At 40.4% G+C, this 57,671-nt stretch carries 65 protein-coding genes and 1 pseudogene (1 of these 66 running past the window's edge); 25 read left to right on the top strand and 41 right to left on the bottom strand.

Annotated features, from left to right (window positions below; translation table 11 throughout):
• From FC85_RS04715 to FC85_RS04640, 15 genes are all read right to left on the bottom strand, one after another.
• Positions 1-286, bottom strand: partial view of a DUF2178 domain-containing protein gene (locus tag FC85_RS04715; protein ID WP_057864397.1) — the 5' portion only. 20 nt of this gene lie to the left of the window's left edge; only the first 286 of its 306 coding nucleotides appear in the window; the start codon lies at positions 284-286; its stop codon lies beyond the left edge, outside the window.
• A gap of 12 nt (positions 287-298) precedes the next feature.
• The gene (locus tag FC85_RS04710; protein WP_202812981.1) at positions 299-508 is read right to left on the bottom strand and encodes a helix-turn-helix transcriptional regulator; all 210 of its coding nucleotides are present in this window, start codon (positions 506-508) and stop codon (positions 299-301) included.
• Positions 509-1,040: 532 nt separating this feature from the next.
• Positions 1,041-1,232, bottom strand: coding sequence for a hypothetical protein (locus FC85_RS04700; protein ID WP_057864394.1), 192 nt, complete (start codon positions 1,230-1,232; stop codon positions 1,041-1,043).
• Between the two features lie 56 nt (positions 1,233-1,288).
• Entirely contained in the window at positions 1,289-1,834 is a 546-nt protein-coding gene (locus tag FC85_RS04695; RefSeq protein WP_057864393.1) for a DUF2975 domain-containing protein, read from the bottom strand.
• Between the two features lie 16 nt (positions 1,835-1,850).
• Positions 1,851-2,285, bottom strand: a complete 435-nt coding sequence (locus tag FC85_RS04690; RefSeq protein ID WP_057864392.1) for a hypothetical protein — start codon at positions 2,283-2,285, stop codon at positions 1,851-1,853.
• Between the two features lie 56 nt (positions 2,286-2,341).
• The gene (locus FC85_RS04685) at positions 2,342-2,560 is read right to left on the bottom strand and encodes a helix-turn-helix domain-containing protein (protein ID WP_057864391.1); all 219 of its coding nucleotides are present in this window, start codon (positions 2,558-2,560) and stop codon (positions 2,342-2,344) included.
• A gap of 15 nt (positions 2,561-2,575) precedes the next feature.
• The gene (locus FC85_RS04680) at positions 2,576-3,133 is read right to left on the bottom strand and encodes a DUF2975 domain-containing protein (RefSeq protein WP_057864390.1); all 558 of its coding nucleotides are present in this window, start codon (positions 3,131-3,133) and stop codon (positions 2,576-2,578) included.
• Positions 3,134-3,404: 271 nt separating this feature from the next.
• Entirely contained in the window at positions 3,405-3,827 is a 423-nt protein-coding gene (locus FC85_RS04675; RefSeq protein ID WP_057864389.1) for a hypothetical protein, read from the bottom strand.
• A gap of 77 nt (positions 3,828-3,904) precedes the next feature.
• Positions 3,905-4,729 carry a helix-turn-helix domain-containing protein gene (locus FC85_RS04670; protein WP_057864388.1) on the bottom strand — a complete coding sequence of 275 codons (825 nt, stop codon included), beginning with the start codon at positions 4,727-4,729 and terminating at the stop codon, positions 3,905-3,907.
• A gap of 111 nt (positions 4,730-4,840) precedes the next feature.
• Positions 4,841-5,647 (bottom strand): TraX family protein, encoded by an 807-nt coding sequence (locus FC85_RS04665; RefSeq protein ID WP_057864387.1) that lies wholly within the window; start codon positions 5,645-5,647, stop codon positions 4,841-4,843.
• 337 nt (positions 5,648-5,984) lie between these two features.
• Complete coding sequence (locus FC85_RS04660; RefSeq protein ID WP_057864386.1) at positions 5,985-6,647, bottom strand: CPBP family intramembrane glutamic endopeptidase; 663 nt, start codon at positions 6,645-6,647, stop codon at positions 5,985-5,987.
• Positions 6,648-6,693: 46 nt separating this feature from the next.
• Positions 6,694-7,176 (bottom strand): HIT family protein, encoded by a 483-nt coding sequence (locus FC85_RS04655; protein ID WP_057864385.1) that lies wholly within the window; start codon positions 7,174-7,176, stop codon positions 6,694-6,696.
• 71 nt (positions 7,177-7,247) lie between these two features.
• Positions 7,248-7,706: an NUDIX hydrolase gene (locus tag FC85_RS04650; protein ID WP_057864384.1), complete on the bottom strand. Its 459-nt coding sequence runs from the start codon at positions 7,704-7,706 to the stop codon at positions 7,248-7,250.
• 103 nt (positions 7,707-7,809) lie between these two features.
• Positions 7,810-8,133, bottom strand: a complete 324-nt coding sequence (locus FC85_RS04645) for a hypothetical protein (RefSeq protein WP_057864383.1) — start codon at positions 8,131-8,133, stop codon at positions 7,810-7,812.
• Positions 8,134-8,177: 44 nt separating this feature from the next.
• Positions 8,178-9,446, bottom strand: coding sequence for a Fic family protein (locus FC85_RS04640; RefSeq protein ID WP_057864382.1), 1,269 nt, complete (start codon positions 9,444-9,446; stop codon positions 8,178-8,180).
• 392 nt (positions 9,447-9,838) lie between these two features.
• On the opposite strand from FC85_RS04640, the gene FC85_RS04635 reads away from it, so the two are divergent.
• From FC85_RS04635 to FC85_RS04600, 8 genes are all read left to right on the top strand, one after another.
• Positions 9,839-10,747: an ABC transporter ATP-binding protein gene (locus FC85_RS04635; RefSeq protein WP_057864381.1), complete on the top strand. Its 909-nt coding sequence runs from the start codon at positions 9,839-9,841 to the stop codon at positions 10,745-10,747.
• Complete coding sequence (locus FC85_RS04630; RefSeq protein WP_057864380.1) at positions 10,740-11,501, top strand: ABC transporter permease; 762 nt, start codon at positions 10,740-10,742, stop codon at positions 11,499-11,501. Before FC85_RS04635 ends, FC85_RS04630 begins: the two co-directional genes overlap by 8 nt.
• Before the next feature lie 19 nt (positions 11,502-11,520).
• Positions 11,521-12,027 carry a hypothetical protein gene (locus tag FC85_RS04625; protein WP_225427562.1) on the top strand — a complete coding sequence of 169 codons (507 nt, stop codon included), beginning with the start codon at positions 11,521-11,523 and terminating at the stop codon, positions 12,025-12,027.
• A gap of 72 nt (positions 12,028-12,099) precedes the next feature.
• A complete protein-coding gene (locus FC85_RS04620) occupies positions 12,100-12,498 on the top strand; it encodes a hypothetical protein (protein WP_057864379.1) in 399 nt (132 codons plus the stop codon).
• A gap of 145 nt (positions 12,499-12,643) precedes the next feature.
• Positions 12,644-13,375 (top strand): ABC transporter ATP-binding protein, encoded by a 732-nt coding sequence (locus FC85_RS04615; protein WP_057864378.1) that lies wholly within the window; start codon positions 12,644-12,646, stop codon positions 13,373-13,375.
• Between the two features lie 5 nt (positions 13,376-13,380).
• Complete coding sequence (locus tag FC85_RS04610) at positions 13,381-14,772, top strand: ABC transporter permease family protein (protein WP_162255415.1); 1,392 nt, start codon at positions 13,381-13,383, stop codon at positions 14,770-14,772.
• A gap of 154 nt (positions 14,773-14,926) precedes the next feature.
• Positions 14,927-15,199 carry a hypothetical protein gene (locus tag FC85_RS04605; protein ID WP_057864376.1) on the top strand — a complete coding sequence of 91 codons (273 nt, stop codon included), beginning with the start codon at positions 14,927-14,929 and terminating at the stop codon, positions 15,197-15,199.
• Positions 15,200-15,280: 81 nt separating this feature from the next.
• Positions 15,281-15,478 (top strand): hypothetical protein, encoded by a 198-nt coding sequence (locus tag FC85_RS04600; protein ID WP_057864375.1) that lies wholly within the window; start codon positions 15,281-15,283, stop codon positions 15,476-15,478.
• Between the two features lie 158 nt (positions 15,479-15,636).
• On the opposite strand, the gene FC85_RS04595 is transcribed toward FC85_RS04600, so the two are convergent.
• On the bottom strand, positions 15,637-16,227 hold the full coding sequence (locus FC85_RS04595) for a DJ-1/PfpI family protein (RefSeq protein WP_057864374.1): 591 nt from the start codon (positions 16,225-16,227) through the stop codon (positions 15,637-15,639).
• Positions 16,228-16,484: 257 nt separating this feature from the next.
• On the opposite strand from FC85_RS04595, the gene FC85_RS04590 reads away from it, so the two are divergent.
• Positions 16,485-16,769, top strand: coding sequence for a LasU family protein (locus tag FC85_RS04590; protein WP_057864373.1), 285 nt, complete (start codon positions 16,485-16,487; stop codon positions 16,767-16,769).
• Between the two features lie 202 nt (positions 16,770-16,971).
• Here the strand turns inward: FC85_RS04590 and FC85_RS04585 are convergent, their stop codons facing one another.
• From FC85_RS04585 to FC85_RS04560, 6 genes are all read right to left on the bottom strand, one after another.
• A complete protein-coding gene (locus FC85_RS04585; protein ID WP_057864372.1) occupies positions 16,972-18,465 on the bottom strand; it encodes a hypothetical protein in 1,494 nt (497 codons plus the stop codon).
• A gap of 81 nt (positions 18,466-18,546) precedes the next feature.
• Positions 18,547-19,812, bottom strand: coding sequence for an MFS transporter (locus FC85_RS04580; protein WP_057864371.1), 1,266 nt, complete (start codon positions 19,810-19,812; stop codon positions 18,547-18,549).
• Positions 19,813-19,840: 28 nt separating this feature from the next.
• A complete protein-coding gene (locus FC85_RS04575) occupies positions 19,841-21,451 on the bottom strand; it encodes an ATP-binding cassette domain-containing protein (protein WP_057864370.1) in 1,611 nt (536 codons plus the stop codon).
• Between the two features lie 300 nt (positions 21,452-21,751).
• Entirely contained in the window at positions 21,752-22,162 is a 411-nt protein-coding gene (locus FC85_RS04570) for a helix-turn-helix domain-containing protein (RefSeq protein WP_057864369.1), read from the bottom strand.
• Between the two features lie 131 nt (positions 22,163-22,293).
• Positions 22,294-22,578 (bottom strand): type II toxin-antitoxin system RelB/DinJ family antitoxin, encoded by a 285-nt coding sequence (locus FC85_RS04565; RefSeq protein ID WP_057864368.1) that lies wholly within the window; start codon positions 22,576-22,578, stop codon positions 22,294-22,296.
• Between the two features lie 265 nt (positions 22,579-22,843).
• On the bottom strand, positions 22,844-23,194 hold the full coding sequence (locus FC85_RS04560; RefSeq protein WP_057864367.1) for a winged helix-turn-helix transcriptional regulator: 351 nt from the start codon (positions 23,192-23,194) through the stop codon (positions 22,844-22,846).
• Positions 23,195-23,378: 184 nt separating this feature from the next.
• Between FC85_RS04560 and FC85_RS04555 the strand changes: the two genes are divergently transcribed.
• The 6 genes and pseudogenes from FC85_RS04555 to FC85_RS16100 all read left to right on the top strand — a co-directional run bounded on the left by FC85_RS04555 (position 23,379) and on the right by FC85_RS16100 (position 27,458).
• The gene (locus FC85_RS04555) at positions 23,379-24,401 is read left to right on the top strand and encodes a zinc-binding alcohol dehydrogenase family protein (RefSeq protein ID WP_057864464.1); all 1,023 of its coding nucleotides are present in this window, start codon (positions 23,379-23,381) and stop codon (positions 24,399-24,401) included.
• A gap of 99 nt (positions 24,402-24,500) precedes the next feature.
• Positions 24,501-24,883, top strand: a pseudogene (locus tag FC85_RS04550) (MerR family transcriptional regulator).
• A 426-nt stretch (positions 24,884-25,309) separates the two neighbouring features.
• Positions 25,310-25,711, top strand: coding sequence for a carboxymuconolactone decarboxylase family protein (locus tag FC85_RS04545; RefSeq protein WP_057864365.1), 402 nt, complete (start codon positions 25,310-25,312; stop codon positions 25,709-25,711).
• Positions 25,671-26,429: an SIR2 family NAD-dependent protein deacylase gene (locus FC85_RS04540; protein ID WP_225427618.1), complete on the top strand. Its 759-nt coding sequence runs from the start codon at positions 25,671-25,673 to the stop codon at positions 26,427-26,429. Before FC85_RS04545 ends, FC85_RS04540 begins: the two co-directional genes overlap by 41 nt.
• Before the next feature lie 132 nt (positions 26,430-26,561).
• A complete protein-coding gene (locus FC85_RS04535; RefSeq protein ID WP_057864364.1) occupies positions 26,562-27,122 on the top strand; it encodes a GNAT family N-acetyltransferase in 561 nt (186 codons plus the stop codon).
• Between the two features lie 174 nt (positions 27,123-27,296).
• The gene (locus tag FC85_RS16100; RefSeq protein WP_225427619.1) at positions 27,297-27,458 is read left to right on the top strand and encodes a type II toxin-antitoxin system Phd/YefM family antitoxin; all 162 of its coding nucleotides are present in this window, start codon (positions 27,297-27,299) and stop codon (positions 27,456-27,458) included.
• A gap of 279 nt (positions 27,459-27,737) precedes the next feature.
• Here FC85_RS16100 and FC85_RS04525 read toward each other — a convergent pair whose 3' ends face one another.
• Positions 27,738-28,715: a LacI family DNA-binding transcriptional regulator gene (locus FC85_RS04525; protein WP_057864363.1), complete on the bottom strand. Its 978-nt coding sequence runs from the start codon at positions 28,713-28,715 to the stop codon at positions 27,738-27,740.
• A gap of 180 nt (positions 28,716-28,895) precedes the next feature.
• On the opposite strand from FC85_RS04525, the gene FC85_RS04520 reads away from it, so the two are divergent.
• On the top strand, positions 28,896-30,320 hold the full coding sequence (locus tag FC85_RS04520; RefSeq protein WP_057864362.1) for an SLC45 family MFS transporter: 1,425 nt from the start codon (positions 28,896-28,898) through the stop codon (positions 30,318-30,320).
• Between the two features lie 42 nt (positions 30,321-30,362).
• Positions 30,363-32,675: a glycoside hydrolase family 31 protein gene (locus FC85_RS04515; protein WP_057864462.1), complete on the top strand. Its 2,313-nt coding sequence runs from the start codon at positions 30,363-30,365 to the stop codon at positions 32,673-32,675.
• Positions 32,676-33,076: 401 nt separating this feature from the next.
• Here the strand turns inward: FC85_RS04515 and FC85_RS04510 are convergent, their stop codons facing one another.
• The 7 genes from FC85_RS04510 to FC85_RS04480 all read right to left on the bottom strand — a co-directional run bounded on the left by FC85_RS04510 (position 33,077) and on the right by FC85_RS04480 (position 37,886).
• A complete protein-coding gene (locus tag FC85_RS04510; protein WP_057864361.1) occupies positions 33,077-33,643 on the bottom strand; it encodes a nucleotidyltransferase family protein in 567 nt (188 codons plus the stop codon).
• Between the two features lie 28 nt (positions 33,644-33,671).
• Positions 33,672-34,190, bottom strand: a complete 519-nt coding sequence (locus FC85_RS04505) for a cysteine hydrolase family protein (RefSeq protein ID WP_057864360.1) — start codon at positions 34,188-34,190, stop codon at positions 33,672-33,674.
• 2 nt (positions 34,191-34,192) lie between these two features.
• A complete protein-coding gene (locus FC85_RS04500) occupies positions 34,193-34,444 on the bottom strand; it encodes a kinase to dihydroxyacetone kinase (protein WP_057864359.1) in 252 nt (83 codons plus the stop codon).
• Between the two features lie 27 nt (positions 34,445-34,471).
• A complete protein-coding gene (locus FC85_RS04495) occupies positions 34,472-35,110 on the bottom strand; it encodes a glutathione binding-like protein (protein ID WP_057864358.1) in 639 nt (212 codons plus the stop codon).
• Positions 35,111-35,171: 61 nt separating this feature from the next.
• On the bottom strand, positions 35,172-35,459 hold the full coding sequence (locus FC85_RS04490) for an ArsR/SmtB family transcription factor (protein WP_057864357.1): 288 nt from the start codon (positions 35,457-35,459) through the stop codon (positions 35,172-35,174).
• Positions 35,460-35,551: 92 nt separating this feature from the next.
• Entirely contained in the window at positions 35,552-37,126 is a 1,575-nt protein-coding gene (locus FC85_RS04485) for a hypothetical protein (RefSeq protein WP_057864356.1), read from the bottom strand.
• On the bottom strand, positions 37,119-37,886 hold the full coding sequence (locus tag FC85_RS04480) for an ABC transporter ATP-binding protein (protein WP_057864355.1): 768 nt from the start codon (positions 37,884-37,886) through the stop codon (positions 37,119-37,121). Before FC85_RS04480 ends, FC85_RS04485 begins: the two co-directional genes overlap by 8 nt.
• Before the next feature lie 202 nt (positions 37,887-38,088).
• On the opposite strand from FC85_RS04480, the gene FC85_RS15670 reads away from it, so the two are divergent.
• The 3 genes from FC85_RS15670 (at position 38,089) to FC85_RS04470 (ending at position 38,929) form a co-directional block, all read left to right on the top strand.
• Positions 38,089-38,292, top strand: a complete 204-nt coding sequence (locus tag FC85_RS15670; protein ID WP_147008603.1) for a hypothetical protein — start codon at positions 38,089-38,091, stop codon at positions 38,290-38,292.
• Between the two features lie 74 nt (positions 38,293-38,366).
• Entirely contained in the window at positions 38,367-38,588 is a 222-nt protein-coding gene (locus FC85_RS04475; RefSeq protein WP_057864354.1) for a hypothetical protein, read from the top strand.
• Positions 38,589-38,701: 113 nt separating this feature from the next.
• The gene (locus FC85_RS04470) at positions 38,702-38,929 is read left to right on the top strand and encodes a hypothetical protein (protein WP_057864353.1); all 228 of its coding nucleotides are present in this window, start codon (positions 38,702-38,704) and stop codon (positions 38,927-38,929) included.
• Positions 38,930-39,052: 123 nt separating this feature from the next.
• On the opposite strand, the gene FC85_RS04465 is transcribed toward FC85_RS04470, so the two are convergent.
• The 7 genes from FC85_RS04465 to FC85_RS04435 all read right to left on the bottom strand — a co-directional run bounded on the left by FC85_RS04465 (position 39,053) and on the right by FC85_RS04435 (position 47,102).
• On the bottom strand, positions 39,053-39,976 hold the full coding sequence (locus FC85_RS04465) for a glutathione S-transferase C-terminal domain-containing protein (protein WP_057864352.1): 924 nt from the start codon (positions 39,974-39,976) through the stop codon (positions 39,053-39,055).
• A 19-nt stretch (positions 39,977-39,995) separates the two neighbouring features.
• Complete coding sequence (locus tag FC85_RS04460) at positions 39,996-41,174, bottom strand: MFS transporter (RefSeq protein WP_057864351.1); 1,179 nt, start codon at positions 41,172-41,174, stop codon at positions 39,996-39,998.
• A gap of 86 nt (positions 41,175-41,260) precedes the next feature.
• A complete protein-coding gene (locus FC85_RS04455; protein ID WP_057864350.1) occupies positions 41,261-43,078 on the bottom strand; it encodes an oligopeptide ABC transporter substrate-binding protein in 1,818 nt (605 codons plus the stop codon).
• 98 nt (positions 43,079-43,176) lie between these two features.
• On the bottom strand, positions 43,177-44,130 hold the full coding sequence (locus tag FC85_RS04450) for an ABC transporter permease (RefSeq protein ID WP_057864349.1): 954 nt from the start codon (positions 44,128-44,130) through the stop codon (positions 43,177-43,179).
• Positions 44,131-44,144: 14 nt separating this feature from the next.
• Entirely contained in the window at positions 44,145-45,104 is a 960-nt protein-coding gene (locus FC85_RS04445; RefSeq protein WP_057864348.1) for an ABC transporter permease, read from the bottom strand.
• Complete coding sequence (locus tag FC85_RS04440; RefSeq protein WP_057864347.1) at positions 45,104-46,084, bottom strand: ABC transporter ATP-binding protein; 981 nt, start codon at positions 46,082-46,084, stop codon at positions 45,104-45,106. The genes FC85_RS04445 and FC85_RS04440 overlap by 1 nt, the downstream gene beginning before the upstream one ends.
• Positions 46,071-47,102, bottom strand: a complete 1,032-nt coding sequence (locus FC85_RS04435; RefSeq protein WP_057864346.1) for an ABC transporter ATP-binding protein — start codon at positions 47,100-47,102, stop codon at positions 46,071-46,073. Before FC85_RS04435 ends, FC85_RS04440 begins: the two co-directional genes overlap by 14 nt.
• Before the next feature lie 534 nt (positions 47,103-47,636).
• Between FC85_RS04435 and FC85_RS04430 the strand changes: the two genes are divergently transcribed.
• Positions 47,637-47,921: a HigA family addiction module antitoxin gene (locus FC85_RS04430; RefSeq protein ID WP_057864345.1), complete on the top strand. Its 285-nt coding sequence runs from the start codon at positions 47,637-47,639 to the stop codon at positions 47,919-47,921.
• Positions 47,922-47,994: 73 nt separating this feature from the next.
• Here FC85_RS04430 and FC85_RS04425 read toward each other — a convergent pair whose 3' ends face one another.
• From FC85_RS04425 to FC85_RS04405, 4 genes are all read right to left on the bottom strand, one after another.
• Entirely contained in the window at positions 47,995-48,645 is a 651-nt protein-coding gene (locus FC85_RS04425) for an NAD(P)-dependent oxidoreductase (RefSeq protein ID WP_057864344.1), read from the bottom strand.
• 489 nt (positions 48,646-49,134) lie between these two features.
• Positions 49,135-51,390, bottom strand: a complete 2,256-nt coding sequence (locus FC85_RS04415) for a glycoside hydrolase family 65 protein (RefSeq protein WP_057864342.1) — start codon at positions 51,388-51,390, stop codon at positions 49,135-49,137.
• 19 nt (positions 51,391-51,409) lie between these two features.
• Complete coding sequence (locus FC85_RS04410; RefSeq protein WP_057864341.1) at positions 51,410-52,768, bottom strand: SLC45 family MFS transporter; 1,359 nt, start codon at positions 52,766-52,768, stop codon at positions 51,410-51,412.
• Positions 52,769-52,972: 204 nt separating this feature from the next.
• Positions 52,973-53,959, bottom strand: coding sequence for a LacI family DNA-binding transcriptional regulator (locus FC85_RS04405; RefSeq protein WP_057864340.1), 987 nt, complete (start codon positions 53,957-53,959; stop codon positions 52,973-52,975).
• Positions 53,960-54,341: 382 nt separating this feature from the next.
• Between FC85_RS04405 and scrK the strand changes: the two genes are divergently transcribed.
• The 4 genes from scrK (at position 54,342) to FC85_RS04385 (ending at position 57,518) form a co-directional block, all read left to right on the top strand.
• Complete coding sequence (gene scrK / locus FC85_RS04400) at positions 54,342-55,217, top strand: fructokinase ScrK (RefSeq protein ID WP_057864339.1); 876 nt, start codon at positions 54,342-54,344, stop codon at positions 55,215-55,217.
• An 88-nt stretch (positions 55,218-55,305) separates the two neighbouring features.
• Entirely contained in the window at positions 55,306-56,310 is a 1,005-nt protein-coding gene (locus tag FC85_RS04395) for a zinc-dependent alcohol dehydrogenase family protein (RefSeq protein WP_057864338.1), read from the top strand.
• Positions 56,311-56,336: 26 nt separating this feature from the next.
• The gene (locus FC85_RS04390) at positions 56,337-57,098 is read left to right on the top strand and encodes a DUF6198 family protein (RefSeq protein WP_057864337.1); all 762 of its coding nucleotides are present in this window, start codon (positions 56,337-56,339) and stop codon (positions 57,096-57,098) included.
• Between the two features lie 30 nt (positions 57,099-57,128).
• Positions 57,129-57,518 carry a VOC family protein gene (locus FC85_RS04385; protein ID WP_057864336.1) on the top strand — a complete coding sequence of 130 codons (390 nt, stop codon included), beginning with the start codon at positions 57,129-57,131 and terminating at the stop codon, positions 57,516-57,518.
• Positions 57,519-57,671 lie beyond the last annotated feature (153 nt).

Below are 57,671 nucleotides of genomic sequence, written 5' to 3'. Positions count from 1 at the left end.
AGTAAAAGATTCCTACTAAATGAGTCAAGCACATCACAATCACCATTCCGGCCATGAAGCACTGAACTGTTCTCGCCACAGGTCCCGCTATGGCGATGAAAGCCGTGATAAGCGTTGAAAGGGCAAAATATGAAAATGCTGCTCTTGGAAGCCAGGTACTAGCCTTAGCCATAATTGCGTGTCCACGCTCATCATTTTTATACAATTTATTCTTCCTTGAAACAATCCCGATATACACCAGCATCACAACGATCGCCAAACTCCAAATAATCCACCAAATCATCATTGTTAACACCCCTTACTTATCTTTTTCATCCGCATCCTGAAAAACATCCTGAAGCTGAACACCAAACGCCTTAGCAATATCAAACGCCATTTTTAAAGAAAGCGAATATTTACCATTTTCGACCGCAGCAATTGTCTGTCGTGTGACGCCCAGTCGATCGGCGAGATCCTGTTGTGTCCAGCCATTCGCTGCTCGATATACTTTTAACCGATTTACAATCACATTAAATGCCTCCGTTGTTAACCACATTGCACAAAATGTTAAAATATTTTAACCTCAATGATAGTGTAACCGATATTTAACATTATGTAAATAATATTTAACATTTATTTTCGTGCTGATCTTGCTGACCGAACTAATTTTTTACCTGCGACAATGACGTTGGGTGTTATCACACTTCAAAGTGAACAGCAATTTGGCACATTATTCCAGCGCTTGGATTTATCTTTGTGCCATTCATGCCAACGTTCATGGTTGACATCTCGTTATTAACGATCGTGACATCATTGTTATCAGTCATTGCCATTTGGCTGACGGCGTGGAGCAGTTTGCTTGTTTTTTCACGCAATTGGCTTAAAGGGGGGATCATCATAGATAATTACGTCATTTTAAAACTAAATATTGGTCAAAAAATCTCTCACTAACCGTCAACTAACAATATTGAGGTCTGAAGTGAGAGATTTTTTAGTTATTTATATGCTTTAAATAGGGCTGCAAAATCAATAATTTTTAGACTAGAGATTCTCAAATCCACTTACAAGACTAGCCTCAGAACAATGTCAGAATTAGTCGTAGCATTCGCTGGTTTAATCATCTTCGCGCTGGTCATCCCTTGATACGCCCGGCCAATCGATGCCTTGGCTCTTGCATAACTCATATTGGCAATGGCGAACATGGTAACTAACGTGCTGGTAACTACAAACAATAACGCACACTTGGTTTTCATAATCGGTCACTCCTGACTGGATAAATTTTTAGACTGCATTCCCGATGTTTTTCTTCTCAAACAATCGAATCATTCTCCCGTTTAATTTGAATACCACGTTCAAACACAACTTGAATCACGTAAATGGTGAACCATGCCAAAATTTCAAAGCCCAATGAGTGACCATCAGAAAGTGATCCGCTGGTGAACCCCATATTATCAAGCAAGGCTGACACACCATCAATGGTGACAATTCCCGCCACTGAATAATTGATCCACCGAATCACATTGAGACTTCTGTCGTTAAAAATCTGATTTTCTGAAAGCCCTTTGAGCAATTGACTAATCCAGTAAATCGCTGACATGTGCAGAATGAGAAGCCCAACGGTCAATATCGTTGTAAACAGCGAAATAAATAGATTATTTTTAAGATTGATACTCGAATAGGAAGTAACCATATTTAATAAATCATTAAACGACTTCCCTTCAAATAGGTTGACCAGCAAACCAATCCCAAAGATGATTGCCAGCGTAATCAGAGCAATGACATACCCGGCTAAAACAACTAGACAAAGCACATACAGCAAATGCAAAAACGACTTGGAAACCTTCTGATCTAACATTTTATCCCTTCTCAAATTATGATTTAAAGTTTTGCGGATGGCTAACTTCGGCATACGTTTGATTGTTTAACCGCCATATCGTCCTAAACGTGGTCTGGCTGGACATGCCATGGTGGGGATGAAAATTAAGGACCGCGTACTTATTGGTATAGATACGCCAAGTTGCCTTTTCGTTTTTAATTCTTTGATGAATCACATACCGATAGTTGATTTGTGAATTTACCGGCAAGCTGGCCTTCTTCACATTGCCGGCTGCTTTTTTAGGAAAATCAGAAAAGTAATTGATTGCTTTTTGACTGGTAAACGTAGCAATCCTTTTTCCCGAACGATTATAAACATCGCACCAGTTGCGCGGCTGTTTGGTAGTTACTGAAGATTGAGACGAACGGCAACCACCAAGCATTGTTAATAGGAAAACAGCCACTAACGCCTTAATCACTTTTGTTTTCATGAGATTCGCCTTCTTAATAATTGTTGCCAAATCTTCTTAAGGTTCCCAAACAACTTTTATCGCTCATCATCCAAATCATCGACATATTCTAAAATATCGCCGGGCTGGCATTCCAACACCTGACAGATCTTATCCAAGGTTTCAAATCGAATACCCTTAGCCTTGCCGGTCTTTAGAATTGATAAGTTGGCTTGCGTGATCCCAATTTGAGAGGATAACGACTTGGATGTGATCTTTTTTTCAACTAATTGACGATCGAGATTAATCCGAATCATCGCGCATCCCCCTTTCTAAATGATCGAGTCATTATCTTTTTGAATTTGCAACCCGTACTCAAACACAATGTAAATGACATAGATAGTAAACCATGCCAATACTTCAAAACTCAATCCGTGACCATTCGAAAGCGCGCCACTTGGGTTATGAACCAATTTAAAAATAATTGCAGAAATCATATCTAATCCAATAAAACCCATAAATGAATAATTGATCCATCGAACAAATCGTAAATTGGTCTCATTAAAGATATTGTTCACTGTGATCTGCTTTAAAAGCCGGTAAACCAGGTAAATAATGAGAACACGTAATGTAAACATCATCATCGTTAAACCGGTGGCACTCACTGACAGCCAAATGGGATTGACGCCAACACCCACGTACTGATTCGCTCGACTTGTCATCCCAACTAAAAACTTCAGTGCCGAAACTTGGCTAATGATTGGATTTAACCAACCGCCGATAAACGCGGCTATTAATCCCACCCATACCAAGGCATGAACCGCAAATACCAAAAAACTGATTTTTTCCAGAATACTCAAGATCTTTTTTGATTTATTTTGAGTTGTCATTGTGCCTCACCTCTTTAAAATTATCGTATCACGATAATTATTTATTGCAAGAGAATAATTTTAAACTTGAATAAAACCGATATACTGATTCCAAAATGAAGACACAAAAAACGCAAACCGTTGCTAATTCCGGTTTGCGCTTGTCGTAATTGTCTTGATATGATGTCGCTTTTTATGAATTCAAATCAATCTATCATAACGCCTTAATCGTATCTATAATAAAGCTAAGCGGGCTGCTATTTTTATTTCAATATCAATCACATTAATTATTTTATGATGATACTTGAGTCATCCCTTCAATCAATCGACCCAAGTTCATCAAATTAATCGCCAAGGCATGTTTGGCAATTGGCGCTATTAATTTAACCGGTAACCCGATCTTAGCGGTATCAGAAAACAGGGCTTCCTGAATCTGCAAATGATGATCTGCCCCGGTTAACGTGAACGCCAAATCATATGCCAACCGGCCTTGGCGACTATGGTAAATGATCCGTGAATCACCTGCCTCAACTGTGATCACTTCAAAATGATTCAACGCTCCCTGCGACCGGGTAACGGTAAATGAGTGCTCATCTTGGTTGACCGTCTCGATTTCCGGAACCCATTTCAATAAGTGAACGGGATTAGCCAAGATTTTCCGTGCCTGATCTGCAGTTGCGTTGATCGTAACAATGTTCGTCAATAATTTTTCCATAAAGTAAAGCCTCCTCTTATTTGATGGCTTCACTTTATCAATCTTTGGGTGATTTAAAAAATCAGAATCCTGATATTTTAAAATTGATCATAAGGTTCTTCTTTAAATAATTCTGCGAACACTTTTTCACGCTGCCGAGCTTCATCCCGCAAGTCCAATTGTTCTTCAATCTCGGCAACTCTTGCCAGCAAATGATAAAAATTAGCCAGCATATAATGCGAATCATGCTCCGTGGCAAAATCAATCCCATCGAGCACCCATTTTGTCGCTGCCGACCATTGGTTTAACTCAAATTCAATCATCCCGGCCAAGTAAAAAATAACATTGAGATTTTCTTCGTATTTCGCAATATCTAATTCATCGGTTGCCTGCTCCAACCATTTAGCAGCCGCCTGACGCTGGTCCGCCTGGGCTTTTATTAGCCCTGACGAAACCATCCCCAGCCGAGTCAACGTTGAAAGGTGGTTGTGATTCGCATTCGCCAATGACATCTGGAAATCCTTACCGGCTCGAATCGGCTTGCTATCGATGTGCCATTCCGCAACGGCCAAATAGTAATAGTAGGCCTGCATCTGCGCGTCGTTTTCAATCCGATCCAAAACAGCCGGTTCCTGTAAGAAATCATATAACTGTTGGTATTGGTGGGCGTTGCACAATTTATCCAACTTCTGATTGAATTCAGCCGTCCCACTGATTTCAAAATTATTTGAAAGACTAATTTCGTCCAAACTAATATTGAGTCGCTGACAAAGGGCAATTAACAGTTGGGCATTGGGTGTATATTGATTTTGCTCGATAGCTGAAAGCATTGATTGCGAGCAGATACCATCTGCTAATTGTTTTTGAGTTAAACGCTGTGATTGACGCGTGTGTTTAAGAATTGTACCAAGTTCGGTCGCCATAAATGCCTCCAAATAATTATTGTTACCAGAAAAGGGTCAGGTTAAGCCAAGATGGCTCGTGCAACCTATTTTACACCAATTTCCACTAAATTTTATTAAAAATCGCGTGATTTAGCCTCTGACGCCCAATAATGACGCTAAGATGTATAGGCTCCAAATGTGAACGGGATAAAACCCGTAGAAGAATCCTTTCATGCTTTTCCCTAATTGACCATTATAAAATGCCAGTGGAATAATCGCTAATATCATCAGCCATTGGGTGTTATTGACCAATAACGAACTGAAATTAAAACCAGTGCTTAATAAGGCAGCAACGGCAATACTAACCATCTGCCAACTTCGGTGCTTGCGGCAAAGATACATCACGGGCCCAAGGTAAAGAAAGATTGAATTTTCCGCAAACAACGGTGTTGGCACCACCAACATCAAGAATGACCACTCTCGCCCCAGTCCGCTTTGCATTAAAACAACAAACAATCCGCTAAGAATAAACGGGACCACGATTATAGAAACCCCGATAAAAATCTTTGAAATCTGGTGGTGTCGTTTTCCTGCAACAATGAGTTGGATAGCAAACATGGTCAAAACACCTAAAAAGAGATCACAGAAAATATTATTAATCAATTCAAACCGGCCAAGGCTAAAGAAATGCTGAACAATCAAGTTACCAATTTCCATGACCCAAAAGCCGATCAGTAACCGAGCCAAATACCGCCTCAGATTCTGCGTATGGGTAAAACCTTCCACAGTTAAAAACATAAAAATTGTCGCAACAGGTCGGCCGAACCAGTCAAGCCAGTTAGGTGCCCCCGCCAACGCAAACATTTCGTGAATGTGGTCAATAACCATTAAGGTAATTCCCAGAAGCTTAATATCAAAATTAGTCAGTCCCTTTCCCCTGATAGTTTCCACTAACATTAGATCCCCCTCCAAAAAAATATCGTTAAGCTTATTCAGTTAGTTATATGAGCAGTTAACCAAAAGCCTTTTTAAAGATAAAGGATTGTGTCGAAAATGTCAATCACAATTCGTAAATTTAAATAAAAAGGACCCGCGAAACGAACGGATCTTCACCTTCCAGAACCTGATCTGCTTAGCTAAGGATTCTAATCCTGACTATTTTGGTAATTCGGTGATATGTCTGAAGTTACTTTTCTTCTTGCATTTTCGTTCAATCATCATTGAGCTGACAAAAAAACCAAGACAAGATTAACTTGCCTCAGCCGCTATCCAATTCAGAAATTCATAATTTTCACTAAATAAACAAGAAAACCGATGTATCCCATATGCAATGTAGAATCGTGCTCGGCCACAAATTCTTGGACTGATAGAAAATCCATCCAAAAATTAAACCTAACGGCAACACAGTGGCAACATTAACCCCCCATCCCATCAGTGATAATCCTTCCGCAAAGTAAATTGGAAAATGAATGGCTTGAAACAACAATGCCTGAATAATGATTGCGCTGGTCATGTCAAACTTCGCCAGCAAGTAGTTGCAAAAGAACCCCCGAAAAACAAATTCTTCAATCAGCCCGGCTGCCAGGGTCACACTAAAGAAATTACCGCCCTCCTTGGTGAAGGGCATGGCCGTGATATAAAACGAATGGTGCCGAAACCACATTGAAAATCCCAAATACACAATAAATATGGCTAAAGTCCACCAAAACTGAACTGGAAAATGACGATTATATAATTTCTTCTTAGATAACCAAAGCTGTCCCTGAGTTTTATTCAGCCAAAATAATCCCAGCGGTACCCAAATCAACACCTTAACGGCGACATTAATCAGATCATTAGTCATCCCAGCCGTCATCTGTCTTTGAAACAATGTTAAATAACCTTGGGCGATCAGCCAAATCACCCAGAAAATCGCGTAATTCAGATAAACTATTTTTAATGACCATTGCTTATGCAATTAAAGACCTCCTTGTACCGATAAACCTTACCATTTTCATTGAATCTTAAATTTCGTTTTTATTGTCATTAGTTCCTCCAAGATAATTCCGTAAGTATGCTGTCATTTCCGATCGTAATCGACCCTGTTTCTGCGGATCATATTGATACTGCGCGTCAAACCAGTGATCCTCAGGATACAGCCAAACCGGCTTTTCCAACCGTTCTTTAGGTTCTGATCGATATCGGGGAAATACGTGAGCGTGCAGAAACTGATCACGATTGCCTAAAATATCATAGTTTACCCTAAGCGCACCGGTGACTTGCAATACCGCATCGCCTAAAATACTCATATCTTTCAGAAAGCGAACTCGCTCGGGAACTGATAAGTCATTAAGCGATCCAACCACTCGTTTGGGTAATAATACTGAGTACCCGGGTAAGAATTGCGTATCACCGAACACCGCAAAACCACCGGGCATTTCTGCCATTACCATTGGATTAGTGCCATTTAAAGCCGCGCTAATTCGGTTCTGCTGCCACGCCGTCATCACAATCACCCCATGTTGTTTTTCTTTATTATCGGCGTCAGGTTTTCATTTATCTAGCTTTACTTGATCAGCTAGTCAAAATAACCAATTTGGCGTTTCCTAAATGCTCCAATACATTTCTGATGCTGTTGATTGAAAATTGGTGGCAACTGATTCGAAGGAAAATAAGCTAAATCAAGGGTCTCATCATTCTTGGAATTCAATCGGCCACCCACTTGATGAACCACAAATGAAACGACCACGCATTGCGCCACGTCACCATTGGGATAGTGCTGAATTTGATCAGTAGAAACGCCTAATAATTGATCAACGGCTACATCCAACCCGGTTTCTTCCTTGAACTCGCGGATGCAGGCTTGGCTGGCCGTTTCACCATATTCCAAAGCACCGCCAATCAAGCCCCACTGATGAAAATCGGCTCGTTTCTGCAGCAAAATCCGATTATCGGGATCAGTTAAAATTCCACCAGCAAATACCAGGATCACAGGATCATGCCCCACTTTATTCCGAATTGACTTAATATAATCCATTTGCTCACCGCCTTAATTAATATCATAGCTGAAAACAAGGAAAACTGAGGAATTAATCACAATTTATGATCCGATCCCCCAGTTTTTTAATATCAACCATTTGCTAAACCAAGCATAAACCCAGTGCCAATAACACGATCATGATCCGAATCATATGATGCCAGAAATGAAACTGATGCCTTAGAAGGCCGTTCAGAATAGCACACCCAATCATCACGAGGCAAGCTATTATCCCGACAACCAAGAAATCACCATAATCAAGGGCAAAGTAGGTCACTGCGGTCAAACTTGCGCAAGCCATCAGGACATTTGTCAAGAATATTAACGTATTTTGCTTACCTTTTTCTTTGATTAGTTCCACGAACGCGGCCGTCCCGGTTAATAACATAAACGCGATTAATAAGATGGTGCCGATGGTTCTCAGCATTTATCGCAGCTCCTTAGTCCATTCTCGTAATTAAATATATCCACTTAGAATCTATACCTTAAATATTCATCCCCCACCAAGTGCTGTAATGGCCGCTTCTTAATTTCCGTAATAACTCCTTGGTTGGTTAAGTTCTCAATTTCACTTCTAATCTTATTCTTGTGAAACTTCTTTGAATCACTCGCATAAAGCACATTAATTAATTCGATATCTTTAATCCCTGTTTCAGAATTTTCACTAAACAACTTAGATTGGGCAAGCAGATACATAATATTGCATTGGACAGGGTCGTGAAACGCACTTTCAATTTTATGAAGCGTCTGTTCAAGTTGGTCAGATAGTTGATTTAAATTAATAATCATATCAGTTTGGCCTTCACTAATAATTTCCATTATTTTCTGAATAAATAACGTAACATCAGCCCGATTCTCCCAATTATCAGCTTGCTTAAACACTTTATAATAAGCGGATTGATCGGTGTGAATAGCTCCCGAAATCGATAAACCGGTATAGTGATCCAACTTATTGGCCAAATACGACGAAAGTAGATATCTCCCTGTCCGGCCATTACCATCGTTAAATGGATGACTATTTTCAAACATGAAGTGCGTCACAACAGCTTTAGTCAGATCTTGAATGTCATGCTGATTCATAAACCGAATGAGTGGTGTCAACTTTGATTGAATTTTTGCTTCGCGAGCAGGTGGCGTATGAATTTTCTGATCGGCAGTTCCAATATATACCGGTTGATCACGAAATATTTTGCCGTCCGGCTGCTGATCTTTCGAAATTTCCCCTTTTAATAGTTTATTGTAGATTTCGCGAAAGTCTTGAAGCGATTCAATTTGGTAGGATTTGCCGGTCAATGTGTCATGATACAGCTTTACCGCTGATGCCAGTCTTCGAATAGGCCGATCTTTTCCTTTGGTGGCAAGTTGACCAACCACCGTCCCAATTTCCTGCTTATTAGTTTTAACACCTTCAATTTCATTCGTGTAGTAGATTTCAGATGTCAATAATTTTAACGTGTAACTACGCTTGGCAACACCAGGCAGCTTCTCAGCAATCGCCGTAATTTGGCTTGAATTTCTCGTGATTTCATTAATTAACCGATTGATTGCATTCGTTTGAACAAAGAACAGCGGATAATGATCAATTTGTTCATACTCATTTTTATCCAACACCGGGTACATGTCCGTCACAATCGTGGAATACCCTGCTAAACGTCGTTGATATTCAGCGTCCACTTCAGCATTGCTCTTGGAAGGACCGCTGCCATTGTATTTATAAACTGAGAGTAATTGATAATCCAATTTGATTGCCTTCTTTCGATAAATACTTAACTAGTTGATATTATACACCGTTGTAAATGCCAAAAATGCGCAAAAATCAAAATACATCTTACATATATAGGCTGTTAATCCAAGAAACAGTTAAAAATAAAAATGTGCAAGAAAGTTGGATGCTATTTATCACGAAACCGTTAAAACATCGTTTATTTAGTAAGCAGGCAATCATTAAAAAAATAAAATGCCTGCTTTTGTACGATTGATATCTCCCACACACCATATTATGAACAGTTTATTCCCCCCCTTTTCAATTCCTGCCAATAGGCAAAATAAAAGCCATCATTCCTTGCATATTCAGTTAATTTGTTATACCGTACTAGGTGAATAGAACAGTAGTATAAAAAGAAGGGATGAACATGAACGATATTCTAGTTGTTAGCAATCTTAGTAAGAATTTTGGTAAACACAAGGTATTGGAAAACGTTTCGTTTAAGGTTCCCCGTGGTAAAGTCATTGGGCTGGTTGGTCCAAATGGTGCCGGGAAATCAACAATTATGAAATGTATTCTTGGGATTTATCCTTATTCGCAAGGTGATATCTGGTTTGAAGGCCGGAAGATGACCGCGCAGACCACAGGCACAATGGGTAAAAAGATTGGTGCATTAGTTGAAAGTCCTGCTATTTACCCATTCTTAACCGGGATGAAACACTTCAAACTTTATGGTATCAAGCCGGCTGACCGACAACGGGTTATTCATCTACTGGGAATGGAAAATTATATTAATCAAAAAGTCACCCAGTACTCATTTGGGATGAAACAGAAACTGGGAATTGCCTTAGCTCTGGTAAACAATCCCGACTTGGTCATCCTGGACGAACCAATGAACGGGCTGGATCTGATGTCAACGTTGGCTGTCCGAAAAATTATTCTTTCCCAAGCCGCTAAGGGAACCACGTTTATTGTTTCCAGCCACATTCTGAGTGAACTGGAAAAGATCATCACCGACGTTGTCTTGATTGACCACGGTAAGATCATTTTACAAAAGCCGCTCCAGGCCTTAAGGGAAGCTGGTCATCAATGTTTTACAATGGTGACCAATCGCAATTCAGACGCACGGCAACTACTTGGCAATCATCACTTTGATGTTTCACTGACTAACGATCAACTTCAGATTCAAATTTCGCCAAATCAACTGACCAATGTTTTACAAATTCTGCTTGATGATCACATCACCATTACCAATATCAGCCACCAAGGAATGGATTTGGAAACCGCGACGTTGCAATTTTTAAAACAAGCTGAGGGGGTCGTCAATCATGCTTGATTTAATTCGACAGGAATTTTATAAATTGTTTCAAAAGAAAAGCGTTCTACTTTCACCGCTTGTAATTTTAGCATTAATGCTGTTTATGGGAACTGGTGGTAACCTTTCTGATCGAAAATATTTCTTTACTCAAGGTTTTTCCGGATTTCAATGGTTGGATATCGCAATCGTGGTTATCGGCGCCAATATGATGGCAATGGAATTTGAGTACGGCACCATTAAACACTTGGTTGCCAGCCATAACAATAAATTTTTAATTTATATGTCAAAAATGATTGTATTGACTATCTATGATGTGATCATGCACTTTTTAATTTTTATCTTTACATTCGGCATTGCCATTCTAGTTTATGGTTCAAAACTTCCCCTGCATAGTCTCTACAATGGCCGACCAATCATCAACACCTTCATCACTGCAACTTTAGGTGACCAGTTTGGCACAATCTTAGTCATTACGCTTGTCTTTCTGATTGCCGGTTTAAGTCGAACCAGTTCAATCGCGGCAACCGGCGGCCTTGCTTTACTCATATTTGGTACCAGTGTTTCCAGTCTAATTATCAAATCTTTTGGATCAGCATTTCCATTCGTTAAATGGAATCCGGGGAATATGTTTAACGTTGGCTTTCAGTTTGCTACCCCGGGAATTATTAAACAATCATTCCTCACTGACAGCCAGCTGGTAATCGGTAATCTCGTGTATATTGTCTTATTTATCATCCTTGGCTACATCGCATTTAGCCGAAAGCGGATTTAATCCAGATTGGAGGTTCATCATGACAAGCAGCAGCCCGAAAAAGATCATTACCCTCCTCATGACATTATTAGCAATGGTAATGACCATCCCGATTTTATCTGGGTGCAGTGGTAATCAATCAAAAGAACTTAATCAACTCATGATCAAGTCAAAGAAAATGCAAAAATCGCCATTTCGCAAGTATGACTGGGTCAGCATCTCCAACGTGAAAGGCAAAGAGATCGCCCAGATTACAAATCGCCGGGACGTGATCTATATTTCTAATATTGTCGGTGATGCGGCCAACGTTGATCAAGTGGGAATCGGAAAGAAATATCTCAATAACGCTCACCTCACTTATCGTTATACTTTTTATCAAGCTAAGCCAAAAGTTGCGATTCATATGTCAGTTTACTCAAACTCCAAACACGCACAGGTATCTAACATCCCAATTATTCATGCCGTTCACTATAAACTATCAGATGCTAACTATCAGAAATTAAATCATCCGTTCACGAGACTTAACGCGGTGAATTTAATTCACTAAATCGTAGAATTGGCCTCGTCTCTTTCCAAAAAAATGTGTAAGTTTAGCTAAAAAATAAAGGAGCCATCTAACATGAAAACACCACTTGTATTATTAATACCTCTTGTCTTGGTCACACTAAGTGGCTGCAGTCTCAATCAAGCCGCACCCAAGACCCATCATCATGACTGGATCGACGTTTACAACAAATCCGGCAACAAAGTCGTCAGCCTGACCAGTCGAAAAGCAGTCGCCTATGTTTCTGATCACGTTGGGGATGATGCTGGTAATTCAACCAGCCATAAATTGCCAGCCGGATCAAAACTTCAATACAAATATGTCATGCATCAACGTCGGAATAATTTAAGCTTCAATTTATACATCTACTCCAACAAATACGCTAAAACTGGCATTCATCCCCTACCAAATAGCACATGGAAATTATCCAACCATGAATTCAGTAAATTCAGCAATCCGCGTAGTCTTGAATAGCATCAGCAATCACTGGCAATCCGGTTACCAAGACACTCCAAATATCAGTTTGTAACCGGCACCATGGTTTTGATCTTGAGGGAGAATAGATTCTTAAAAGCTTCAAATTAATCTGATAAATAAACAACTAATTGAGGTGGTTATCATGATAAATCAAGTCATTAACATTCAAAACGTCACCAAAAGTGTTTCTATCGGCAACAGTAAGCAAACTCTGGAAATTCTTCACGATATTTCGTTAACCGCCAACGCCGGTGAATTTCTCAGTATTGTCGGGCCGTCCGGCTCTGGTAAATCGACGTTACTTAACGCAATGTCTGGGTTATCCAAACCAACCAGCGGTCAAGTAACTATTTTGGGAACCAACCCTTATCAGTTGCGCCCTGCCAAGGCAGCCGCGTTTCGCCGTGATCAGATTGGCTTTATCTTTCAATCTTACAACTTAATTCCAGCACTACCCGCATTCGACAATATTGTGCTTCCACTTCGATTGGCCCATCGAAAGGTTGATAAAGAAAAGATTACTCAACTGCTCAAACAAATTAACTTTGAGGCCAATCCCAGTAATTTTGTTTCAGATTTATCCGGTGGTGAACAGCAAAAGGTTGCCATAGTCCGTGTCTTAGTCGCAAACAGTCGGGTCATTTTCGCGGATGAACCAACCGGAGCCTTGGACACCGTTTCCCGAAAAATCATTTTTGACTTATTACGTCACCTGGCAAATCAAGGTGTTTGTATCATCATGGTCACCCATGATATTGAAATGGCCGCCGCAACCGACAAGGCAATCACCTTGAGTGACGGCCACTTGGAAAAGGTCATTGATGACCCCACGGCTGAAGAAATTTTTCAAGCACTTAACGAAGAAAAGAGTTGATGATCATGCTACGAATTATTTGGTTACAATTCAAACATTCCTGGAAATCATGGTTCGCTGCCCTCTTCCTATTCATCGTCACCGGCTTTTTAACCGGAACCTGTTTAAACGGGATTTTCACCATTGCCGATCACTTCTCTCATTTGAGTCGAATGGAAAATCCCAGTGATATTTTTTACTACCCGATGATTTTCGGCGTCATCACCCTGTTTATCGTTTCCAGTGGCGTCATCAAATTAGTGATCAACAGCATGAGTAAAGAATACACGTTATGGACGATTTTAGGCGCTAATCCCAATCAACTTGCCATTCTAATCGGTGGCCAATTAGCCCTGCTTGGTGCGATCGGTGCCTTTATCGGCTTTATCTTTGCCGTCCCGTTTACCGTTGCGCTGGATACGTGGGTTACCAATCTGACGGGATTTGTTCACATGCCGATAATCCCACTTGAGTTCTCAATTCCTGCCTGTTTCTGGACAGTTGCGTTTATTTTTACCATATCTGGAATGGCGGGCTACCTGCATTCGCACAAATTATTTGTTAACTCGCAAACTGATATTTTGAACTTTAAGAAACGTCGTTCAAAATTTCAATCAATAACCCACCTTCTATTAATCCTGATTAGTGCATTGGGTTTGATCGTTTCCTATGGCAATTCACTCATCGTCACATCGCAAGCCCAACACTATCTAGCCCTTGGTAACTCCCATGAGGCTGGTAAAACTTACACCCAAAGTTTAATGATTATTATGCTCTTATCAATTATATTATTCGCATTGGTCGCACAACTGATTTTGCCAAAAATCATCAAATTTTGGACGCAAATTTTGCCACGACAAACATCCGCAACCGTTAATACCGCCTACTGGAACACAATGTTTGATAAGAACTACCTATCATCATTAATCGCCCCACTGTTTGGTGGTTCATTTCTATTAACCGGGATTACGTACATCACTTCCGGGATCACTAACGGTGGGACTAACCAGGAAGCGACTGCTAATTCAATTGCCAGCTTAGTCATCTATCTTGGCGCACCGTTGCTGATTATTTTAGCGAACGTGTTGGTCATTACCGTGATTGTTAGCAAACAACAACGAATTAATTTAAATCAACTGTTCTTACTGGGGTTCACGTCAACCAACGCAATCGTTGAAAGAATAATGGAAGCGGTCATTTATGCGGTTACTTTCTTCATCTGTGGTGTGATTGGCAACTTACCGTTGTACCTGACTGTCTACCGGATCGAAGTGATCACTCATAAACCAATCACCGTATCATGGTTGTCAACGATGGCTTGGCCAGCCGGTCTGTTTGGGATTATCTTGATTTTTGTTGCGGCCGTTGGCGGATGGCACGTGCTTCGATTTGAGAAAAGCGCTGAGAAACAGATGTAATCAACCATTAACAAGTAGGAATCTCTAATTCTTGTGAAGAAAAATGCAACAATTTATTATCATTCTTTTTGATCATTTAGCACTCAGATTGTCACTACATGTAAGTACAAGTTATTTGGAATATACTTGTAAGTAAAGAAGGAGAGCGATTATTTTGACTAATAAAAATAAAGAACGAGTCTTAGGAGAATTTGTCACTCGCCGTTCAGGAAACTCACTTTCTCTCACGGTTCCAGCTGATGCAGGAATTCCAGAAAGAAAAAAGTATGTCTTGGTTGTCACCGGTGACGACACTTTAGAATATCGCGCCATTCACAGTAATCCTTGGTTAGATGGTACTTATAGCGACATCAACTTCCGTGCCGAATTGGCTGATACCGGTAATTATGGTCTGGAAAAGCCGATTGGAAAGCAGCAAACTGATTGATAACTCCTAAACAGGGCGACCTTATCTTTATTGATGCTGAGCCGCATGCTGACCATGAAGAAGGTGAGCATGGTGGTCTGTATGCCAATCACTTCTAAGCTTAAAAAAGACAGACGAATTTACTTGCCAATTGCCGATCATCCTAGTGGGATTCATGGATCAATTATTACATTTCAGATTCCAAACTATGATTACTTTGCCCGGCACGGCGAAACTGTTGGGAAAGTTAGTACCGCTTTGTTAAATAACTTAATCGAACGTGCTAAGGGCATCTTTTAACGCTTGTTTCAATTTCATCTGAAGCAACCACGATATTTTTCAAGTGGCTGCTCCTTCAGTAATAATTAATCAAATCGTCCCATTTAAAACCCAACCAAATAAAAATTCAATCCAAAAAAATGTTACGGCAATGAAGTTCTCACTGTCGTAACATTTTTTTAGAATGGATTTCCATATTTTCTACAATAATCATAAAAGCCTAACCGATACAAGTCCACTTCCTGTTTAGCAGCTTTCTCGCCCTCACCGATCAGATCTAAAGCCAGTTCAGTAAAATCCAAGGCTGCTGTTCCGTTTGCAGTCACTAAATTTTTATCACGAAATGCCTGAGCCTTAACAAAGCCGTTTTGATTATGGTAATTCTGATAAGTTTTCCACAGGTACTGCGCGTTACCGGTATGTCGATAATCATTTAGGAACCCACTCCGCGCAAGATAATCGACCGATCCGCAAATTGCAGCCAGGGGTAAGCCACCTGTCAATTGTTTCCTAACAATCTGATATAAAGCACGATTCTCAAGCGTCCATGATTTGCCACCAACGAGAACCAACAGATCGATTTGATTCAATGAAGACAACTCAGACAGCTGATAGTCAACTTTTGTCATTAAGCCACCAATTGAGTGACTAATAGCCTGATTGGATGCATATTTAACTGTCCAGTCTTTCTTTTGATTCAAGATTCCAGTTAGATAACCCGGTTCCCAATCAGCATAGTGATCTAGTAATACAATAATTGCATTTTTCAAAATTAGCCTCCAGGAAAATTTAACGATAAAACAAATCGCACTATACGAACACACGTTTGAATAAATTTTATACCATTAGAACCCTAAACTCAAATTTTGCCAATTTCTGGATTAACTAATTATCTCAAACAGCATCACATTAATAAGCAGATATCCATCTAAATAAAAAAATCAAATTTGGGGCGTTATCTATATAACCGAAATATAATGATAGTGTAAAAAGTTGTTTGCTTGCTCCTGTGAATGGAGGGATAAACATGAAAAAGATCATCGTTATTAGCCCAACTTTTCTATTATTCATCGGCTTATTAGCTGGGTTACTGCTTCCCAGATTGGCGCTTTCGACTAGAACGGACTTCATTGCCTATAGTATGACCGGCTTGGTTCTCTACTGCTTCTTCACTATTTTCATTTACGGATTGGGGCTCAGTTTTCATGGTCAGAAAAAATTTGATCGACCCACTAAGCTTTTATTTGGTTATTTATCCACGGTATTAGTATTAGTCGTTTTTGCTGCCATTTTTTTAATGGGCCATCACTAAACGATTAGTTTTCAAAGACCACCTACTAAATTGGTAGTCTCACTCGATAATTTGCATAAAAAGACGAGATCGAAGCGAATTTCTGCCGCGATCTCGTTTTTTGTATAGCGCTATTTTCCAAAAGCAACAGCATCACGATTTTTCGATAACTGTCAGTCATTCAAGCGAACAATTCAACTCAATAATTTGTTTCGACTGTCGCTTACTTACCGCCATTTGCCTCATATTTTTGAAAATCTGAGTCCGGCAAATAAAGAATACTCAAATAATTGGCATCATAGTTCTTGCTTGGAAAAGTTAAATCAACGGGTAGCTTTTGAGGACTGGCTTCGCTTCCAGGCGCTTGAGTCGTTCGACCATTTGCATCATAAAAGGAAACGCTAATCGAGATTGATTTCTTATCAGTCAATTCTTCACCATAATTCAGCCTAACTGAAAAAACCTTCTGCCATTTACCGTTTTCATAATGGTATTCGTCAAAATTGTAATTCTCAGTAATTTCCCGATAGACCTTTCCTTTATTCGGATCCAATTTTGAGGAATCTCTTGCCGGATCAATATCATCGTATTGAATCCCGTTTTTAACAATCGGACCGTTCGAAAAATCAAGAATGTTTGCGGTTCGGACATAGCATAACCTATCGCCGTCTTGGAACACGGTGTATTGAGATCCGGGTTTCAAATATAAACGGTCCCCGCTTTGGATACCTTGGTAGTTGCGCAGTAATGATTGATTAGGCAACTCATAGCTTAATCCGGCGTAAACAGCATATGGGAATGGGTGATCAAAGTTGGTCGACTTTGGTGCTTGCTTGACCGTGGTCGCAGTAGCCGCGTCATAAAACGCTTGAAAGGTGCCAGCTCGGTACCACTCAGGTTCCCCTTTCTCATAACCAGTGCCAATATCTTCCAAATCATAGTACATGTATTCAACAAAGGGAACTTTGGGCCCCCCATTGGTATCAACCGACCGCATTACAATTCGGAAGTTCTGCCAACCCTGGGCGTTGTTATCAACCACGCCCATATTATTAATCCCAAGCTCCTGATTTCGCTTTTTGATAAAATTAACGACTGTTTGAATCTGGCTTTGGGTCGGCACCTTCGCATAAGCATCGTAGGATTCCAAGCCACTCAGATATGGCGCTTTATGCCGATAGGTACTGATATCCGTGTCATATTCACTGGTATCAATTTTTTTAGCATCCGCAGCCGAGACATTTGAATAAATAACACCATCATTTGCGGTAGTTGAACTGCCGCTCGTATCTGAACTACCACTGGTGGAACCACTACTGCTTCCCGTACTCGTACTAGGCGTGGTTCCAAAACCCGCTGCGTTAGGGTTAACACCCGGCGTCAAATAACCACGCCAAATGTAGCCAGCATGTTTTTGATTACCACTCAATACTTTGTAGTATATTCGGCTCTTATATCCTGAAGTCATCTTAACAGCTTCAGTCTTGTACCACGTTGTCCGTGGATAATGCTTTAAATTGTGAACGACTCTGGTGTGATGCGCATTCCACAGATAAATGGTACCGCTATATTTTGCATGGTAAGGCACGCTCGGTGAATATAATTTGGTCTGAGTCCAACGATAATATGCCGCGTGAGCCGGATGCGTTACCGTAATCGCACCCAGAAACCCGGCAGCCATCAAACCAGTTGCTGCCAAAACAATCCGCTTTTTCATGATTCCAACTAACCTCCAAGATAGATTGCCCCTTACGTAGACCCAGTGTTTAGATGATCAGCACCAAGTTTACCCCCTTGTTTAGTTTGATTGTACACCTCGCTTATTTTGCTGACCAGATGCAATTGACAAATGATCGTCCTTAGCAGCTGCAGTTACTCGAACCGTTCCTTGACGATCGTATGCGTAAATCCGCTTTTCACATATCAGCATTGTGACCAATGCAAAGATGCCAAGAAGAACTAGTACCAACATTGGATTTCCAAGAGCTTGGGCGACTCCGGCTAAACCAGTATTAAAGACAACATCTAAAACCGACCCGCCAAATTCCACAAAGCTTGCCTGTGCTGACTGAACTGAAACACTGGTATTTTTAATTCTGGCTTTCGAGGCTAAATTAGGGATCGGGATGGTAACAACCATGACTGCAATAATGCTCAAACACATTAGCGGCAACGTCATTTTAATACTCATCATTAGGAAGATCCCCATCAAAAACAAGACAAGTGAAATCATCAGCCAAGGGTATTTTTCCAACCGAATTAAAAAAATACCAAGTGAAATGCCAATTGCATAAGAAATTAAAAGTAACGCAACATGATTATAATGAGGATCAATTTCGTTCCAGAAATAAATCATTAAACCGTTGAAAACTGACTGAACAAGGATAAACACAATACTGACGATGATGCTTTCCCGCAATCCGGAATTTATCCAAATAGATCGCCCGACTTTTTTGAGGTGTTTGAATGTGCTAAATTTGACATCGCTCGTTTGTGGTGTCTTCTGTGTCACCAACAACGTTGCAAACAGGCAATTAATAAAGTAGGCAACCCCACCAATCAATAAATAAAATCGAAATTCGGTGGTAAAGAGCAGCACAATATATATGGCACCCAGGCTGGCGATTAATCCCAACATCCCCAACGATGAATTCCAATTAATTACTTTGCCTAAATCTTCCGGATTAATTAATTGTTTAATAATTCCAGAGAAAGATAGTGACTCAATTAGTGAAAACAGGCTGACAAATAAATCTGCCCCAACATAAAGAACCAAAAAGAACTTATTATTGTTAAAAAACGGCACCAATAGTGAGATGAACATCAGACCATTAAAAAGAATTAGTGATAATTTCTTATTCACATTATCCAACTTTGAGCCAATAAATAATGTACTGATAATTAACCCAATTGAACTGATGCTGGAAATCGAACCATTAACCACCAGTGAATTGGATGCGCTCTTAATAATCAGCATCCCGCCAACCTCAACTTCAAGACTGGCAAATGAACTTACTAACGCCATCATTGGCAGCAGATACTTATTCAGTTGACGATTTTTCAATTCGTTCACCCGACTTTCGATTCATGATTTATGAAAAATGAATGACCTTATCAAACAGCTTTTCCGTTTGCGGATGCGGCGTATGACTAATCATAATTAACGTTAACTTTGGATTTTTGAGTAACGCCATCTCAATTTGAACTGCCGTTTGCTCATCAATTGCTGAGGTCCCTTCGTCAATTAGCATCACCGGAATTTCCCGAATTAATCCTCTTGCCAGTGCCAATCGTTGAATCTGGCCGCCGGAAAAGTTCTTACCGCTTTCACCAATATCCAAATTCAAGTAATCTTTTCCTTCATCGACGCTTTGAATGAGTTTCATCTTCAGCAAAGCCTCGATTAATTGCTGGTCACTAAATTGTGCTCCCAGCGACAGATTGTTTCTCACGGTTGTCTGCAAAACTTGCGGTGATTGATCTAAATACAGGAGCCGCCGACTAATTTCTGCGGGACGATATTCAGTGAGCGACATCCCATCCAAAAGAATTTGACCTTGATAACCAGGAATATATCCAGCCAGCAGCTTCAGTAGCGTTGATTTGCCAGCCCCGCTTTCACCCAAAATCAAATACTTCTTGTTTCGTAAAAAAGTCAGGTTAACGTGATTTAAAATTGGCTTCTTGGCATCATAAGAAAAACTGAGATCCTTCGTTTGTAATACGGCTGGTGCTGTGAGGAGCTGTTTGGCGTGCGGCCGCAAATCGGTATCTGCCGGCTGATCATCAATTAACGGGTATTTTGCAAAAATTGGTCGGGTACCGCGAATCATTCCAAGGAAATTACTCATATTCCCCAATGAATTAAAAATATTGCCGGCCAAACTACCAACCGCGTTAATCGTGCCGATTTTAACCAACCTTTGAAAGGCTAAGATTCCGCTCAGTCCAATCAGAATAACCTGCGACACAACGTTGCCCATAAATCCGGTCACTTGGACAGCGATTTGAAATTTACTTCGATTGACGTATGCCGTTTTAATTAACTTTGAGGATTCCTTTATTCCATCAACCAAAAGATGCAGTGTTTGAAACGCATATAATAAATTAAATGCCGATAAGACATCCTGCGTCCGGTTAACGAAACGTTCGTTCCCCTGCGTTAATTTTAGGTTTTTCTCCGCCAACTTCTTATCAAATATTTTGGGTAGTAAAATAATTAACCCAGCTAGAACCAAAGCAACCAGGGCCAACGACCAATGATATTTAATCAACGTTAATACCGCGAAAACCGTCCCCACCGCACCTTGAATGACGACAAACAACGGTGATAATCCCTGTTCATTAATCACCTGAATATCATTATTAATCCAAGACTCGTAGACGCCATATGGTTTAGCGTTATATTCGGAATAGGATTTTTGAATCAGCAGCTTGGCAATATTGTTTCGGATCGAAATATCAATATTTTGGATCACAACTTCTTGATAGACACCTTCGATATATTCCGTTAGGACAACCAGCAGCCACACTGTTAACAGTAATGCCACATTTTTCATGAATTGTGCAAAGTTGTGGGCAATCAGCGCATTTAAAATATCGGCGTTCAAAACTGAGCCGTAAACGGTCAATGCTTCGATCAAGACGATCAATCCAGATAGCATTGCCATTTCAGATTTATGTAATAAGACGTATTTTTTCAACCCAATCATCTCTAATTAATATTTAATAATTAGTTTCTGTTCTATACTTGTTTAAAGCTCATTACAAGACTGGGTTGACATGTAAGCGGTTATTTGTTCACATTAAATAATTAAAATTTTAATATTATGTATCAATCTGCTCCTTTTTTGTTAAATAATTACCATGATAAAAAACTGACAACCTTCTGAGTTCAAATTCAAAGAGTTGTCAGTCTTGATATATTACGTTCTCGGAATTAATTAATGATTGTCACTTTGATCCGTCCATCTATTAACGGTTCCTAAAATATTTCTACTAATCTATTGATGATTTCCATCACCCTGCCATTTATTTTTAAGCTCTTCAAATAAAATCTCTTGATGACCGGTTTGAACACGTTGATTATTTTCAATCTGTTTTAGTGATGAGAAATTAATTCCAAGCGTATCAGCAAACTCACTGATTGACATATTAAGCTGGTTACGCAGATGTCGAATACTGTCGGGAGTCATGTATCCACTATGTTCACGATATGCCTCAAAGCTACGTCTAACATTTTCCATTGGGTCATCGAAATCACCCCATAGCTTATCGCTGGTATCCTGCCAATAATGATTCATAACTGGTAAATCAGTTATGTTTTTAACCTTTACCAGTTCAAATTTCCAAACTTCGGTATAAAGTCCCTCAGCTCCTAATTCTGGATTATAAAGGGTTTTCTTCCTAGCCAAATTTCATAACCTCGCTTTATCTCAGATGATTAATTCCAATATTGCCTGTATACAAGCCACGCTCCTAACGTGAATTATCAATGTGTCATTCACCATAAATAGCAATAATAGTTAACTTGCCAACGTCAATTTTAATCTTCACTATTGTCCCCATTCAAATATTTCCGAATCTCCTCTGAATCAGTCAACGTTGGCACCTTACTGTCATAAACGGTTTTGATCAAATTAAGACGGGCATTTTCTTCCTCCGTTAATTTAAATTCAAAGGGAATCCGACCTTCAACTACAACTCTTTTATATAGAGCAGTGATCACTGCCGCAGTAGTTAATCCAAGACTGTCAAATACAGCCGTAGCATCACGATAAAGGTCACGGTCCATTTTTATTTGGATTCTCTTTTGTGCTTTTTCTGCCATTTTAGATCTCTCCCTTATTTATATCCTACCGCAACCACTCAGTTAACAACATAATGATGTACAGCGTTCCATATCACATAATTAATTACTAATATCAACTATAAACTGTCGACAAAATCAAGTTGGATACTAAAATTAATATTCTCAGCCAAATCATTCAGAAATAAAGATTTGTAATAAGAAAGCGACCCGAAATTAAGGAATTTATCCTTAACTCGAGTCGTTCCATTTTGAAATATTTATGAGCAAGTTTTGAAACTTACAATTAATTCTCAATAACTTGCCGACTTGCTCGTTGATTGTATGTTTTTCCCCAAACTTCCATCGCTAAAATAACCGGTTTAAGTGTTAAACCAAATTTAGTTAAAGAATACTCGGTTTTAACCGGAATAACCGGGTAAACCTTTTTCTGAATGACGCCGTCAACTTGTAATTCTTTTAGTTGCAGTGCCAACATTCGCCGAGAACAATCCGGCATTTCCTTCTGCAAATCGTTAAATCGCTGGGTTCCTGTCAATAGATGGTAAATAATCACACTTTTCCACTTGCCGGCGATAATTTGTAAAGTACTCTCAACCGGACAGCCAGCCTGGCAATTATAAATATGCCGTTTCACATAAATCCCTTCTCTCGTAATCACATAGGCTACCAACCACCTTCTAGTCTACCAAATTCACCACTCATCGCATGAATCAGGTAAAAAAAATGTAACCAAGTGACATTAAATTCACGTCTTGTATCCATTTTCCAATGGGTTAGACTGAATTTGCAAGTTGAAGGGAGTTATCATCATGCAAACAATGACAGCAATCGGTTTTACAAAAACTGGATTACCAATTAGTGATCCAGACAGTTTTAAAACATTTACAGAAGTTGTGCCGACCCCAAGCGGCCATGATTTATTGGTTAAAATAATCGCCACATCTGTTAATCCCGTGGACATCGGGGTCCGCAACAGCGGTCATCGTGACTTGAAAAAGCCAAAAGTAATTGGCTGGGATGCTTATGGGACAGTAACCGCAATTGGCGATGACGTTTCACTTTTTAAGCCAGGTGACAAGGTCTTTTACGCGGGATCATTTATCCGTTCCGGCACCGACAGTCAGTATCAACTGGTCGACGAACGGATTGTCGGCCATGCGCCAACCAAGCTAACACCAGCTGAAATTGGTGGGATGCCCCTGACCAGTTTAACCGCCTGGGAAGCGCTATTCGAACGCCTGCAAATTGATCGTCATGCCACGACGACAAACGCCAAGCGGACCATCCTAATTATCAATGGCTCCGGTGGTGTTGGTTCGATCGCCACCCAATTGGCTCACATGGCAGACCTTAATGTCATCGCCAGTGCTTCAAGGCCTGAAACCATCGCGTGGGTCAAACAAAACGGCGCGGATGAAACAGTCAACCATCGTCGAAATTTGGTTACTGAAGTTCGAAGCCTCGGCTATCATTATGTCGACTATATTCTGAATCTAAATGATTTAGACGGCCACTGGAACGAAATTGCGGAATTAATCAAACCTGCCGGAAAAATCGCGGCCATTACCGAGAACCGACGCGGCATCGATTTACAAAAGCTGACTAAGAAATGCGCCTCATTTCATTGGGAATGGATGTATTCAAAATCGTATTACCATACGTCAGACATGGTTACCCAGCACAACATTCTGGATCAAGTGGCAGCTTTACTCGATCAGGGAATTCTTCATTCAACCGTTACCCAAGTCTTGAAGCCGATTAATGTCGATAATTTAAGGAAAGCCCATGCAGCAGTGGAAACGAATCATATGATCGGAAAAATTACGATCAGCAACGTCTAAATTTAATTGGTTTTCTCTGCCAATGACGCAAAATAGCTTTTAAAAGATCAAAAACGGTTGTATGCTCTGATTACATTCAACTATTGAGGAAGCGATCAGATGACATACGCAATTGGTGAATTTTCAAAAATTGTCGGCTTATCAATTGATACATTGAGATATTACGAAAAGGAAGGCTTAATTTATCCACAAAGGACTGCGAACAATCTGCGAGCCTACACTGATCACGACATTCAATGGATTAATTTTATCAAACGGTTAAAACTAACCGGAATGCCAATTCGCAATATCAAAACGTATGCAACCCTCAGATATCAAGGGAACACTACCATTGATGAACGCCTAATTTTGCTAAACGATCAAAAAAGCCGATTGGCAGCTGAACAGGCAAAACTTCAAGCCCACATTGATTTCCTGGATAAAAAATTAATACTTATCACCAGATGAAACGGGACTCGTTACTGGGCGACAATCAAGATTAGCCTAAAAGTCCCTTACCAGTCATCTAAAACATGAGTGATGGGACAATAACTGTTTTGACCAGTCTCTGTTAGTGTCAACACGATTATTCCCGAGCAAAAATGCGGGTCAAAAAGCAATTTCCGGCCGTGTAAACGAATTAACCAAATATTGAGATTCAGGATATCTTGTTGAACTTGTTATTTAGTTAAAACGTGGACCACCAAGCAGACCCCGGCCATATAAGCCTCCTAACTTAATCTTCCAAAATCAGGAATATCAAGTTAGGAGGCTTATATTCTGGGGTCTAACCGCTGCTGGTCCACTCTGTTTATTTAGTCAATAAATCTCTCTTATCCTCAACTAAATGACTTCATTTTTTATTTATCCTTGACATGGAGTAAACTCCAGCATTTAGGATAACAGTAATCAAAAGAAAGAAGGCATTTATGATGACTAGACTTAGTAATGGTAAACAAATTTTAAACCAAGTAGATGGGGCGGCAGCCGATGCTGTGATGGCTTCGTTAAAGGACATTGCACCCGATGTAGGTAACTATATTTTTGAATTTGCCTTTAACGATATTTATAGCCGGCCCGGATTAGATTTGAAGCAACGTGAAATGATCACCATCACATCACTGCTTACCCAGGGAGATACGGCTGCGCAGCTCAAGGTTCATATTAATGGTGCTCGACATGTTGGGCTAACGCAACAGGAAATCATCGAAACTTTTATTCACTGCCTACCATACGTTGGGTTTCCAAAAGTCCTGAACGCAATTACGGTTGCTAAAGAGGTGTTTACAAATGAAAACGACCAATCAGCCACTAATGAGCCACGCGATTAACCAAGCAGCCAGTATGATCAGTGGCACTTCTCAGATTGTGGCTTTTACCGGCGCTGGTATTTCAACCGATTCCGGGATTCCCGACCTCGCTGGAATTGATCACATTCTTTCCGATGACCGGCAGTTTCATGGTGGCGTTTTTGGGATGCTGAACAGCCAGTTTGCCAGTCAGGATCCCAGAGAATTTTACCGGCTTTACCGCAAAACCTTTTTCCATCCCGAGGCCGTTCCCAATCCGGCTCACCGCTTTCTTGCCGAGTTGGAGCAGCGGGGTCAATTATCAGGAATCGCAACAATGAATATTGATTGGCTGCATCAAATGGCAGGAAGCAAAACTGTTTTCGAATATTGGGGGGATATGCGGCAGAATCACTGCATTGGTTGCCATCGTACCTATGATTGGAACCTTGCTAAAGACCAACTCGTTCCTCATTGCCCAATATGTGGTTCCCCCGTTATTCCCGACTTTGTTTTGAAAAACCTTGCCACCGATCATCGGGCAGTTCACGCTGGACAAGCCTTGATTGCCCAAGCGAGTTTGCTGATCATTGTCGGTACTAACCGTAGTGCCGGTAGTTTTCCATCAAGGATCCCCAAAATAATTATCAATGAAGCCTTAACAAATCAGTTTCAAAATCATCAGCTCATAATCGGCGGCCAAGCCAGTCAAATTTTCAATCTACTCGGTCAGCAGCTGCATATTAACCAACGCCTTTAATTCACCCATCAAAGAAACTCATCCAAATTTTGATGATTACCCACTAACTAACATGTTTCAGAGTTGCCCATTCGGAGTCTGAACCCTATAATGATTTCCGTCGGTATAAATAACTATCGAGGGAGATAAATTATGTTTACGCTAAAGGAGTTTCAATTAGGCAGCCGGACCATTCGTTTGGAATTACCGGAAGAAAGTCACGCCAAGGCCCTCTTCAAGATTGTTGAAAATGATCGTGAAGAACTGAAGAAATGGATGCCGTGGGCAAAAACCACCAAGCATCTTCGAGACGAAGTGAATTTCATGAAATACGCCCGGGAGCAAATGATCAATCACCATTTGTTTATGCTGACCATCTTGTGTAATGATGAACCAGTCGGAATGATCGACCTGCACGAGATTGATCCAATTGACCGCCACGCTCAGGTCGGCTACTGGTTATCCAGTCAGTATCAAGGGATGGGCATTATGACGGCTTCACTTAAACAACTCATCTCAGTGGGCTTTGGTCGGCTTAATCTTCATAAGATTGTGGTGATGGCCGATTCCGTCAACGAAAAAAGCAAAGCGATTCCCGAACGGCTCGGCTTTATCCACGAAGCCACACTAAAAGATGATGTTTACATGAACGGCGACTTTAAGGATCTGGACGTCTACGCTAAGTTTGCGGATGAAGATATGCATCATTCATAAAAGAAAAGTCTGGATAAATCCAAGTAATGAGATTTATTCCGGCTTTTTCATAATAATAATCATTACCGAGACCCATCAAAAACGATTTAAACCAGATCATTTTGGCGGTCATAAACCTCGTAGTCAAAAATTTGCAGACGCAATCCTATACGTTAATATGAGGAGTGAACATAATTGGAAAAAACTATTAGTCCAGCTGAAGCACAAGCAAATCTATTTGCTTTAATTAAAGAAATCAATCGAGATTCTAAACCAGTGATTATAGCTGGTGCTGAAGATAAACAGAGTGCCGTTTTGATCAGTAAACGGAATTATGATCCATTCAAGAAACAATGACTTTGGCTTTAAATGGGCAATTAAGAGAGGTTCAGAAACGCCAAAATGACATGTCGGTCGATCTTGGTGAACTGATACGTAAAATTGATAGTGAACAGTAAACACTGGCAAGTTAAAATCAAAACCTCAGCTAAAAGAGAGTCGCACAAAGTACTGAAAGGGCCACATCAGTGATTCTTTTAAAACTATAAGAAACGCTCGACCCTCCTTATACACCACTTGATTTCAACTGCAAATAATACAAAAAATGCAAGTACCTAAAAGAGGTCACTTGCATTTTTATATTTCTGCTACACTGCTTCGCTTAGTAATATGAGTCGGTATAAATAACGGTGCTTTCTTGCCCATGACCTTGTTAACACTTTCAACACCAATAGTATAGAAGTCTTGTGTCACACTAGTCAATGCAGGTGTCGCAATCTGACAAATAACCGTGCCATCAATACTAATAATTGATAATTGATCAGGTAGCTGGATACCTTTTTGCTGTGCAGCATTTAATAATCCAGCCGCAACCATATCACTAGCAGCCACAATTCCGGTCACTCGTGTCGACAAAAAGTCTCCCAGTAATTTCAATCCAGAGGCATAGCTATAATCTCCCAACTTAATCCAATCATCCTCAACGTCAAGCTGGTGTTCTTTCATCGCCAAACGATATCCGTCAATTCGCTGGCTGCCGGTATGGTATTGGTCAATCCCAGCCAAGCCAATTTTCTTATGACCGTGTCCGATTAAATAGTTGGTTGCTTGATAAGCCACATCCCGATTATTTGAGCTTACGGCTAGAATATTGTTCTGTTCCAAGTATAAAGAAACAAAACAAAATGGCGTCCCTGCCCCCTCAAGTAACTTCATATCCTCCTGATCAGGTTCAATCGCTACTAATAAGATTCCTGAAATTGCGCGTTCTAAAGCTGTTAAAATTGCTTGATGTTGTAGTTCAGGGCTTCGATTACCGGCATATAAAATGATCACGTGTTGCCCAAGGCTATTAGCTTGTTTTTGAATACCGTCAATAATCTGAGTAGAAAAGTTAGTTGGCGTGGCATTAATAATAACAGCAATCACATTACCTTTTTTCTTCACTAGTTCAACCGCAGTATTATTTTTTCGATATCCCATTTCTTTGGCAATTTTAAGGACTTTTCGACCAGTCTTTTTACTATATGAATCACCCTTACTTGCCAATACTCGGGACACCGTTGCAATCGAGACACCTGCTTTATCAGCGATATCCTTAATGGTTGGTTTCATTCAAAATTCACCTGATTTCATATTTCCTATTATAACCTACTCTCTCAAGGAAAAAATTACTTTATTTTTTGTAAACGTTTACTTTATCGCCGTATAGCCATTGTAAACGTTTACGTAAAGTGCTAGGATGAATTTGTTGAAATGATTCCTAAAAATATTTTATCTAAGGGGATGGATTAAATGAATCAATCAACAACTCATTTAGCAGGAAATCATAAAGTTTTATCTTCACCAGTTAAAAGGGAAACTGCGAAGATTAAGAACTCATTACCAAATTTACCGATGAAAACATTGTTTGCAATTACCTTTGGCTTTTGTGGTGTTAACATGGCCTTCTCATTACAATCATCACAAATGAGCCGGATCTTTCAAACCATTGGTGCCGATCCAACAAAGTTGGGTTTATTCTTTATTTTGCCACCATTAGCCGGATTAATTGTCCAGCCATTAGTCGGAAAGTATTCCGACCTGACATGGACTCGCTTTGGCCGCAGAATGCCTTATCTATTATTCAGTGCACCAATAGCTGCTTTAGTCATGATTCTCTTACCAAACGCAGGGTCGTTTGGATTCGGATTTGCCTCATTTGCAGCGTTACTCTTTGGCGCAATTGCTATTCTATTCATGGATCTTTCAAGTAACGTCTGCATGCAACCATTTCGAATGATCATTGGTGATATGGTTAACGAAAGCCAAAAAGATAAAGCTTGGTCATGGCAACAGGCTTTCAGTAATCTGGGCGGCGTGATTGCCACACTCTTACCATTCGTCTTAACTTATCTGGGTGTTGCCAATACTGCCAAGCGAGGCGTCGTTCCTATGTCCGTCCGTTTAGCTTTCTATATTGGCGCAGCTATTCTTCTCGGAATTTCCGCTTATACCATTCACACGGTTAAAGAGTATGATCCACAAACCTATGCCCTTTATCATCATATTGATCCACAGGCTCATAAAGTGTCTAAATCAATTTGGCAACTAATCAAAGAAGCTCCCAAAGCTTTGTGGGAAGTTGCAGTTGTCCAAATGTTCGCCTGGATTGGCATTCAATACATGTGGACTTATACAACCGGTGCCATTGCTCAAAATGTTTGGCACACAACCAATGTTGCTTCTTCAGGTTACCAAGCTGCCGGTAACTGGTACGGTATTCTAACCTTTATCCAATCCATTGCAGCCGTTTTATACGGGTTCCTTATTCTGTCACGCACTAATCCTTACAAACGTAAGAATTGGTACCGTTTCGGGCTATTAGCCTTTGCAATTGGATTAATCTGGGTATTCTTTATTCATAATCAATATTTGTTAATCGTACCATTCTGCTTAATTGGTATTGGCTTCTTCACTATCCACGTCGAACCATTTAATATCTTCACTTCATCATTAAACGGCTCACATGAAGGCTCATATATTGGTATTTTCAATGGCACAATTTGCCTACCACAAATTATTGCCTCTGTTGCCAGCTTCATCGTCTTTCAACTAGTTGGCAACTCAATGCCAGGTATGATGTTGGTAGCTGGTATTTCAATGTTAATTGCTACATTAGCAATCAGTGTTATTAAACAGGACAAGCCTCAAGAAGACCTGTCAGATAGTGCCAAATAAATAATAAATTAAATACTGAAAGGAAATCTTACTATGTTGGAAATGTCTAAAACCAAATTACCAAATTATGAACAGCATGGACAAACAATCACCTTTGATTATTCGAACCATCAATTACAATTAACTGTATTAACCCCGGAAATTGTTCGCGTATTTGAATATCGTGGAAATGACGGATCATCCTATGCCATTGAAGGAAGTAAAGAACAAAAGACCGACTTCACCATTAAGCAGATTGACGACCATTATGAGCTAAGGACTTCTGCCTTGACCATTAAATTGGATGCTGGCCAACACCTTGACGTTTACGACCAAAAAGGTAATCCCTTAGTCACTGATTATCGAGGTAAACGTCAGTTGCTGAATAAAGGAATCGACAAAGTTCATGAACGCTTGGTTAAAGCTGAAGGGCATAGTGTCAGCGAATCAACAGTTAAATCAGATTCCGGTTACTACCAAATCGTTAAATCACTTGCGGCTGATGAGCAACTTTATGGTTTGGGTGATAAAACCGGTTACTTAAATAAACGTGGCTACGAATACGATAACTGGAATGTCGACAATCCCAACCCACAATTGGAAAACTTCACTAAACTCTATAAATCAATTCCCGTAATGCTGGGGTTAAAAAACGGTCGACCTTATGGCTTGTTCTTTGATAACACCTATAAGAGCCATTTCGACATGGGCAAGGAAAATTCAAACTATTATTTCTATACCGCTGTAGATGGCAATATCGATTATTATGTTTTAGGCGGTCGTTCGTTAAAAGATGTCGTTACCAACTATACTTACTTAACCGGACGAGTCCCATTGCCTCAAAAGTGGACACTTGGTTACCAGCAATCTCGTTGGGGATATAGCGCCAGCCAAAAGGAAGTTCAAGATATTGTGGATGGGCTTAAAAAATACGACCTGCCTTGCGATGCAATTCATTTTGATGTTGACTATATGCGTGGCTATCGTGTTTTCACATGGAATAAAGATAATTACAATGGCAATCCTAAAAAGTTTGTTTCAGATCTAAAGAATCAGGGAATCAAAGTTGTGCCGATTATTGATCCGGGTGTTAAAAAAGACCCGGAATATCAGACCTATGCTAGTGGTATAAAAAATGGTTACTTTGTTACTTCACCAGACGGAAAAGTTTATATCAATAAAGTATGGCCCGGTGATTCCGCCTTCCCTGATTTTGGCAATCCCAAAGTACGCCAGTGGTGGGCTAATAACAATAAATTCTTAACGGATATGGAAGTATCCGGCGTTTGGATCGATATGAACGAACCGGCTTCATTTGAAGGTCAAATTCCCGATAATATCATCTTTAGCGATGAAAACAAAAAATCAACACATAAAAAAATGCATAATGTTTATGGTCATAATATGGCGCGTGCTACCTATGCAGGATTAAAAAAACAACAGGATAAACGACCATTTGTTATTACCCGCGCTGCTTATGCCGGAACTCAAAAGTATTCAACTATCTGGACAGGCGACAACCGAAGCATTTGGCCTCACATTCAAATGATGATTCCACAACTATGTAATCTGGGAATGAGCGGGTTTAGTTTTGTAGGAACTGATATTGGCGGATTTGCTTCAGATACAACATCAGAGCTGCTAACCCGTTGGATTGAAGCAGCTATCTTCAGCCCACTGCTAAGAAATCACAGTGCAATGGGAACTCGTCATCAAGAGCCATGGAGTTTTGGTGAACCAACACTTTCAATTTACCGTAAGTACTTGAAATTACGTTATCACTTCATCCCTTATCTGTATGACTTATTTGCCCAAGAATCGAAGAACGGATTACCAATCATGCGACCACTTGTTTTAAATTATGATAATGATCCAAGAACCCGTGAAATCAACGACGAATTTATGGTTGGCGATAATGTATTAGTTGCCCCAATTGTTGAACCATCACAAGCCAAACGGTTAGTTTACCTGCCGGAAGGCCAATGGATTGACTTCTGGAACAACCGTGAATATGAAGGCCAACAAGATATTGTGATGGATGCACCACTTGATAAGCTACCGCTATTTATTAAGAAAAACACAATTCTTCCATGGGGAAAGTCTGTTGATCACGTTTCAGAAAAAGCTGATCAGGAGATAACCTTTAAAGTCTTCGGTGATCACGCAGATTATCAACATTATCAAGATGATGGTACTGACTTCAATTATCAAGACGGCGAGTTTAACCAGTATCGGATTGCAGTTGATGGTGACAATGTAAATGTTCAATTGAAACATCATGGGTTTAAGTCTGCTTATGAGAAAATTACGGTTGAGTTGCCAGATGGCAAAAATATTTTCAAATTATATAATAATGGAAAATATCAGGATCAATAGCGCCTTAATTAATCTTAAAGTGAATTTCAATATCCGTTAATTTAAAGATTAAAAATCCAAGCAATTTGAGAGAACCATGCCTCGAGTTGCTTGGATTTTTTAATTCACTGAAATTTATGTCTCCCATACTACTTATTTTACCTTTTCAGATGTTTTATGCTTTTATGTAAAAGGCACCTCTATTTTAATCAATAAGATTAATCCAAAAACGTTCAATAAGGCTGAGTCACTTGGATAACTAATGCCAGTATAATTAAGTAGATATATTGTGCTGGGAGGGCGAAAAAGGTGCAATAATTTGGCATTATACTCAAAAATTATCGATTCAGATCATCAAAACTCCTCTAGAAGAAGTATCGCAACTAAACTCAGCATTTAAGGAATACAACAGAGGCCCAAGATCACAACGCCATAATTTTCAACGCCGGCCACTCACGCTGCCAACCTTTTCGCCGGATTCGGTCCTGATAAATGGTTAAATGGGCGTTATCATTTCGAAAGCTTGGCACCGGCCGACAAATCAAATTAACCAAATCATCCGTTCCATATGGTGCGATCAGCTGAATCTGATTATTTTTCAAATAAGCCCCAATACAGGTTGGCGTTTCAACAAAATTAGCAATGGCATCCCTAACCGAAGTAAACGGCGGCCGGTCAGTGAAGTCATAATGGTGCATATGGGCTTCGTTTTTCACCTGCCACTGAAACTGCGGCGCCTCATGGTTAAGTTGTTGATCAAGTCGACCATCATCGCTTTTTGGCCTTCGAGGATCAAAGAAAACAACATCAACATCACTGGTCAAACCGGTGGGTCGGTGATTTAAAATTTGCCAGACTGTATTTCGAATACTCCCGGCGGCCAAGGCACCTTGACGAAGATGAAGCCGTTCAATCATCTGCAAAATGGTCATCAAGTCAGGTGTTTCGGCAATCATTTGAATTACCTGTTGATCACTTTCACTGCTCATATTGGTCACTCGCCTTTTGTAAAATTGCTCACACCCAATTAATCGGCTCACTCATGACTTCGGCAAACGATCCATTCCAAATCATTTCATGATGCTTGATAATTTGGTTCGCAGATAAGTCTTTCGTGTCAAACGTTGAGTCCAAGCCACTGATAATCGCCATTTTAAAACCTAAATCATGTCCCACTCGAATAGCAGTATCAATACAATATTCGGTTTGCAGGCCACAAACCTCAACTGCCGAAATTGACCGGTGATGCAGAAAATCTGCCAAACCGGTTTCAAAGAATGAATCCGAATGATACTTGAGAATCACTCGATCGGCAGACTGTCGATGCAATCCTGGCGCTAACTGCCAAGCCTGACTGTCATAAGGCAAATCTCCATTAACATGTTGCACGAATACAATTGGTCGGTGAGCTTGACGGTACTGGTCAATCCGCTGATTAATTTTAGTTACCAACTCGCCAAAGTTAGCCGCCGAACTGAGACCATTTTGAACATCAATCACCAACAAAATATCTTTTAGTCCTGAATGAACTGCCAATTTTATCCCTTCAATCCACGTGCTTGGCGATCCATATCTTCGACCACAATATCAAAGATCTCACCTAATGATGCACAGTACTCTAGAATTTCCCATGGTTTGTTGGTATGAAAATGAATTTTAATCAGCGTATCGTCACCAACCGCAAGGAGACTGTCCCCCTCAAAGTGTGCTTTGATATACGCATCAATTGCATCTTCATCCAAATCATGACCATCAATTAAACATTGGGTATCGTATTTATATTCAACCATCTTATTTTCTCCTCAATCCATTATTCTTTATTTATCGGTTAACGAATGGGGCTTTCCTTCCTGGATCAATACACGTTGAACACTTGGCCGTTGACGCATCCGTTCATCAAATGCCTGTAGGTTCGGTAACCCTTCAAAACCAAAGTTCAGCCGTCGCAGCCAATTTGTCATGACAAATAGATATGGGTCAGCAAGTGAAAATTGATCGCCGGTTAACCACGGTTTGCCAGTCCCAAACTGAGCTTCCACAAATTTTAATCGCGGATAAACCCGTTGGTAAACTAATTGTTTTGACTCGGCTGTGTTCGGCAACCAATTACCATGTCGAAACGGCGAAATAAAGTTCTCATGTAACTCCGTGGCAATGTAATTCAACCAGGACCGTTGCTGCCAATAGTCTGGCGACTGGTAAGGTGCGATTAAATGATCATCAACTCGGGTCGCCAAATATTCCAGGATAACCGCACACTCAGTCAGAACGGTCCCATCATCTAAAATCAACGTTGGCACATACGATTTAGGGTTGATCTTATTATAATCCCCTTTAGCCCAAATTTTGCGATCTAAATTCACTCGATTTGCTGTATAGGATAATCCACTCTCTTCTAATACGATATGTGGCGCCATTGAACTTGCTCCAGAAGCATAAAACAGTTGAACTGTCATCTTATTCTTCCTCTCTTTTTAATTCGACACTTATCGAAATAAGCTTCCAAAATAAAAGGATTCACAGGGAATCCAAAAAATTTGGTAAATACTTCTGAAATGTCTCGCGATTAATCGACAACAATTTAGCTTGAGCCATTTGCCGCGTGTTGGTCAGCCCAGCCTTGCGCAAAGCTTTAAAATGATAAGAAACCGTTGATGGTGAAATATTTAATTGCCGGCTTACCTCACCACAAGTCAGCTCACGGTTACTATGCTGGAGAATCCGCAAAATACTAATTCGGTTTGGCTCACTCAATACTTTAAAAATATCTGCTAGTTCTTGATCGGTTCTTTGTTCGATGTCCATAGAATTAACGTAGTCCTTTGAAATTATTTTGTCAATCCTATTTTACTACTTAGTCCAATTATCGATCACTTATTTTTATCGAATGACACTGCTCAATTTATTTTCATGTTCCGCCAATAATTCAAATAGTGCCTAACCGCTAAGCCACTTGCCACCACAACTAAGACCGTCGCAATTGGATTAATAATGAGTGCCGGATAACTACTGAGCAATCCCATATAGATACCCACAACAATCCCACCAGCAACCAAAACGCCCAACATTATAATCCCGATCATAAAGTTACCGCTGCCACGATTAAATAATTGGGTCACATTGGTCCAATTTAAATCCAACAATTGCCAATCACGGGTAAAACAGAAGGCACTGCTTAAGATATTTCCCCAAACAACCCCCAAAACCAGTCCAATGATATTCAGCCAAACCATTTTTGCGAAAATTCCAAAAACAACTGCCAGGATAATCAAAACAATGGTTTGAATCCCAACGATCAGCTTAAATTTCAAACTAAGATAATGTTTAAAGTCAATTGGTAAGGACCGGATAAATGACAGGTTTTCCCGCTCCAAGGAAATAAAGACGCTAATAACCGAACCGGTATTAATCGTCATGAAACTCACGCCAACACCAGCAACAAACATTGCGCCAGCATATTTAGCCGTTAAATTTGCCAGCGAAAATCCGCCATTTAAGAATAGCGAAACAAAAATGAAGAATAGTGGAAACATCGTCATTGAAAACGACTGAGTTAACAGGGTTGGATTCTTCAATAATCCCAAATTATAACGGATAAACTGGCGATCCATGCCCCCATTGTGATGAGGCCGCCGAGGCTTGCGCCGCACCGGCTTTCCAGCTGATGCATCAATAACTAACATGCGTGGCAGCAACCATTTTTGCATCACTAAAATCAAACAAATGATCCCAATCACCATCACTGCCATCGTGATCAGACTTGTTTTTCCCAATGGATTAATTAGAATTTGCTGCATTTGAAGCAGACCGGGAATTGCCCCAGCCATCCCCAGCTGATCATTAGTAGTATTGATTACCAGAATCGCAACCCCCATTGCCAGCATACTCACCACGTTCAACACAAAGGTCATCATTTTTTCATGACGCTGGAAAAATTTAGTTTGGGCAAAGCTAAAGACGACAATTGTGCAAACCAGAAACAGCAAGATATAGTAAACAACAAAAAGGAGGGTTCCAACAGTGAATCCAAAGGGAATGGGATGCCCAGATTGAACGCCGGTAATCATGAATAATAACCAAACGGGCAGGGCGGTCGGTAAAATGGTCATGGCAATTACCGAAAATTTTGCTAAATAAATGGCCCACTGATTGAATGGCAGGGGTAGGTAATCCTTTAAATCCTTGCTTTCAAAGAAAACGTTATTGATGGTGTTAACGCTTTGCGACAGGCCGATAATTGAAAATAACCCCACCATGCTTGTAAACATAGCTGGATGATGAGCGAAGTTAATCGTCAATAACAGGAATCCAAACATGACGGTAAAAATCACGCCAACGATTATGTATTGTTGAATCAAGGCCTGAAATAACTGACGGCCGGTTTTACCATTATCACGTGCCTTTTTCGTATTTTGTGGGTTCACGTACAGAAGCTGTACTTTAATTAATTGCCAGAGTTGAGAGCTAAACATGCGGATCATCCCCTTCAAGGCTGCCAATTACTTGATCGTCCCCACTACGACCGGCCATTTTAAGATAAATAGTTTCCAAATTATCACCCGGAACTGTGGCCAACAATTGTTTGACTGATCCATTGTAAATTAACTCCCCGTGCCGCAAAATCGCCAACTCATCGCAAAGCTCTTGGGCAGTTGCCAACACATGGGTTGAAAAAATAACCGTCTTCCCCTTGGCAGCGTGGGCTTTCATCAGTTGTTTCAAATCATAGGCAGCTTGAGGATCTAAACCGGTCATCGGCTCATCCAATACCCAAATATCAGGGTCGGGTAGCAACGCCCCAATGATAATTGTCTTTTGGCGCATCCCGTGGGAGAACTCGCCAATAGGCTGATCAACATGATCCTGCATATCAAATAAATTAACTAATTTAGTTTGGCGCTGTTCGCGACTTTCCTTTGGAATCTGGTAAGCTGAGGATAACAAATCCCAATAGTCATTGGCTGTTAATTCCAGAAAAATATCGGGTGAATCGGGCACATAGCCAATTTTTCGTTTGATTGCCAATCGCTGTTCTTCAAGGGATAAGCCATCAACTTGAATTGTCCCCGCCGTTGGTTCAATAATGCTCACCAGACTCTTCAAAGTGGTTGATTTCCCAGCACCGTTGTGGCCGAGAAAGCCAAAAATTTCACCATCGGGAATCTTGAGTGACAGGTCTTTCAACGCCTCAGTGTTGCCATATGTTTTTCGCAAATGATCGAATTGTATCATAAGCATCCTCCTATTTGAATTTGTCTTAGTATAACATGACATCTCGTAACCAACTTAGTCAATGTGGATTAAGGAATCCGACTTAATGACCATCCCGATTCACTTGATTAATCCATCTTTAAATGCCCGCAAACATTGGCTAGGTCATTGAACGGTGATCAATTAATGTGATAAGGTATGGAAAAAAGAGTTGTTAACCTTCATGGATCGTTCCGAGTTAATCTATTGTCCAATCTTCCTGAGTATTTATCACTTTATCCTCTCCGGCAGCTACTCACTAATTGTTCACCACAGTTATCCTTTCTGGGAATATTTGACCAATACGATCGAAGGAAGCATCATTTTTGGGATTGTCTGGAGTGTCGTTTATTTCTACAAGAGGTATCGAAAGAATCGGTTTATGTAGTCAGTCCTGATTGAATACTTTAATTCAAAGGCCGGTCATAATTATTTTTACATAGAAAGGAGTTACCGGTTTAGATGAAAGACTTTTTAATTACAATTCTATCAATCGTGGTTATCCTGTTTTTATATAATTTTGGCATCCTGGGTGGTTATTCGGTCTTGGTCAACCATACCTATCACTTTATGACTTATTTATCTGATACGCTTGGTGTCAGTTTCTTTGCGGCTCTTTTTTATGGAATTGGTGCTGAGATAAAAAAGATCTACTATAAGCATCAAGCACATAAAAACGGTTAAACTTTCACTGGCACTGGTTATTTTGAGATGAGATTCAAGCGAGTCATCATTTAACCAACTTATTTTGAAACCAAATCACTACCGCTTTCACTTAAAAGGAGTGGCTAATTCAAATGAAAGCCTATTTAACAACGGCTTTATCAATCATCCTGGCACTATTTTTATGTAACTTTATTGTGTTTGGCGGCTACTCGTTTCTCGTACACCACACTTACCACTTTATGGCCTATCTGATTAATACGCTTGGCACGGGCGCCTGCGTTTTTGTTCTAGTTGGAATTGGCATGGGTATCCAGATGCTTTATCGTAAACATAAACAGAGCGGAGAAAAAAACGCCTAGCTTTTCAGCGTAAGGGGCTTATCAGAATATTCAAGGTTAGAATATTCTGATAAGCCCCTTACGCTGAAAGCTGTTTTTTTTCGCCACATTTTCGCTCGGTCACAATCGTGTTACATCAGGCAATCAATATTCCCAGCGACTCAAATCCGGCCCATCGGGAATAACCCGGTCCAAAGAAGTCACCGGTTCGTCACTCACTTGATAAAAATGGGCCTTAATGGATTCAAAGTCAGTATCCTGCTTAAACGCTGTAATTTGGTAACATTCTCTCGCGTAACGCCAAAGATTGGGATACTCATCCAACCGTTTTTGATTTAACTTGTTTTTAAAGTAGAACACCACATCAAACCGAACCAAACTTACAAACAATCGAATATCCGGCTGCGTGATGTGATCGCCGAGCAGAAAGCGATTATTGCCTAACCGCTTCTCAAACCAGTCCAAACGGTCGAAAAACTGCTTGGCTAATTTTTCATAAGCCGCCTGCGAATCAACCGCCATTATCTTTCCCGGAATCGATGTCACGTCGTTAACAATCATCCGGTTTAAGGCTAAAATGGCCTCACTTTGATCATCTGGAAAAATATCCGGGACATCAACCGTAAAATAGGACTTCCAAGCAGTTGATAACTCATTCATGATCTGATCCGATGAATTATTAACCACCTTGCCCGTTTTAATATCAACCAGTGCTGGAACTGACGGCCGCTGATCGAATTTAGGATCTGCCTTTCGATAATTTTGCGATAATCTTGTCGTTTTTAAAATGGGATCCTGATCGCTGTCGGTCTTTCCAAAGAACCAATCATCGTCAACCCCGGCATGCCGTAATGAATAAATCGCACCTTTTGAAATGACCTTATTTAGCCCGGTATAATCCATCAAAATGGCAATTGGCGTTGCCCAAGGACAGAAGCGCCCCCAAATAAGCCGGTAGTGATTCGGCTCAATTGGTAACTCCCCGGTTGTAAATTTCTTTTCAAAAATTGTGCTTGCCGTTGGTTTGGGATGCCAAGCACAGGCAGCGGAAATAGTCTTATCTTTCATATACTTTCTCCATTCGTTATTACGCCACTGATTGTGGTACTCGCAGTATGCTAAGGACAAAAATGGCAATCATTAATGTCATCACCCCTTCCAGTAAAAATAGTTCGTCAATTCCAATGACATGAGAAACGGCACCACCAACCATAATTCCCAAGGGCATTGAAATATTACAGCCGGCAAGAACCGAACCGCTAACCCGTCCTAATAAATTGGTAGGGGTTTGCGTTTGAATGATTGTGTAGACCGAAACATTAATAAAACCAGCAGCTAACCCCATTGTGACAAGCGTGAAGATTGTGCCAATTGGGCTTCTTAACAGTGCCATTAAAGATACCGACGCGCCCATGACCAGAAACGTAAACACCAGTTTTCGTTTCAAAGGCCATTTCACCAAGTTAACAAGGATATTTCCAAGAATCACGCCGCTCATCAATCCAATCTGAGTCATACTATAGATCAAAGCGCTGGAATGAAGCGCGCCACGAACCCAAATAATATCCAGTCCCATAACCGGGCCAAGAGTAAAGTTGATGATCAGAGCAAGAAAAATCACGATTTTTAAAATAGGCTGCCGGAAGATATAGTTAACACCGGCATACCATTTACTATCCTGTTTTGCCACCACTTTCGACACCTTTTCATGGAAAGTTAACGTCAACGCGTAGATAAAGATTATCGAAATAATAAACGTGCCGCCGTTAATCGCCATGAACCAAGATAAGGGTACAAAGGCAACCATCACACCACCCAGCAACATTCCAATCATTTGCGTTACCATCTGAACGCCCTGATTAAGGCCATTAGCTTTACTTAAGGAGGCGCGGTCAACCAATTGTGGAATCAATGCATCAACTGCCGGATTAAAGAACGTTCCCAAGACCTTTGAAAGAAACGAAATTAGGACAATGGACACTAGCGTGATGTCACCGGACTGATAAATGATAGTTGCCAGAATCATTAAGACAACCTGGACACCATCAACCAACTTCATTATGTTCGTTTTCTTAAATTTATCGGCTAGAAACCCCGTATAGATATTCAATAAGACGATTAAGTTGAATATCGCTGTTACAATTCCAATAGTCAACGCGTTAGTCGTTACTTTATATAAGTACCACATAATCGCAATATCAAATAAATTATTGCCAATTTGTGACATTGATTCGCCGATGAGTAGTAAATAAAATCCTTTTTTCACGCGATCATCTCCAAAAAACTATGTAAAATTAAAAGCACCGCTGTTTATAGCGATGCTTTTAATCACCTGTCATAACAGTTGAACTATTATTTAGGATTTGCGGCAGTTAAGGATAGGTTGCTCCAGAATTCATTATTTTGAGCATTAACATCATAACCCTTTACTCGATGGTTAACAGGTGTCCATGCTAAATTAAACTGTTCTGGACCGTAAGCGGCTTGACTGTTCATGTATCGTTGCCACTTCTTGAATTGTTGTGCCCGATACTTGGCATTCCATGCCTTGTTGCTATTCAAACTGTTCAATAATTGAGTGTTCTTCTTACTTGCAAAATGTCCCATATTGTAAGGTGCATCAACACCATAAATTTGGGTTGGTGTTGGTTCCGATGAAGTTGACCATGCGCCAAGGAAAACATCAATTTTGTTTTGCTTTGGTTTTTGAATAGTTGAATAGAAGCTATTCATTTCCATTGGCTTTCCAGTAGTCATCTTAACGTTCAGTCCAGCCTTATGCCATTGTTGCAAGTAATATTGATAGGTTGCTTCGGTTGCAGCAGAGCTTGTCATAGCTCCAAGATGAATGACCAACTTCTTGCCATTGGGATCAGTTCGCCACTTACCTTGCTTTTTATAGCCAGCTTTATTAAGCAATGACTTGGCTTTCTTCATATTATATTTGAAACCAGGTGTCTTTGAATCATAGACATTCTTGAATGTTGGTGGGATCAAAGTATTCGCACGCCAGCTGAGTCCATTACCGAATTTCTTCGCAACAGCATCAACATTAACAGCGTACATCATAGCCCGACGTAAATTCTTATTACCCATTTTAGAATTCTTATCCATGACATTTAAGCCTGTCTTAGTGTTCATATGCCCAACATTAAAGCCAAAATATGAATACCCCATTGCTGGAATACCTGTTTCTGTATAGTCTTTTAATACTTTAACTTTAGGATATTGACTAGATGGCATTACAACATTAGGTCCGCCAGCAGCGAAATCATATTTTTTCGATTTAAAAGCTGCCACAATGTTATTAGATGAAACAACTTGAATAGTAATGTTCTTAATCTGTGGTTTCTTGCCATAATAATACTTATTTGGCGACCAACTGGTTGATTCACCCTGAACAACTTTGTCAAGTTTATACGGACCAGTAAAAATCGGATTCTTTCGAACTTTAGGTGACGAAGCAAGTTTTGAAATTGGTGTCTTTCCATAATATTCATATGGCTCGACAGATTGCCAAATAAACGAGTTCCCTAAATATTGCATTGAAGGCGACATTTTGGTGAAGTGAATAACAACTGTCCGACCTTTTTGTCCATCTGGATATGTAAATCCTGAAATGGTTTTTGCTTTTCCAGCATGATAAGCAGCCATTCCTTTAATAGCGGCAAAATCTGATGAATATTGCTGAGACGTTGTATTCTTATTACCGATAATTTCGTATGGATACTCAACATCTTTAGCAGTAACTTTCGAACCATTAGACCACTTTGCATCCTTTCGAAGTGTAATGGTTGCCGTTTTAGCCTTTCGATCCAGCTTAAGATTAGCTAAACCACCATTAATAATCTTATAATTTTTAGTTACGTTAAACAAACCATCAATTGCGCCCCATTGGCTACCACCAGGTGCAAAAACATCTTGATCTTCAGCATTAGTGCTCAAAGTTGGTGATGAAATCCCAGCAAATGGTGCATCGTTAACTTCAGCAACTTTCAACGTACTATTATTACCGGCGGTCGTTGCTTTACCAGAACCGGTATACGATGCTGGTAACGAAATATGTTTGGTTGTACCCGAATTACTACTCTTACTATTCGAACAAGCAGCCAAGGTCATGACTGACAGCATCGCAATCCCAGCTGTGAGCCATTTCTTTTTATTGCTCATGAACATCCCTCCAAAAATTTAATAGAAACCAACTAAACTAACAATTGAAACTCACCTCAATATGCAAAAAACACATCATCTCCTTTAATGATCAATCGTTACTTTTTGTCTTGGCCACGACGTTGGGCAGCATTGGTTGTCCGTCTCATGACTTGACCGATGTAACTAATGGATAAACATAAAATAATAATTTCAACGGCAGCAGGAAGCCAAGTCCACCAATAACCAGTAATGTTTTCCGGATCATTGGCGTTCGCGATTAAAGTACCAAGTGATGGGGTTCCCATTGGTAGACCAAAGCCCAAGAATGAAAGTCCGGTTTCAACCCCGATATTTTCGGCGAATGACAATGTCGTATCAACAATAATCAATGATGAAATGTTGGGCATAATTTCACGAAAGATAATCTTTAAGTTACCAGTTCCCGAAGTTTTCGATGCCGCAACGTAATCTTTTTGAGATTCCGATAAGGTTCGTGAACGAATCAGTCGGGAAGTTCCCATCCAATAGAAGATCGACAAAATTAAGGTTAATGTGATGGCATTGTAATGGGGAATGATCGTCACAATGACAATGATCGTCATCAGCATTGGAATAATCATCATAAAGTCATAAACCCGTTGCATTGCCAAATCGACCATACCGCCAAAGTAACCGGAAACCAGGCCCCAGCAAATCCCGAAGGTTGACGAAATAATCGTCAAACCAATCGCGATACAAATTGAGTTTCGCGAACCAACGACCAACTCTTTGGCAATCGACCGGCCACCAGCATCAGCACCTAACCAATACTCTGGTGTAAATGGTTTTGCGTAGTATCCCATAATATTGGTTTCCATCATTTTAGGGACGTCAATAAACATCGACGCAATAATGACAAATAGGATAAATACAATCAAGATGAACAATGAAATCAACGCTGGCTTATCAGCCACAAATTCACGCCACATAATTTTAGCGGCAGATGGTGTTGCTTCTTGATTCGCTTCTTTGGTTAATTTTTCCAAATCAGCTTCGGAAATTGATGTTGCGTCTTCAATATCTCGTTTCATTTCTCTGCCACCCCCTATTCAACCCGAACTCGTGGGTCAACGATACTTAAGGCAATGTCAGAAAGCAACGTTCCCATTAAATTCAAGAAACCATACAGTAGAACCAACGCGGTAATAACCGTATAATCCCGATAATTAATCGCGTTCAAGAATAGCAGTCCCATACCTGGGTACGAGAAGACCATTTCGGTAAAAATGGAACCACCCAACAAACCGGTAATGGAATAACCAGCAAAAGCCGCGATTGGCAACAGTGAGTTTCGGAAGATATGGTGTCGATAAATATCCTTCATGGGCACACCCTTTGAGCGGGCGGTTCGGACATAATCGGAATGCTTAGCATCAATGACTTCAGAACGCAAATACTGAACAATATTGACAGTCCCAAACAATGCTCCCAGTAAGCCCGGTAGGATAATGTGTCCCAAACGCGATATTAATGTCTCACCGAGCCCACTCGCTTGAGCCGATATGGACCCACTCGTTGGGAACCAATTCAAGGCATAACCGAAAATCCAAATTCCAATAACCAACACAACGAAGAATGGGATTGACATGGTCACATATGTATAAACTCGGACTAAGGTATCTTGAAATTTACCCTCATGACGGCCCGCATAAATACCTAATGGCAACCCAATTAAGTAAGTCAAGACCATTGTGAACAAAGCTAGCCAAAGGGTATTGGCACCCCGTTGCTTAATTAAATCAACGACTGGTTCCTGATACTCGTAGCTCATGCCTAAATCACCATGGAACAAGTGGACAACCCAGTTCCAGTATTGCTGATACCAAGGATCGTAAAGCCCGTGAATCTGCATTAAATGATGAATTTGAGCTTGACTTGCCCGTGGATTAATCGATCCGGTAAAGGGATCTCCAGGCATCGCTTTAGCAAGTAAGAAAACCAAGATACTGAGGATAATCAGCTCAGGAATCATAATCAAGATCCGCCGCAAAATTGTTTTCCACATCAGACATTTACCTCCTTGTTCTCAGCTTGCTGCTGAAATTTTTTAGCTTCTTCTGGTGGTAGGGCAACTGAATGAGTTGGCGAAACCTTAACCAATGGAAAGGCCATCCCATCCTTGTCGTAATATTTTTGCTGTTGTTCCTGATAGATTTTTTCAATTTCTAATCGATGTTCCCGATGTTCTTTTCGATGATTCACATTAGTTTCCGGAATTGCGGCAAGCAGCCGTTTCGTATAAATGTGCATTGGTTCATTATAGATATCTTCTCTGGTTCCCACTTCCACAATTCGTCCACGGTTCATGATCGCAATGTTATTACACATATGACGGACAACCCCTAAATCATGGGAAATAAATAGGTAGGAAATCCCAAAGTCCCGTTGAATTTTTTTCATAAAATTCAATACTTGGGCTTGAACTGATAAGTCCAAAGCGGAAACCGGTTCGTCAGCAATAATTAATTTGGGATGGGTGGCAACTGCCCGGGCAACGCCAATCCGTTGTCGCTGGCCGCCTGAAAATTGATGGGGATATTTATATAACGCATCAGCATCCAAACCAACAATATCCAGTAATTGCAATACCCGTAACTTTTCAGCTTGTTTATCAAGCTTTTCAAAATTTCTGAGAGGCTCCGCAATAATATCTTCAATTCGTTTTCGTGGATTCAGACTCGATAATGAATCCTGAAAAATCATTTGCACGTCGTGGTTATAATCCAATTTACGACGATTTTCAGCTTTCGTAACGTCTTTGCCTTTATATGTAACGGTTCCGGAAGTTGCTTTTTCAAGCCCAATAATTGCTTTGGCAGTCGTGGATTTACCAGAACCGGATTCACCAACCAGGCCGTATGTTTCACCAGCCTCAATGTCAAAGGTGACACCGTCGACGGCTTTCACGTTATCCACAACCCGGTTCCAGAAGCCACCCCGAATCGGATAGTGGACCTTTAAGTCCTTAATTTCAATTAGACTCATTGCCGGCACCCTCCTTTACTTGATCTGGAAAATAGAAGTTCTGATAGCAGGTGCAGCGAACCATGTGACCAGGTTCAAGTTCATGCATCGTCGGATGAGCTTCATGGGCAGAGACCGGAATCCAAGGAATCCGTGGCGCAAACCGGTCACCATCCTTAGGCATCTTCTGCAAAGAAGGGACCATTCCGGAAATGACGTATAGATCATCGTTTTCGTTATCCCGTTGTGGCATTGATCGCAATAATGACCGCGTGTATGGGTGCTTAGGTTCGTTAAAGATTTGAGCAGCCGACCCGGTTTCAACAATTTGGCCGGCATACATAACCGCCACCCGATCGGCAGTCTCGGCAACAACGCCTAAATCATGCGTAATAAGAATAATACCAGCATGATTTTCTTTTTGAATATCACGCAGAACATCCAAGATTTGGGCTTGGATCGTCACATCCAAAGCCGTTGTCGGCTCATCGGCGATAATTAAGTCAGGTTTGCAGGCAATCGCAATCGCAATAATAATCCGTTGCCGCATCCCACCTGATAATTGATGAGGGAATTGATGCGCGGTTCTTTCAGGATCAACAATCCCAACTTCATTTAACAGCTCAATCACCCGTGCGTGACGCTGTTTTTCATCCATTTTGGTATGGTAAACCATCACTTCTTGGATTTGATCTTCAATTCGTTTCAACGGATTCAAGGCTGATAACGGATCCTGAAAGATCATGCCAATTTTTGCTCCCCGAATTTGGTTATAACCTTTCTCATCAAGTTTCAGTAAGTCAGTTCCTTCAAAGTCAATCTCACCGGAAATCTTTGTTTCCTCGGGATCATGGAGACCCATAATGGTCGTTGCCAAGGTGCTTTTTCCACAACCGGACTCGCCAACAATCGCCAAGATTTCATCGTGATTGACTTCAAGGCTAACATCTGAAACTGCATCATAATATTGACCGTTAATCTTAAACGCGGTACTAACATCCTTAATGCGCAAGAACTGGTCGGATTTAGTCTCAACCAAGATAACTTCTCCTTCTAGAATATCATTTATGTACGTCCCACCCAGCAAATTAGATTGCGGTGAGTGGCACAAATATCCGTTTAATTTAAAAATATTATATTCTCATTGTATTCTCATTTCAAACTGAATTAAACTGCTTTTTGAAAATAATGTAAATTTTTCACATAGGACTGATTAGATCCCAAACAAGCGTTCAGTTAGTAGTAATAATTCATTATCGAAACTGCAAATAATATGATTAACCGTCACCGGATCGGCTGGTATTTAACACTAATAAACCAAACAAATTTGTCCTTGGTTTGCTGATTTATTCTATTACTTTTCAACTCTGGAACGATTTAATTGATACATATATTTAACTATCCCGGCAAAAACTTATGGCTAGTTAAGCCCGAATAGTATCATATAGTATCGAAAAGAAGTTAACTTGGCAGGTAAAGATAAAATTCAAGGTGTTGGATAAAAACAGTGATTTTGTTATTGTTAAGGAAGATGCAGTCGCCGTATACATTAAGGAGGTCGTTGACGACTATCATGGCAATTAAAATGTATGAAGTTCAGCCGGATTATATGACAACTCCAGGAGAAATACTCCGAGACACCATAAGAAGCAAAAATCTAACTCAAAAGCAGGCAGCAGAAAATCTAGGCACATCTGTCAAAAATTTATCAAATATCATCAATAATCAAGTATCGATAACGCCGGAAATGGCGCTGAAGTTTGAATATGTTTTAGAAACACCCGCTTCGTTTTGGAATAATTTAGCAAAAAATTATCAGGAATATAAATTAAAAGTTCACTATAAATGGAATATTTAGTTTAAAAATTAGGACCTGTAATAGCTGGGAGATTGTCCCTTCCGCCATTACAGGTCCTATTTATTTAATCTGACTATTTATTTACGGCAGTAAATCGTTCATTATGATGAGCTGGATTGATAATTTCTTCGACAATCACCCTGCCAATTGTTCCTGAAGTTACCTCCGACTTGCCAGCCGCGTTTTTCATTAGTGTATTGTTGCCAAGTTCATAATCCGCAAACGCTCCTGGCTTGAAGTTGGCGCTTGGTGAAACAGCAACCCAGTTAACGCTCGTTGTATTCTTCAGCAACTCGTATTCTTTAGCTTGCTGCCGAGGTGTTTCAATGAAGGTTTCCTTATTCGGGTAAGTTTCCAGTTTGTCAATTAATCGGTGGCCATCACCCGTTTCAAGACTACCAGCACCTAAAATAAAGAATAGTCGTGGCTTGTCCTGATTCTTGGCCAGTTCAACTAGCCGAGCAGCTAAATCGACATGTTGATAGGCTTTATTACGATCACCCGGAGCGAAGGCGTCAACAACAACGTCTAAATCATCAATATCTTGATGTTGAATATCGAAAACATCCTTGGCAACATATTCAACTTGATCACCAAACATATCTTTGGCTTTATCCAAATTATGAATAAAAGCCCGAACTTGTAATCCATGGTCCAGTGCTTCCTGTGTGATCGCACGACCAGCCATTCCAGTTGCACCAATTACACCAATTTTTAGTGCCATGAAATCATCCCCTAGTTATTTTATAATCTGACGCTTAATTTAAGTATCTGTTATTTGGCGGGGGTGGTCAATGAATTGGTTTGGAAAACAGAGTGGACCAGCAAGCATTTAGACTCCAGAATATAAGCCCCCTAACCTTAATGTTCCCGATTCTGGAATATTAAGGTTAGGGGGCTTATATGGCCGGAGTCTGCTTGCTGGGCCACGTTTCAACCAAGTAACAAGTTCAACTTGATATTCCCGATTTTGAAGTATTAAGTTAGGGGGCTTATATGGCCGGGGGCTGCTTGCTGGGCCACGTTTTAACTTAGTAACAAGTTCAACTTGATATTCCCGATTTTGAAGTATTAAGTTAGGGGCCTTATATGGCCGGAGTCTGCCTGCTGGGCCACGTTTTTGCTTGGCAACATTCACTATCCCACCCAAAGCAAAAAAGAGACCGAGCAAGAATAATTTGCTCAATCTCTTTTTTAGAAAAATCAATTCACACTACTTTAGTTCTAATGGTTTTCCTGCGACATCAATGGTAATCGGGTCACCATTAATCAGTTTAAAGTTGGCACCAGTCTTATCAACGTCAACCTCAATCAACCGACCACGGAAGACCTGACGGAATGAATAACGAGACCATTTCTTAGGTAGGAACGGTGCATAGTGTAATTCGCCATTGCGAACCCGCATACCGGCAAATCCTTGGACAACCGCGATCCAACCACCCGTCATGGCAGTGACATGCAAACCATCACTTGTATCATTGTTATAGTTATCCAAATCCAGACGAGCTGTTCGTTCATACAATTCAACAGCCTTATCTTCGTAATGTAAATCGGCAGCTAAAACTGAATGAATGGCAGCTGACAAGCTTGATTCGTGAACTGTTAATGGTTCGTAGAAATCATAATTAGCCTTTTTCTGATCAGGGGTGTAGTCATCGATAAAGTCCCAGATACCTTGAAGAACATCACCTTGTTTAATATAAGGTGACCGAAGAATCTTATCCCATGACCAGTGTTGGTTAATTGGTAATTGATCCTTTGGAATTGCGGTTACCGGTTGAATATCCTTATCTAAGAAACCGTCATGCTGAACGAAGATGTTTAGTTTCTTATCATATGGTAAGTACATCCGGTCAACAATATCTTGCCAGTGCTGCTTTTCTTCATCACTGACACCAAGTTTTTCAGCTTGCTTAGAAGAAACTTCTTTAAGAATCTGCAAGGTGTATTTCAGTGTCCACTGGGCCAAAATATTAGTGTACCAATTATTATCAACGTTATTCTCATATTCATCAGGACCGGTTACACCATGAATCATGTATTGTTGTTTCCGTTGGCTAAAGTGAACCCGATCGGCCCAGAAACGTGAAATCTCTGTCAATACTTTAGAACCTTCGTTAAGGACATACGAGGTATCGCCGGTGTAACGAGTGTAATTATAGATTGCAAAGGCAATGTCACCGTTTCGATGAATTTCTTCAAACGTAATTTCCCATTCATTATGGCATTCAATTCCATCGAACGTCACCATTGGGAACAAAGCACCTTTTAATCCCTGTTGCTTGGCATTGTGATAGGCGCCGTCCAATTGTTTATAACGATACATCAACAAGTTTCTGGTTACTTTTGGATCAGTAATTCCGAGATAAACGGGAACCGCAAACGCCTCGGTATCCCAATAGGTTGCACCACCGTACTTTTCACCAGTAAAGCCTTTAGGACCAATATTTAGCCGAGCATCTTCACCATAGTAGGTTGAGAAGAGTTCAAACATGTTAAAACGAATTCCCTGTTGGGCTTCAGTATCGCCATCAATTTCAATATCTGATTTATTCCAACGCTCTTCCCAAATCTTAGCGTGGGCGTCAAACAACTGGTCATAACTCTGTGCCGCAACCTTATCGCTTAATTGATGCATGGCAGCAGTCAAGGCCTCGTTTGAATCGTAATCACGCGAAGTAACAACAATCACCCGCTTCTCCAACTGAGCCGATTGATCAGGTGCTAATTGACCGGCAAAAGCATTAACAACGGCTTTATCATTGGGCTGGTCAACTGCCTTACTCGTTAAATCAGTAACGTGACGCATCTCCATTGCTGACGTAAATCGCGGTGTTCCAAATGGATTTGGTGTCGTTTTGGCCATCACACTGCCGGATTCAGTCTGTTGGTCAGTATTTAGAACTTCCCAGAAGCGCTCGTTATAGTTGGCATCTTCGTTTTTAACGTCGGCATCAATGGCAGAATCAACCACAATGTCAGCTGACTTCTGACCAACGTTTTTCAGTGTTAATCGCTGAACAGATAATTCTTGTTGCGCCACACTTAAGAAGCGTTCAAATTTGACATTAACCTTTGCATCGCCCTTGGTAATCGTGAATGAACGGGTTAATAAAGCGCGCTTCATATCAAGATCAAGGTTGAAGTCACTAAACGTATCCTTGGCAAGATCAATTTTTTCGCCGTTAATCTTAACATTCATTTTAATGAAATTAACCGCATTGACAACCTTACCGAAGTATTCCGGATAGCCGTTCTTCCACCAGCCAACCCGGGTCTTATCAGGATACCAAACACCGCCCAGATATAAACCGGCAAGACTATCGCCACTGTAATCCTCGTCAAAGAATCCACGCATCCCCATGTAGCCGTTTCCCAAGCTGGTCATTGATTCCTGGAGACGTTTATCCTCCGGGTTGAACTCATGGGTCACAATATTCCAGGGCTGTACTTCAAAAATTCGTTTCATGTTTTATATTCGTCCTTTCCTATGCTTTATACGTTTCTTTAATTAAACCAACTGAAAGTGCACCAATTGCCATCACAATTCCGGCAAATAAGAACATGTTTTCCTGGGCGTTGCCAAGCAATGGGAATAAACCAAAGCTGGCCAGTGAGGCAACAATCTGTGGTAAACAAATTGACCCGTTAAACAGACCAAGATAGGTTCCCATATGCTCACCAGAAAGCGCGTTGGTAATCATGGTTAATGGGTAAGTATTCATTGCTGCCCAAGCCATTCCAACAAAGATAAACGAAACAACTAATGTGTATTGAGTATGAATAAAGAAGACTGATAAGAAACCAAGGGCACCCAGACCCAAACTCAATGCATAGCCTAATTTATGATGATTGTTTGGCACCTTTGCCAAAACATATGACCAGACAACGGCAGCAATTGATTGAACGGCAGCTAACACACCGTACCAGTTACCAGCTGCCTGATACCCAGTTGATGCAGCGTTAGTGGTATTCCAAACGTTGTGGGCAATCGCGCCGGCTGAATAAGTCCAAAGGTACTGAAATGCAACCCAACAGAAGAATTGAACTAATGTTACCGTCCAGAAAACCTTTGGTGCTTTCTTTAGAAGTGCAAACCAGTTTCCACCAGTCGTGTTTGCTTCCTCAGAAATACCATGATACTTAGCATATGTGGCTGGATCATATTCGTGAACCTTAAAGATCGTTAGCAAACTTGTGAATAGTAAGATGACGGCGCCAACGTAGAACGAAATAACAACCGATTGAGGAACAACACCTTTTTTAGCAGTGTTGGCAATCCCAAAAGCAGTGAATAAAAATGGGAAGATCGCTGCGATCACAGCCCCACCATTTGATAAGAAGCTTTGAATGCCGTATGCATAACTCTTTTGTTTGTCATTAACCATGTCCCCGACCATCATCTTAAACGGCTGCATGGCAATGTTTGACGAGACATCCAATAATGCAACAGTCACTGCACCAAATAAAAGTGCGGTAATTGAGGCGTAACCGAAACCGAAACTACCCGAATTAGGTAATAAACACATTACGATAATTGCAATTAACGTTCCTAATGCTAAATAAGGTAATCGTCGACCACCTAATTTAGGCGCCCAGGTTCGATCTGAATAATAGCCAATAATGGGTTGGACAATTAATCCCGCAAGTGGCGGTAAAATGAAAAACCATCCTAATTTATTTGGATCTGCACCGATTGTTTGAAAGATTCGGCTCATTTGAGAACTTTGTAAGGTAAATGCCATTTGGACACCTAAGAAACCAAAGTTGATCATCCAAATCGTACTAGCCGGAAGTTTGGGTAACCCAGACTTCTTTGTTGCTGCTTCAGCACTTTGCTCCTCCATATTCGTTCCTCCTAGATATAAATCAATAACGTTTACGAGAACATTATGGCATGATTTTAAAATTAATGCAACCGGTTGCATAGATATAAGTATCAATAAACCGATTTCACTCTTTTACCAACAGTGTTGATAACGGTTACAATTAAGCAAAACTTCAAACATATCCACTTTATCTTCCAATGAACCTGACAATCTTTGAACTTTTTATGGTCGAACTGAGTCTCTGCGCAGTAACGTCACTGGTAACACATATCGATCCAATAATGGATCATCAGTTTTATTTAACCGATTAAATAATAGTCGAACCACCAGATCCACAATATCATCAAGTGGCTGAACAATCGTACTCAATTCCGGATGATACTCTCGAACATAGGTTGAGCCATCGAAACCAATCACTTGAATATCATCGGGCACCCGCATTCCCAAACCTTTAACTTCTTGTAGACACAGCAGCGCTGTCAAATCATCTGTACAGAATACCCCGTCAGGATGGTGATTGATTAATTGCTGGCGAATATTAGCCCGCTTAATGCCTGGCGTTGCGTTAAAGGGCAATCTAACAGTGGCCGAAGTTAAGCCGGCCTTCTTAACTGCATCTAAAAACCCCGTCAGTCGATCTGTATTGTGAGGCAGTTGATCCAAGCTCCCTGAAATCAACATGAGATTTTTTGAACCTTTTTCAATCAGCGTATTCGCGGCTAATCTCGCACCCGCAATGTTGTCACAGCTGACCGTTGGAATCAAATTTGCAAAATAACGGTCATAGGAAACAATCGGTAGTCCAGACATCTTATAAGCTTCGATTGCTTCATTATGAGAACCGGTGATAATACCATCCACCTGATTTGCCATCAACATTTTCAAGTATTGTTGTTCCTTTTCCGGATTATTGAGACTGTTACAAATAATCGCTTTATATCCTACCCGGAACAGTTGATCTTCAATCCTCTCGACAACCTCCGCAATTAATGGATTCTCGATGCTGGCAAATATGAGGCCAATCAGTTTAAATTGCTTACCATGCAAAGCTCTCGCAGCAGAACTCGGCTGATAATTTAATTTCTGCATTGCTTGAAAAACTTTTTCTTTAGTAGCCGCTGATAAATAGCCGCGATTATTAATGACTCTTGAAACGGTCGTTAAGGATACCCCCGCGACTTTGGCAACATCCACTAGTTTTGGCTGCATTAATACATCCCCAGTTTTAATATTTCCCCAATTGATAGTATCTTTGTCATAGTTTTGGCCTAAGTATATCACAGGATCCAACTTTTTAGAGAAAAATAATGTTAAACGATTGACATATTCTAAAAAGTGAGTAATATAACGTATGAAACAAATTTTCATTTTGACAATTTAATTATGAAACCTTTTTTACAATTTTTTTGGACTCGTTTGTGATCAACTGAACGATTTCTCATTATTTTTTCATTATTATCTTACGGAAATCTTTTTTTCCAACGCTAATTGAGCGTGATTTAGGTTTATCCCCTGTTTTAAATGAGTTGTTTCAGTTTAACTTCTATTTCACAAGACACTGATTTATCAATTTAAAGGTGGTGACAAATTAATGTTACTAGGTAGCGTTGAAGCCGGCGGGACAAAGTTCGTTTGTGCCGTTGGTAATGAGGATTACCGCATCCTTGATCAAACTTATTTTCCAACAACCACTCCTGAAGAAACGCTTCAAAAAACGGTCGACTATTTTAAAAAATATCCAGATTTGAAAGCAATTTCCATTTCTTCGTTTGGTCCGATTGAACTGCGGCAGAATTCACCCAAGTATGGTTACATTACCGATACACCAAAACCTGGCTGGTCAAACACTGATTTTATTGGTTACATTAAGAAAAACTTTGATTTGCCAATCTTTTGGACGACTGATGTTAATGGATCTGCTTACGGCGAATATACAATGGCAACTTTATTTAATGAAAGAATTAATTCCCTGGTCTATTACACGATTGGAACAGGGGTTGGTGCCGGTGCCATCGTTAACGGCGAATTTGTCGGTGACCTTGGTCATCCGGAAATGGGACATGTCAGATTAAAGCGCCATCCGGACGACCTTGATTTTGATGGTATCTGCCCATTTCATGGCGACTGCCTTGAAGGATTAGTTGCCGGGCCAACATTTCGGGCCAGAACCGGCAAACGTGGTCAGGATGTGCCATTAACCGATCATGTTTGGGACATTATGGCATTCTACGTTGCTCAGGCAGCCATTCAGGTCACGCTTACACTGCGGCCGGCCAAAGTTGTTTTCGGAGGTGGTGTCGTTAGTGAACCATTCCTAAAAAAGGTCCGCGCACACTTTACGGAACTATTAAATCATTACGTGGATGTTGGCGATGTTGAAAAATACATCGTAATGCCACTTGTTAAAGAAAATGGTTCTGCAACCGTTGGGAACTTCGCCTTGGCACTAAATGAACTTAATAAGTAATAACGCCAATCTACAAATCAACAACCAACTGATATAGATTAATTTATTTACAATCACTCACACATTACACAAGGAGATTATCAATATAATGAAAGCACTCGTATTAACAGCCACTAAAAAGATGGAAATTCAAGATATCAACCAACCAACCGTTAAGCCTAACGAAGTAAAAATTCAAACTAAATATGCCGGCGTTTGTGGCACTGATCACGCGCTTTATAACGGCCTTCCCGGTTCAGCCGATGCCGTTCCCCCTATCGTTTTAGGTCATGAAAACTCAGGTGTTGTTGCCGAAGTTGGTTCAGAAGTGACCAACGTTAAAGTTGGCGACCGCGTAACGGTTGACCCTAACATTTACTGTGGCCAATGTTTCTATTGCCACACGGATCGTCCAGAACTCTGTGAGAACCTTTCAGCCGTTGGTGTTACTCGTAATGGTGGCCTTGAAGAATACTTCACCGCTCCTGCAACTGTTGTTTACCCAATTCCTGATGACATTTCATTTAAAGTTGCCGCAACCATTGAACCCATCTCATGTGCTGTTCACGGTGTCCAATTATTGAACTTAACTCCTTATCAACGTGCATTAGTAATTGGTGACGGCTTTACTGGTCAATTATTTGCTCAAATCTTACAAGCATACGGTGTTCACCAAGTTGATTTAACTGGTCATTCAGATAAAAAGCTTGCTATGAACAAAGAAAAATTAGGTGTTACCAACACTTACAATACAAAGACTGAAAAGATCCCAACTGATTATTATGATGTTGTCATCGAAGCCGTTGGTTCACCGGAAACTCAATCCCAAGCCGTTGAAGCAACTCGTAAAGGCGGCCAAGTTCTGATGTTTGGTGTTGGTAGTCCTGATGCTCATTTTGAAATGAACACTTATGAAGTTTACCAAAAACAATTAACGATTCAGGGTTCATTCATCAACCCAAATGCTTTTGAAGATTCAATCGCATTACTTCAAAGCGGCAAATTGGATGTTGATTCATTAATTAGCCATGAATTTAACTTGGATGAAGTTGAAAACTTCTTACAAGGTAACGTTAAAGGTGTTTCAAAGGCAGTCGTTAAAGTAGGTGACTAACCGTGAAACACGGTCAGGAGGAAAATATGGAATCTACAAGTCAAGAACTAAACGGTCGAACAATTTCAATGTCAACGTCGATCTTTTACTTTGTTATTTCGTTAGTCATTAACTCCGCAGGAAATGTTTTGACGCTGGTCACCAGTGCCAAGATTCACCCTTCTTATCTGGGATCCGCCTACTGGACCGCCGCTGAAGCCAACTTGGGAGTCGCTTTTGGTTGGAACCTTTTCTGGGCATTCTTAATTTTCGGAATTCTAATCACCGTTTTAAACGCGGTCTTGGTTGGTAAATGGGAATGGCGTCGCGCATTGGGAAACCTGATCTTCATGGTGCCCTTCTCAGCGCTGATTCAAATCTTTGAAGACTTCTTCATTGGTAAATACCCAATTTTTAGCGGTCTTCCAGATGCCAATACGCCATTTATGATTGGTTTCTACATCTTATTAAATTTCTTTGGGGTCGCCCTAATCGGAACTGCCATTTCAATCTATCAACGAGTTAATTTAGTCTTACATCCCGCTGATGATTTAATGCAGATTCTCCGCTTTAAATATTTTAAAGGGAATGCCAATATCGCAATGTGGGCGTCTTATATTCCACCAACATTAATGGCAATTCTTGCGTTTATTATCACCAAAAACTTCACCAACTTGGGAATTGGGACAATTTTTGCCTTCTTATTCCAAGGTGGAATTACTGGAATTGCCGATCACCGGGTATTCCCATGGTTGAAACATCAGAATTTGGATGTTGGTGATCCTAATAGTGCCAAAAGTACTGACTAACCCTAATGATTTAGAAAGAAGATATTAATAATGGCAATTAAAGACGATATTACCGGAATCCAACATGTTGGAATTCCTTCAAAAGATTTAGATAAAACCATCGAATTTTATGAATCACTCGGTTTTGACGAAGCCGGTCTGTTTCATAACGGCGCCAACCGTTGTGCTTTCATGCGATTTGGCAACCTAACTATTGAAACTTGGGAAGGCGATCCGGTTGCTATGAAGGCCGGCGCTATCAATCATATTTCATTAAACACACCAGATGTAGAAAAAGCCTTTGCCGACGCTAAAGCACAAGGATTGAATCTCGTTGATCACGAGATTCAATCAATTCCTTCATTCTGGGATAATGGAATTAAGTATTTTAATATTCTTGGACCTAACCAAGAAACCATTGAATTCTGTCAAATTTTGTAATATTAATTCAACAAATACGACCAGATTAATGATACGATTAATTTGATCGTATTTGTTCTATAGGAGGAGAAAAAATGACTCATATTTCTTTTGATAGTTCTAAATTATCCAAATTTGTTCACGATAACGAATTAGGCGAAATGCAGGCCATGG

The sequence above is a fragment of the Lentilactobacillus diolivorans DSM 14421 genome, assembly GCF_001434255.1.
Taxonomy (GTDB): domain Bacteria; phylum Bacillota; class Bacilli; order Lactobacillales; family Lactobacillaceae; genus Lentilactobacillus; species Lentilactobacillus diolivorans.
The sequence above is the reverse complement of the archived record's forward strand: the minus strand, read 5'-3'. Positions and strand labels throughout refer to the sequence as shown.

Excerpts from the sequence above, each read along its gene's own strand:
- FC85_RS04700 (WP_057864394.1), bottom strand. The coding sequence starts at position 1,232 with ATGAAAACCAAGTGTGCGTTATTGTTTGTAGTTACCAGCACGTTAGTT.
- FC85_RS04695 (WP_057864393.1), bottom strand. The coding sequence starts at position 1,834 with ATGTTAGATCAGAAGGTTTCCAAGTCGTTTTTGCATTTGCTGTATGTG.
- FC85_RS04690 (WP_057864392.1), bottom strand. The coding sequence starts at position 2,285 with ATGAAAACAAAAGTGATTAAGGCGTTAGTGGCTGTTTTCCTATTAACA.
- FC85_RS04685 (WP_057864391.1), bottom strand. The coding sequence starts at position 2,560 with ATGATTCGGATTAATCTCGATCGTCAATTAGTTGAAAAAAAGATCACA.
- FC85_RS04680 (WP_057864390.1), bottom strand. The coding sequence starts at position 3,133 with ATGACAACTCAAAATAAATCAAAAAAGATCTTGAGTATTCTGGAAAAA.
- FC85_RS04675 (WP_057864389.1), bottom strand. The coding sequence starts at position 3,827 with ATGGAAAAATTATTGACGAACATTGTTACGATCAACGCAACTGCAGAT.
- FC85_RS04670 (WP_057864388.1), bottom strand. The coding sequence starts at position 4,729 with ATGGCGACCGAACTTGGTACAATTCTTAAACACACGCGTCAATCACAG.
- FC85_RS04665 (WP_057864387.1), bottom strand. The coding sequence starts at position 5,647 with ATGTTAGTGGAAACTATCAGGGGAAAGGGACTGACTAATTTTGATATT.
- FC85_RS04655 (WP_057864385.1), bottom strand. The coding sequence starts at position 7,176 with ATGACGGCGTGGCAGCAGAACCGAATTAGCGCGGCTTTAAATGGCACT.
- FC85_RS04650 (WP_057864384.1), bottom strand. The coding sequence starts at position 7,706 with ATGGATTATATTAAGTCAATTCGGAATAAAGTGGGGCATGATCCTGTG.
- FC85_RS04645 (WP_057864383.1), bottom strand. The coding sequence starts at position 8,133 with ATGCTGAGAACCATCGGCACCATCTTATTAATCGCGTTTATGTTATTA.
- FC85_RS04635 (WP_057864381.1), top strand. The coding sequence starts at position 9,839 with ATGAACGATATTCTAGTTGTTAGCAATCTTAGTAAGAATTTTGGTAAA.
- FC85_RS04630 (WP_057864380.1), top strand. The coding sequence starts at position 10,740 with ATGCTTGATTTAATTCGACAGGAATTTTATAAATTGTTTCAAAAGAAA.
- FC85_RS04625 (WP_225427562.1), top strand. The coding sequence starts at position 11,521 with ATGACAAGCAGCAGCCCGAAAAAGATCATTACCCTCCTCATGACATTA.
- FC85_RS04620 (WP_057864379.1), top strand. The coding sequence starts at position 12,100 with ATGAAAACACCACTTGTATTATTAATACCTCTTGTCTTGGTCACACTA.
- FC85_RS04615 (WP_057864378.1), top strand. The coding sequence starts at position 12,644 with ATGATAAATCAAGTCATTAACATTCAAAACGTCACCAAAAGTGTTTCT.
- FC85_RS04610 (WP_162255415.1), top strand. The coding sequence starts at position 13,381 with ATGCTACGAATTATTTGGTTACAATTCAAACATTCCTGGAAATCATGG.
- FC85_RS04600 (WP_057864375.1), top strand. The coding sequence starts at position 15,281 with ATGCCAATCACTTCTAAGCTTAAAAAAGACAGACGAATTTACTTGCCA.
- FC85_RS04590 (WP_057864373.1), top strand. The coding sequence starts at position 16,485 with ATGAAAAAGATCATCGTTATTAGCCCAACTTTTCTATTATTCATCGGC.
- FC85_RS04585 (WP_057864372.1), bottom strand. The coding sequence starts at position 18,465 with ATGAAAAAGCGGATTGTTTTGGCAGCAACTGGTTTGATGGCTGCCGGG.
- FC85_RS04565 (WP_057864368.1), bottom strand. The coding sequence starts at position 22,578 with ATGGCAGAAAAAGCACAAAAGAGAATCCAAATAAAAATGGACCGTGAC.
- FC85_RS04555 (WP_057864464.1), top strand. The coding sequence starts at position 23,379 with ATGACAGCAATCGGTTTTACAAAAACTGGATTACCAATTAGTGATCCA.
- FC85_RS04545 (WP_057864365.1), top strand. The coding sequence starts at position 25,310 with ATGATGACTAGACTTAGTAATGGTAAACAAATTTTAAACCAAGTAGAT.
- FC85_RS04540 (WP_225427618.1), top strand. The coding sequence starts at position 25,671 with ATGAAAACGACCAATCAGCCACTAATGAGCCACGCGATTAACCAAGCA.
- FC85_RS04535 (WP_057864364.1), top strand. The coding sequence starts at position 26,562 with ATGTTTACGCTAAAGGAGTTTCAATTAGGCAGCCGGACCATTCGTTTG.
- FC85_RS04525 (WP_057864363.1), bottom strand. The coding sequence starts at position 28,715 with ATGAAACCAACCATTAAGGATATCGCTGATAAAGCAGGTGTCTCGATT.
- FC85_RS04520 (WP_057864362.1), top strand. The coding sequence starts at position 28,896 with ATGAATCAATCAACAACTCATTTAGCAGGAAATCATAAAGTTTTATCT.
- FC85_RS04515 (WP_057864462.1), top strand. The coding sequence starts at position 30,363 with ATGTCTAAAACCAAATTACCAAATTATGAACAGCATGGACAAACAATC.
- FC85_RS04510 (WP_057864361.1), bottom strand. The coding sequence starts at position 33,643 with ATGAGCAGTGAAAGTGATCAACAGGTAATTCAAATGATTGCCGAAACA.
- FC85_RS04500 (WP_057864359.1), bottom strand. The coding sequence starts at position 34,444 with ATGGTTGAATATAAATACGATACCCAATGTTTAATTGATGGTCATGAT.
- FC85_RS04495 (WP_057864358.1), bottom strand. The coding sequence starts at position 35,110 with ATGACAGTTCAACTGTTTTATGCTTCTGGAGCAAGTTCAATGGCGCCA.
- FC85_RS04490 (WP_057864357.1), bottom strand. The coding sequence starts at position 35,459 with ATGGACATCGAACAAAGAACCGATCAAGAACTAGCAGATATTTTTAAA.
- FC85_RS04485 (WP_057864356.1), bottom strand. The coding sequence starts at position 37,126 with ATGTTTAGCTCTCAACTCTGGCAATTAATTAAAGTACAGCTTCTGTAC.
- FC85_RS04480 (WP_057864355.1), bottom strand. The coding sequence starts at position 37,886 with ATGATACAATTCGATCATTTGCGAAAAACATATGGCAACACTGAGGCG.
- FC85_RS15670 (WP_147008603.1), top strand. The coding sequence starts at position 38,089 with ATGGATCGTTCCGAGTTAATCTATTGTCCAATCTTCCTGAGTATTTAT.
- FC85_RS04475 (WP_057864354.1), top strand. The coding sequence starts at position 38,367 with ATGAAAGACTTTTTAATTACAATTCTATCAATCGTGGTTATCCTGTTT.
- FC85_RS04470 (WP_057864353.1), top strand. The coding sequence starts at position 38,702 with ATGAAAGCCTATTTAACAACGGCTTTATCAATCATCCTGGCACTATTT.
- FC85_RS04465 (WP_057864352.1), bottom strand. The coding sequence starts at position 39,976 with ATGAAAGATAAGACTATTTCCGCTGCCTGTGCTTGGCATCCCAAACCA.
- FC85_RS04455 (WP_057864350.1), bottom strand. The coding sequence starts at position 43,078 with ATGAGCAATAAAAAGAAATGGCTCACAGCTGGGATTGCGATGCTGTCA.
- FC85_RS04450 (WP_057864349.1), bottom strand. The coding sequence starts at position 44,130 with ATGAAACGAGATATTGAAGACGCAACATCAATTTCCGAAGCTGATTTG.
- FC85_RS04445 (WP_057864348.1), bottom strand. The coding sequence starts at position 45,104 with ATGTGGAAAACAATTTTGCGGCGGATCTTGATTATGATTCCTGAGCTG.
- FC85_RS04440 (WP_057864347.1), bottom strand. The coding sequence starts at position 46,084 with ATGAGTCTAATTGAAATTAAGGACTTAAAGGTCCACTATCCGATTCGG.
- FC85_RS04430 (WP_057864345.1), top strand. The coding sequence starts at position 47,637 with ATGGCAATTAAAATGTATGAAGTTCAGCCGGATTATATGACAACTCCA.
- FC85_RS04425 (WP_057864344.1), bottom strand. The coding sequence starts at position 48,645 with ATGGCACTAAAAATTGGTGTAATTGGTGCAACTGGAATGGCTGGTCGT.
- FC85_RS04415 (WP_057864342.1), bottom strand. The coding sequence starts at position 51,390 with ATGAAACGAATTTTTGAAGTACAGCCCTGGAATATTGTGACCCATGAG.
- FC85_RS04410 (WP_057864341.1), bottom strand. The coding sequence starts at position 52,768 with ATGGAGGAGCAAAGTGCTGAAGCAGCAACAAAGAAGTCTGGGTTACCC.
- FC85_RS04405 (WP_057864340.1), bottom strand. The coding sequence starts at position 53,959 with ATGCAGCCAAAACTAGTGGATGTTGCCAAAGTCGCGGGGGTATCCTTA.
- scrK (WP_057864339.1), top strand. The coding sequence starts at position 54,342 with ATGTTACTAGGTAGCGTTGAAGCCGGCGGGACAAAGTTCGTTTGTGCC.
- FC85_RS04395 (WP_057864338.1), top strand. The coding sequence starts at position 55,306 with ATGAAAGCACTCGTATTAACAGCCACTAAAAAGATGGAAATTCAAGAT.
- FC85_RS04390 (WP_057864337.1), top strand. The coding sequence starts at position 56,337 with ATGGAATCTACAAGTCAAGAACTAAACGGTCGAACAATTTCAATGTCA.
- FC85_RS04385 (WP_057864336.1), top strand. The coding sequence starts at position 57,129 with ATGGCAATTAAAGACGATATTACCGGAATCCAACATGTTGGAATTCCT.